General features: G+C 60.1%; 63 protein-coding genes and 2 pseudogenes (1 of these 65 cut by a window edge). 42 read left to right on the forward strand and 23 right to left on the reverse strand.

The window, feature by feature from the left end; all coding sequences use genetic code 11:
* The first annotated feature begins 440 nt into the window (after positions 1-440).
* Positions 441-1511 carry a 3-deoxy-7-phosphoheptulonate synthase gene (locus NW807_RS03180; protein WP_414394176.1) on the forward strand — a complete coding sequence of 357 codons (1071 nt, stop codon included), beginning with the start codon at positions 441-443 and terminating at the stop codon, positions 1509-1511.
* A 107-nt stretch (positions 1512-1618) separates the two neighbouring features.
* Entirely contained in the window at positions 1619-2233 is a 615-nt protein-coding gene (locus NW807_RS03185) for a tRNA-(ms[2]io[6]A)-hydroxylase (RefSeq protein ID WP_414404843.1), read from the forward strand.
* Between the two features lie 819 nt (positions 2234-3052).
* Here NW807_RS03185 and NW807_RS03190 read toward each other — a convergent pair.
* Complete coding sequence (locus NW807_RS03190; RefSeq protein WP_414425275.1) at positions 3053-4171, reverse strand: hypothetical protein; 1119 nt, start codon at positions 4169-4171, stop codon at positions 3053-3055.
* 209 nt (positions 4172-4380) lie between these two features.
* On the opposite strand from NW807_RS03190, the gene NW807_RS03195 reads away from it, so the two are divergent.
* A complete protein-coding gene (locus NW807_RS03195; RefSeq protein WP_414425276.1) occupies positions 4381-6195 on the forward strand; it encodes an N-acetylmuramoyl-L-alanine amidase in 1815 nt (604 codons plus the stop codon).
* A gap of 70 nt (positions 6196-6265) precedes the next feature.
* Positions 6266-7144 (forward strand): glutamate racemase, encoded by an 879-nt coding sequence (gene murI, locus NW807_RS03200; protein WP_414404840.1) that lies wholly within the window; start codon positions 6266-6268, stop codon positions 7142-7144.
* Between the two features lie 41 nt (positions 7145-7185).
* Here murI and NW807_RS03205 read toward each other — a convergent pair whose 3' ends face one another.
* Positions 7186-8400, reverse strand: a complete 1215-nt coding sequence (locus NW807_RS03205; RefSeq protein WP_414425277.1) for an argininosuccinate synthase — start codon at positions 8398-8400, stop codon at positions 7186-7188.
* A 167-nt stretch (positions 8401-8567) separates the two neighbouring features.
* Here NW807_RS03205 and NW807_RS03210 point away from each other — a divergent pair, with 167 nt between their 5' ends.
* Entirely contained in the window at positions 8568-10487 is a 1920-nt protein-coding gene (locus NW807_RS03210) for an FAD-dependent oxidoreductase (protein ID WP_414425278.1), read from the forward strand.
* 15 nt (positions 10488-10502) lie between these two features.
* Here NW807_RS03210 and secF read toward each other — a convergent pair whose 3' ends face one another.
* Entirely contained in the window at positions 10503-11468 is a 966-nt protein-coding gene (gene secF, locus NW807_RS03215) for a protein translocase subunit SecF (RefSeq protein WP_414404838.1), read from the reverse strand.
* Positions 11465-12811 (reverse strand): protein translocase subunit SecD, encoded by a 1347-nt coding sequence (gene secD / locus NW807_RS03220; protein ID WP_414411304.1) that lies wholly within the window; start codon positions 12809-12811, stop codon positions 11465-11467. The genes secF and secD overlap by 4 nt, the downstream gene beginning before the upstream one ends.
* A gap of 161 nt (positions 12812-12972) precedes the next feature.
* Here secD and NW807_RS03225 point away from each other — a divergent pair, with 161 nt between their 5' ends.
* Positions 12973-13803 carry a hypothetical protein gene (locus tag NW807_RS03225; protein WP_414425279.1) on the forward strand — a complete coding sequence of 277 codons (831 nt, stop codon included), beginning with the start codon at positions 12973-12975 and terminating at the stop codon, positions 13801-13803.
* Positions 13804-13810: 7 nt separating this feature from the next.
* Here the strand turns inward: NW807_RS03225 and chlP are convergent, their stop codons facing one another.
* Positions 13811-15031, reverse strand: coding sequence for a geranylgeranyl reductase (chlP, locus tag NW807_RS03230; protein WP_414394192.1), 1221 nt, complete (start codon positions 15029-15031; stop codon positions 13811-13813).
* 221 nt (positions 15032-15252) lie between these two features.
* Entirely contained in the window at positions 15253-16167 is a 915-nt protein-coding gene (locus NW807_RS03235) for a cation diffusion facilitator family transporter (protein ID WP_414425280.1), read from the reverse strand.
* Between the two features lie 148 nt (positions 16168-16315).
* On the opposite strand from NW807_RS03235, the gene NW807_RS03240 reads away from it, so the two are divergent.
* The 3 genes from NW807_RS03240 (at position 16316) to NW807_RS03250 (ending at position 19712) form a co-directional block, all read left to right on the forward strand.
* Positions 16316-17746 (forward strand): UDP-glucose dehydrogenase family protein, encoded by a 1431-nt coding sequence (locus tag NW807_RS03240; RefSeq protein ID WP_414425281.1) that lies wholly within the window; start codon positions 16316-16318, stop codon positions 17744-17746.
* Positions 17743-18690, forward strand: a complete 948-nt coding sequence (locus NW807_RS03245) for a UDP-glucuronic acid decarboxylase family protein (RefSeq protein ID WP_414425282.1) — start codon at positions 17743-17745, stop codon at positions 18688-18690. Before NW807_RS03240 ends, NW807_RS03245 begins: the two co-directional genes overlap by 4 nt.
* Before the next feature lie 125 nt (positions 18691-18815).
* Complete coding sequence (locus NW807_RS03250; protein ID WP_414425283.1) at positions 18816-19712, forward strand: diguanylate cyclase; 897 nt, start codon at positions 18816-18818, stop codon at positions 19710-19712.
* Positions 19713-19715: 3 nt separating this feature from the next.
* On the opposite strand, the gene gcvH is transcribed toward NW807_RS03250, so the two are convergent.
* Together gcvH and NW807_RS03260 are read right to left on the reverse strand one after the other, a co-directional pair.
* Positions 19716-20105: a glycine cleavage system protein GcvH gene (gene gcvH / locus NW807_RS03255; protein ID WP_414394202.1), complete on the reverse strand. Its 390-nt coding sequence runs from the start codon at positions 20103-20105 to the stop codon at positions 19716-19718.
* 78 nt (positions 20106-20183) lie between these two features.
* Entirely contained in the window at positions 20184-21089 is a 906-nt protein-coding gene (locus NW807_RS03260) for an alpha/beta fold hydrolase (RefSeq protein WP_414394204.1), read from the reverse strand.
* 128 nt (positions 21090-21217) lie between these two features.
* On the opposite strand from NW807_RS03260, the gene NW807_RS03265 reads away from it, so the two are divergent.
* Together NW807_RS03265 and NW807_RS03270 are read left to right on the forward strand one after the other, a co-directional pair.
* Positions 21218-22150, forward strand: a complete 933-nt coding sequence (locus tag NW807_RS03265) for an NAD(P)H-dependent glycerol-3-phosphate dehydrogenase (RefSeq protein WP_414425284.1) — start codon at positions 21218-21220, stop codon at positions 22148-22150.
* A 216-nt stretch (positions 22151-22366) separates the two neighbouring features.
* Positions 22367-22732: a response regulator gene (locus tag NW807_RS03270; RefSeq protein ID WP_414394208.1), complete on the forward strand. Its 366-nt coding sequence runs from the start codon at positions 22367-22369 to the stop codon at positions 22730-22732.
* Positions 22733-22830: 98 nt separating this feature from the next.
* Here NW807_RS03270 and NW807_RS03275 read toward each other — a convergent pair whose 3' ends face one another.
* Both NW807_RS03275 and cobO read right to left on the reverse strand, forming a co-directional pair.
* The gene (locus NW807_RS03275) at positions 22831-24207 is read right to left on the reverse strand and encodes a cobyrinate a,c-diamide synthase (RefSeq protein ID WP_414425285.1); all 1377 of its coding nucleotides are present in this window, start codon (positions 24205-24207) and stop codon (positions 22831-22833) included.
* Positions 24208-24218: 11 nt separating this feature from the next.
* A complete protein-coding gene (cobO, locus tag NW807_RS03280; protein ID WP_414394212.1) occupies positions 24219-24884 on the reverse strand; it encodes a cob(I)yrinic acid a,c-diamide adenosyltransferase in 666 nt (221 codons plus the stop codon).
* 336 nt (positions 24885-25220) lie between these two features.
* On the opposite strand from cobO, the gene metK reads away from it, so the two are divergent.
* Entirely contained in the window at positions 25221-26480 is a 1260-nt protein-coding gene (gene metK, locus NW807_RS03285; RefSeq protein ID WP_414410313.1) for a methionine adenosyltransferase, read from the forward strand.
* Here metK and NW807_RS03290 read toward each other — a convergent pair.
* Together NW807_RS03290 and NW807_RS03295 are read right to left on the reverse strand one after the other, a co-directional pair.
* A complete protein-coding gene (locus NW807_RS03290; protein ID WP_414411292.1) occupies positions 26460-27020 on the reverse strand; it encodes a hypothetical protein in 561 nt (186 codons plus the stop codon). The two genes, metK and NW807_RS03290, sit on opposite strands and share 21 nt — an antisense overlap.
* Positions 27021-27146: 126 nt before the next feature.
* Entirely contained in the window at positions 27147-29147 is a 2001-nt protein-coding gene (locus NW807_RS03295; RefSeq protein WP_414425286.1) for a hypothetical protein, read from the reverse strand.
* 381 nt (positions 29148-29528) lie between these two features.
* Between NW807_RS03295 and rplC the strand changes: the two genes are divergently transcribed.
* The 22 genes and pseudogenes from rplC to infA all read left to right on the forward strand — a co-directional run bounded on the left by rplC (position 29529) and on the right by infA (position 41633).
* On the forward strand, positions 29529-30173 hold the full coding sequence (gene rplC, locus NW807_RS03300; protein ID WP_414394218.1) for a 50S ribosomal protein L3: 645 nt from the start codon (positions 29529-29531) through the stop codon (positions 30171-30173).
* An 11-nt stretch (positions 30174-30184) separates the two neighbouring features.
* Positions 30185-30814 (forward strand): annotated as a pseudogene (gene rplD / locus NW807_RS03305) (50S ribosomal protein L4); the annotation flags it as partial.
* A gap of 136 nt (positions 30815-30950) precedes the next feature.
* Positions 30951-31250: a 50S ribosomal protein L23 gene (locus NW807_RS03310; protein WP_414359244.1), complete on the forward strand. Its 300-nt coding sequence runs from the start codon at positions 30951-30953 to the stop codon at positions 31248-31250.
* Between the two features lie 16 nt (positions 31251-31266).
* A complete protein-coding gene (gene rplB, locus NW807_RS03315; protein WP_414425287.1) occupies positions 31267-32151 on the forward strand; it encodes a 50S ribosomal protein L2 in 885 nt (294 codons plus the stop codon).
* 72 nt (positions 32152-32223) lie between these two features.
* Positions 32224-32505, forward strand: a complete 282-nt coding sequence (gene rpsS, locus NW807_RS03320; protein ID WP_414394222.1) for a 30S ribosomal protein S19 — start codon at positions 32224-32226, stop codon at positions 32503-32505.
* A gap of 25 nt (positions 32506-32530) precedes the next feature.
* The gene (gene rplV / locus NW807_RS03325; RefSeq protein ID WP_414394223.1) at positions 32531-32902 is read left to right on the forward strand and encodes a 50S ribosomal protein L22; all 372 of its coding nucleotides are present in this window, start codon (positions 32531-32533) and stop codon (positions 32900-32902) included.
* Positions 32903-32934: 32 nt separating this feature from the next.
* Positions 32935-33678 (forward strand): 30S ribosomal protein S3, encoded by a 744-nt coding sequence (gene rpsC / locus NW807_RS03330; protein ID WP_414394225.1) that lies wholly within the window; start codon positions 32935-32937, stop codon positions 33676-33678.
* Positions 33679-33722: 44 nt separating this feature from the next.
* Positions 33723-34199 (forward strand): 50S ribosomal protein L16, encoded by a 477-nt coding sequence (gene rplP / locus NW807_RS03335; protein ID WP_414425288.1) that lies wholly within the window; start codon positions 33723-33725, stop codon positions 34197-34199.
* A 15-nt stretch (positions 34200-34214) separates the two neighbouring features.
* A complete protein-coding gene (gene rpmC, locus NW807_RS03340) occupies positions 34215-34451 on the forward strand; it encodes a 50S ribosomal protein L29 (protein ID WP_414394229.1) in 237 nt (78 codons plus the stop codon).
* Complete coding sequence (rpsQ, locus tag NW807_RS03345) at positions 34451-34702, forward strand: 30S ribosomal protein S17 (protein ID WP_414394231.1); 252 nt, start codon at positions 34451-34453, stop codon at positions 34700-34702. Before rpmC ends, rpsQ begins: the two co-directional genes overlap by 1 nt.
* Positions 34699-35067, forward strand: coding sequence for a 50S ribosomal protein L14 (gene rplN / locus NW807_RS03350; RefSeq protein ID WP_414404825.1), 369 nt, complete (start codon positions 34699-34701; stop codon positions 35065-35067). The genes rpsQ and rplN overlap by 4 nt, the downstream gene beginning before the upstream one ends.
* Positions 35067-35465, forward strand: a complete 399-nt coding sequence (gene rplX / locus NW807_RS03355) for a 50S ribosomal protein L24 (protein WP_414394234.1) — start codon at positions 35067-35069, stop codon at positions 35463-35465. Before rplN ends, rplX begins: the two co-directional genes overlap by 1 nt.
* A gap of 48 nt (positions 35466-35513) precedes the next feature.
* A complete protein-coding gene (gene rplE, locus NW807_RS03360; RefSeq protein WP_414394236.1) occupies positions 35514-36056 on the forward strand; it encodes a 50S ribosomal protein L5 in 543 nt (180 codons plus the stop codon).
* 55 nt (positions 36057-36111) lie between these two features.
* Positions 36112-36522: a 30S ribosomal protein S8 gene (gene rpsH, locus NW807_RS03365; protein ID WP_414394238.1), complete on the forward strand. Its 411-nt coding sequence runs from the start codon at positions 36112-36114 to the stop codon at positions 36520-36522.
* A 25-nt stretch (positions 36523-36547) separates the two neighbouring features.
* Positions 36548-37093, forward strand: a complete 546-nt coding sequence (gene rplF / locus NW807_RS03370; RefSeq protein WP_414404822.1) for a 50S ribosomal protein L6 — start codon at positions 36548-36550, stop codon at positions 37091-37093.
* Between the two features lie 8 nt (positions 37094-37101).
* Positions 37102-37470: a 50S ribosomal protein L18 gene (gene rplR / locus NW807_RS03375; RefSeq protein ID WP_414394401.1), complete on the forward strand. Its 369-nt coding sequence runs from the start codon at positions 37102-37104 to the stop codon at positions 37468-37470.
* Positions 37471-37488: 18 nt separating this feature from the next.
* A complete protein-coding gene (gene rpsE, locus NW807_RS03380) occupies positions 37489-38025 on the forward strand; it encodes a 30S ribosomal protein S5 (protein ID WP_414404821.1) in 537 nt (178 codons plus the stop codon).
* A gap of 9 nt (positions 38026-38034) precedes the next feature.
* Positions 38035-38502, forward strand: a complete 468-nt coding sequence (gene rplO / locus NW807_RS03385; protein WP_414394244.1) for a 50S ribosomal protein L15 — start codon at positions 38035-38037, stop codon at positions 38500-38502.
* 82 nt (positions 38503-38584) lie between these two features.
* Positions 38585-39883: a preprotein translocase subunit SecY gene (secY, locus tag NW807_RS03390; RefSeq protein WP_414394246.1), complete on the forward strand. Its 1299-nt coding sequence runs from the start codon at positions 38585-38587 to the stop codon at positions 39881-39883.
* Positions 39883-40464, forward strand: a complete 582-nt coding sequence (locus NW807_RS03395) for an adenylate kinase (RefSeq protein ID WP_414425289.1) — start codon at positions 39883-39885, stop codon at positions 40462-40464. Before secY ends, NW807_RS03395 begins: the two co-directional genes overlap by 1 nt.
* Positions 40461-41279 carry a type I methionyl aminopeptidase gene (map, locus tag NW807_RS03400; protein WP_414425290.1) on the forward strand — a complete coding sequence of 273 codons (819 nt, stop codon included), beginning with the start codon at positions 40461-40463 and terminating at the stop codon, positions 41277-41279. The genes NW807_RS03395 and map overlap by 4 nt, the downstream gene beginning before the upstream one ends.
* A 126-nt stretch (positions 41280-41405) precedes the next feature.
* The gene (gene infA / locus NW807_RS03405) at positions 41406-41633 is read left to right on the forward strand and encodes a translation initiation factor IF-1 (RefSeq protein WP_414394403.1); all 228 of its coding nucleotides are present in this window, start codon (positions 41406-41408) and stop codon (positions 41631-41633) included.
* A 158-nt stretch (positions 41634-41791) separates the two neighbouring features.
* On the opposite strand, the gene NW807_RS03410 is transcribed toward infA, so the two are convergent.
* The 4 genes from NW807_RS03410 to NW807_RS03425 form a co-directional block, all read right to left on the reverse strand.
* Positions 41792-42667 carry a PRC-barrel domain-containing protein gene (locus NW807_RS03410; protein ID WP_414394252.1) on the reverse strand — a complete coding sequence of 292 codons (876 nt, stop codon included), beginning with the start codon at positions 42665-42667 and terminating at the stop codon, positions 41792-41794.
* A 97-nt stretch (positions 42668-42764) separates the two neighbouring features.
* The gene (locus tag NW807_RS03415) at positions 42765-43886 is read right to left on the reverse strand and encodes a glycosyltransferase family 4 protein (protein ID WP_414425291.1); all 1122 of its coding nucleotides are present in this window, start codon (positions 43884-43886) and stop codon (positions 42765-42767) included.
* 54 nt (positions 43887-43940) lie between these two features.
* A complete protein-coding gene (locus tag NW807_RS03420; protein ID WP_414402371.1) occupies positions 43941-44396 on the reverse strand; it encodes a ubiquinol-cytochrome c reductase iron-sulfur subunit in 456 nt (151 codons plus the stop codon).
* Positions 44397-44875: 479 nt separating this feature from the next.
* Positions 44876-45307 carry an SHOCT domain-containing protein gene (locus tag NW807_RS03425; RefSeq protein ID WP_414404816.1) on the reverse strand — a complete coding sequence of 144 codons (432 nt, stop codon included), beginning with the start codon at positions 45305-45307 and terminating at the stop codon, positions 44876-44878.
* Positions 45308-45431: 124 nt separating this feature from the next.
* On the opposite strand from NW807_RS03425, the pseudogene glmU reads away from it, so the two are divergent.
* From glmU to NW807_RS03460, 7 genes and pseudogenes are all read left to right on the forward strand, one after another.
* A pseudogene (gene glmU, locus NW807_RS03430) lies at positions 45432-46781 on the forward strand (bifunctional UDP-N-acetylglucosamine diphosphorylase/glucosamine-1-phosphate N-acetyltransferase GlmU); the annotation flags it as partial.
* On the forward strand, positions 46764-47261 hold the full coding sequence (locus tag NW807_RS03435) for a PPC domain-containing DNA-binding protein (RefSeq protein WP_414394408.1): 498 nt from the start codon (positions 46764-46766) through the stop codon (positions 47259-47261). The pseudogene glmU and the gene NW807_RS03435, both read left to right, overlap by 18 nt.
* Before the next feature lie 94 nt (positions 47262-47355).
* Positions 47356-47628, forward strand: a complete 273-nt coding sequence (locus tag NW807_RS03440; protein WP_414425292.1) for a pentapeptide repeat-containing protein — start codon at positions 47356-47358, stop codon at positions 47626-47628.
* A complete protein-coding gene (locus NW807_RS03445) occupies positions 47615-47767 on the forward strand; it encodes a pentapeptide repeat-containing protein (protein ID WP_414425293.1) in 153 nt (50 codons plus the stop codon). The genes NW807_RS03440 and NW807_RS03445 overlap by 14 nt, the downstream gene beginning before the upstream one ends.
* Positions 47768-47857: 90 nt before the next feature.
* The gene (locus tag NW807_RS03450; protein ID WP_414394255.1) at positions 47858-48133 is read left to right on the forward strand and encodes a lipopolysaccharide assembly protein LapA domain-containing protein; all 276 of its coding nucleotides are present in this window, start codon (positions 47858-47860) and stop codon (positions 48131-48133) included.
* 103 nt (positions 48134-48236) lie between these two features.
* Positions 48237-49502: a 4-hydroxy-3-methylbut-2-enyl diphosphate reductase gene (locus tag NW807_RS03455; RefSeq protein ID WP_414404815.1), complete on the forward strand. Its 1266-nt coding sequence runs from the start codon at positions 48237-48239 to the stop codon at positions 49500-49502.
* Between the two features lie 5 nt (positions 49503-49507).
* Entirely contained in the window at positions 49508-50470 is a 963-nt protein-coding gene (locus NW807_RS03460; protein ID WP_414425294.1) for an AEC family transporter, read from the forward strand.
* Here NW807_RS03460 and NW807_RS03465 read toward each other — a convergent pair.
* Both NW807_RS03465 and NW807_RS03470 read right to left on the reverse strand, forming a co-directional pair.
* Positions 50467-50661, reverse strand: coding sequence for a hypothetical protein (locus NW807_RS03465; protein ID WP_414394261.1), 195 nt, complete (start codon positions 50659-50661; stop codon positions 50467-50469). The two genes, NW807_RS03460 and NW807_RS03465, sit on opposite strands and share 4 nt — an antisense overlap.
* A gap of 30 nt (positions 50662-50691) precedes the next feature.
* Positions 50692-52257 carry a hypothetical protein gene (locus NW807_RS03470; protein WP_414425295.1) on the reverse strand — a complete coding sequence of 522 codons (1566 nt, stop codon included), beginning with the start codon at positions 52255-52257 and terminating at the stop codon, positions 50692-50694.
* An 81-nt stretch (positions 52258-52338) separates the two neighbouring features.
* Here NW807_RS03470 and NW807_RS03475 point away from each other — a divergent pair, with 81 nt between their 5' ends.
* The gene (locus NW807_RS03475; protein WP_414425296.1) at positions 52339-53337 is read left to right on the forward strand and encodes a YgfZ/GcvT domain-containing protein; all 999 of its coding nucleotides are present in this window, start codon (positions 52339-52341) and stop codon (positions 53335-53337) included.
* Between the two features lies 1 nt (position 53338).
* Here NW807_RS03475 and NW807_RS03480 read toward each other — a convergent pair whose 3' ends face one another.
* From NW807_RS03480 to NW807_RS03500, 5 genes are all read right to left on the reverse strand, one after another.
* Positions 53339-53593, reverse strand: coding sequence for an HNH endonuclease (locus tag NW807_RS03480; RefSeq protein WP_414404811.1), 255 nt, complete (start codon positions 53591-53593; stop codon positions 53339-53341).
* A 12-nt stretch (positions 53594-53605) separates the two neighbouring features.
* A complete protein-coding gene (locus tag NW807_RS03485; RefSeq protein WP_414425297.1) occupies positions 53606-53965 on the reverse strand; it encodes a KGK domain-containing protein in 360 nt (119 codons plus the stop codon).
* A 29-nt stretch (positions 53966-53994) separates the two neighbouring features.
* Positions 53995-54363, reverse strand: coding sequence for a KGK domain-containing protein (locus NW807_RS03490; protein WP_414425298.1), 369 nt, complete (start codon positions 54361-54363; stop codon positions 53995-53997).
* Between the two features lie 34 nt (positions 54364-54397).
* On the reverse strand, positions 54398-54538 hold the full coding sequence (locus tag NW807_RS03495) for a KGK domain-containing protein (protein WP_414394273.1): 141 nt from the start codon (positions 54536-54538) through the stop codon (positions 54398-54400).
* A 215-nt stretch (positions 54539-54753) separates the two neighbouring features.
* Positions 54754-54898: the final stretch of a dynamin family protein gene (locus NW807_RS03500; RefSeq protein ID WP_414425299.1), read on the reverse strand. Its footprint extends 2378 nt past the window's final position; only the last 145 of its 2523 coding nucleotides appear in the window; the start codon falls outside the window, past its right edge; its stop codon occupies positions 54754-54756.

The following is a 54898-nucleotide window of genomic DNA, read 5'->3' on the forward strand; positions in this document are numbered from 1 at the left end:
GGCTTGGGGCGTGTCTACCCGCCGAGATGGGCTGATGGCCTCGGTTCCTGCCAGGCTTGCGGGGCTCTTGCCGCTACGGCCTTGTCAGACTGCAGCAGCGGAAGGCGGCTCCTCGTTTTCTGATCTACTGGGGAAGCCTGGGAGCAGCCTAGAACCTAAACCTGCCTTGGCAAATTCGGTTTCTTTTCGGGTACACTTTCGCTATACTCGTCTCATCCGTCAGATTTCGAGTTCCTTGCTCTGGAAATGACCTGGCGCGCTACCTTTTTTGGCTACTTTACCTTTCCCTGGCGGCAACCAGGGCGGAGGGGTGGCGCGTAAACTCAGAAGCTAAGTTTACTCGAGTCCGTCCTGAAGCCCTGGGCCTAGAGCCAGGGCTTTTTTGACGGCTCGGTGGTTGAATCCCTCACTTGCATTGCAGCAATAAGGACGACGGTGCTATGCCCCCCCAAACCGACAACTGCAACATTCAAGAGGTAACTCCCTTGATTACCCCCGCTGCTGTCAAAGCCAAGCTGCCCCTCACGGAAAGGGCCGCCCAGGTGGTGCTCTCCACACGGCAGGCCATCCGCGACATCATCCACGGACGGGATCTCCATCGCTTGGTGGTAATTGTTGGACCCTGCTCCATCCACGATCCGGAAGCGGCGATAGAGTACGCCCATCGCCTCAAGCGGGTGGCCGACCGAACCCGCGAGCACCTGGTGATTGTGATGCGCACCTATTTTGAGAAGCCTCGCACCACAGTGGGCTGGAAAGGCCTCATTAACGATCCCCACCTGGACGGCTCCTGCGATATCGCCACCGGCTTGCAACTGGCCCGTTCCATCCTGCTGCAGATCAACGAGCTGGGCTTGCCCTGCGCCACAGAGATGCTGGATCCAGTGACTCCTCAATACACAGCCGATCTCGTGAGCTGGGCGGCCATCGGCGCTAGAACCATTGAAAGCCAGACCCACCGGGAAATGGCCAGCGGCCTCTCCATGCCCGTGGGCTTCAAGAACGGCACTGACGGGCGGCTGGAGATTGCCCTCAACGCTATCGTGTCCGCTAGCCACCCCCACAGTTTTCTGGGCATTGGCCAAGACGGCATGACGGCTTTGGTAAAAACCACCGGCAACCCCGACCGGCATATCGTGTTGCGGGGGGGCGGCGGCAAGACCAACTACGGGCCGGAAGATGTGGCGCGGGCGGCTTTGCTAATGAAGGATCAAGGGATCCCGCGCTCAGTGATGGTGGATTGCTCTCACGACAACTCCCACAAAGACTACCGCCGGCAGGGATCCGTCTGTCGAGCAGTGCTGCGGCAATACCAGGAAGGGCAGCGGGCTTTGATGGGACTCATGCTCGAGAGCAACCTCAAGCCGGGCAAGCAAACTTGGCAGAAGGGGGTACCGCTCCAGTACGGCGTCTCCATCACTGACGGCTGCATCGGCTGGGAGGAGACGGAGGAGCTCCTGGAGGAAATGGCGGCAACTGTGGCAGGAAAGACCTTGGCCCTAAGCCACTAAATGCCCCAGCCTTGTCCAGGGCTGTCTAAGCAGGGAGAGGGGCAACGCTAAGATCCAATTGTCCCTCTTCCCAAGCCCCTGGCGGAGAAGGGGCAGAGAAACTGTTCTTGACAAAACTTTTTTGCGCTTTTCTCGAACCTGTGGTTACCCTCCAACTGGCTTCCCCTACCTCTGCGGCCTGGATCGATCAGGCCATTCGTCACTTCGACCTCGTCTTGTTAGACCACGCCAACTGCGAGAAAAAAGCGGCGGGTAACGCCCTCAGTCTCCTCTTCCGCTACCCAGCCAACGGGCAGCTGGTGGAAGCTCTGTCGCCGCTGGCGCGGGAGGAGCTGCAGCATTTTGAGCGAGTCCATCGCCATCTGCAGCGGCTGGGGATCCTGCTTAGGCCTTTGCCAGCGGCTCCCTACGCCAGCCGCCTCAACCAGCACCTGCGCCGCCATGAGCCAGAGCGTCTTCTGGATGCACTGCTAGTGGCCGCCATTATCGAAGCTCGCAGCCACGAACGCCTGGGCCTGCTGGGAATTCACCTCCCCGATCCCGAGTTGCGGCAGTTTTACCTCTGGCTGGCAGCGGCTGAAGAACGGCACTGGCAGTTGTATTTGGATCTGGCCCTGGCACAGTTCCCCGCCGACCAGGTGCAGGAGCGTCTGGACACCCTGCTGCAAGTAGAAGCCGAGATCCTCTCTACCCTCCACCCTGAGCCTCGTGTCCACAGCTAGCTCCAGTTCCAAGCGACACAGCAGCGGCTGGCCAGTTACAGCGGTGCTGCTGGTGCTACAGCTTGGAAGCTAGCACCCTAGAGGACAGCCACATTGACCTGGAGTGACTTATCTGGCCCACGGTGCCCGGCGGCATTGGCTGCGTCAGTTTACTGAGCCGATCACTGCTGGGGTATTTGCGGGTGAGTCACCCTTGGTTTGAGGTGAGCAAGCCGACGCGCCAGTTGATCCAAGATCCCGCCCTCTGGGTGGCAGCCAGTTTAGCCTGGGTGAGGGGAATCGGCAACAGTTGGAAGTTGGTACTCCAGAGGCTGCCTAAACTAGAATGAATGCAACCTCCACCCTCAGGATCCTGCCAGCAGTAAGATAAGACGAGGATCTCAACTAGCCAGCACCCCTTTCTGCAGGGAGGGAGATGGAAAGCCAGGTCGGCTCCTGCCTGAGTCATGCTGTTTAAATACACCCACCTCTTGCTGTTGTCCCTCCAGGGAGCCGCTGTGCAAATGAGACCCACATAATTCACAACGATTTTCAGGGCATTTTAGGATCCCCAATATTTGTACTACAGCCCTACAGATTGCCACCATCTATCACAGCAACAGAGTTTAATCCCAAGCGCCTGCATGCAGCTCCAGAACATTGACAGTACTGGGCAGGCGTTCTGAGAGAGATCTCCCATTAACCGAGGGTTTCTGGCTCTTTTCTAGTGCCCTCGACAAGTCTATTGGTCTACAGTCGCTTTGAGCAAGATCTAGAGCCTTCGCTGCTGCGCCTCGACTCAGTCTTTTTCCCAAAAAAGGCGAGAAGATATGGCTTTTTTTAGCGATGCTTACTCGGTTCAAGAAGAGCATCGACCCAGAGGATAAATCTTGCTTGTAGAGACAACCAAATCTGATTGTTCATGCGCAGTAGAAACAAGATATACAAGCCTAATATGAACAAAACACACCAGTTTCCTAGGCTTCTGTAGGTTTGGACAATTTGGCTTTCGCTCCAACCAAACTCATAAACCAGGCGGTTCATATCCCCAGCAGCATCTCCTTGGCCGCATAGTAGGGTTCCCCAAGGAATTGGGGCTAACCCTTGCTGAATAAGATGCCACTGCCAAAAGCTTTTCCAGAGGCTGCTGGCCGCGATCCCCAGCACGACAAATCGCCAAAAATCCCATCTCCAGCGATCTGGCAAGGGAAAATAAAAGCTGGCCATCAGAAAGGTGCTGAGATAAAATTCTCCTCCAACGCCGCTAAAGACAAACAACATCTCCCAGGTGCGATTGGGCATCAGCCAGGTCATGTAAAACTGCAATAGAGCAAGAAAGATGGCCAGCACCTGCAGCCACCCAATCCGCTCCTTGCGGGCTGACCAGAAGAGTAGAATCAGTAAAAAGAGGATTCCAAAATACACAAAGGGATCCCTCTGCGAGCTAACGCTTGTCCAGCCGATGGGCAGAGGCAAAGCCCGATACCCGCTCCACCAGGCGACGGTGGCATGGCCAAATTCGTGGATCCAAATGTGAAGAGGCAAATGCAACAACTGCAACAAGCCTATGTTGTTTACCATCAGGGCCACCACAAATGCAACGGGGTAAGCCCAGATATTCACTAGCAAATTCTCGAAGGAAAACCGATCCCAGCGCTGCTGGGAGCCTATTCTCAGTCTGCGCCGCCAGAGCAATTGGGAGCCAAGGAAAGCGCAAATTTCCACTTGTTCCAGCCGTGGGATCCGCAGCTGCTTCAACATTAGAAAAAGCCGGGCGGTCACCACTTGAGGGGAGGGTTGTCCGGGAAGGGATCCCAGCAGGTAGATGTGCAGGGTGTTATCAGCAAAGCGAACTTGTGCAGGCCACTTTTGCCGCAGCAGCTCCAAGCGGACAACCTGCACAATCGCTTGACTATTACCGGCGCGGGCCAGAGAGAGGGGATCAGGTGGGCCTGTCATTCATTACTTGGCGAAATCTCAGGGGAAGGATCCCCACTATCCTCAGCTAGCTCCGCCGGCAGCAGCAAGAGGGCGCTCCCTTCAGGTCGCCTTGGGGGGAGGTTGGTATAGTTGAGGGCAGCAGGTAGGCAGAGTGGGTGGACGGTATGCCTGGCTTGGACAAGCGGGGAATAAGATGGGATCCCAAGCCGTGCTCCCTTTGGGGAGCAATGCTGCTGTGGGGCCTAGCCGGAGCGGGTCTATTTTCCCCCTTGCCCGTTCAAGCCCAACTGACTACCGTTACCGGTTTGTCTCGCATTGACCGCTGGCACTACGACCCGCAGCGGGGATGGCTGGAGGTCAACACCCAAGGAGAGGTGCGGCCTTTTCTGTTTGTGCTGCAAAACCCTCCTAGGGTGGTTCTGGATTTTCCCAACACCCTTTTTGGACGCGAGCCCCAAAGCCAGACCTTTCCAGGGCGAGTTACCTCGCTGGAGATCAAACAGCTCACCCCGACCATCACCCGCTTTGTCCTCCACCTGCAGCCGGACCAGCCCCTTAGCCTTGACCAACTGCAACTCCTTACCGCCAGCCCTTCCCGCTGGGCTGTTCAGTTCCTCCAACCCGAGCAACCCTCGCCCCCTGCCTCGCTATTTCCCCCTCCCCCTGGTTCCCAGGAGTCCACCGCCTCGTCCCTGCCCCCATCCTCAGGGCCGCCCCGTCGCCCTGAAACCAGCCCACTCCCTCCTCCTGCAAGCTCCCGCTCCAGCCATCAGATCTTGGCCATCTCTCCCCAGGCGGAGGGCTTTTTCATTCGCACCCAGGGCAACCCTTCCACCACGGTGCGGCGCCTCTTCGATCCAAATCGGGTGGTTGTGGATTTTCTCAACACCACCCTTAGTCCCGCCCTCACCCAGCGGGTCTATCCTGTCAACCGCTTGGGGGTTTTGCGGCTGCGTGTTGGGCAGTTCGAGCCTACGACCGCCCGCGTGGTGTTGGATGTGGATCCTTCCAGTGGGGATTGGGAGGCCCGCTACGACCCACAGCAGGGAGGAATCTGGATCCAGCCTGCTGGGGGTGCTGCCCAGGCCAGCCTTTTGCCTGATATCAGCCTAACTGATTCCCAAGGGCCGCTAGCCACCTTGCGCTCTGTGGAACTGCGGGGAAATCAGCTCATCATCAGCGCCGATGGGTTTATGTTCTACCGGGCTGGCTGGGATCCCGAAAGCGGCAGCTACCGCATCAACGTGGCACCAGCGCGCCTGCCCGAGTCCTTGCCGGATCCCGGCTTGCCGGTCGGGGGACCGGTGCAGCGGATCCGCCTTGTGCAGGAAGATGCCCGCACGGTCAGCATTCTGGTGCAGCCCGCCGAGGACTTCAATGTCTTTGAGCCCAATCCCGGCCAGGGATCCCGCCGCATCACTTTGGAGTTGCGTCCTCTAGGCGCTCCTTTTCCCACATCCCAGCCGCAGCCGCCTGCCCAGGCTTCCCGTCCTCGCCAAAGCCGGCCGGTCATTGCCCTGGATCCAGGCCACGGGGGACGGGATCCCGGTGCTGTTGGGGTAGATGGGATCTTGGAGAAGGACATTGTGCTCCTTGTTGCCCACCAGGTCCGACACCTGCTGCAGGAGCGGGGCTATGAGGTGGTGATGACCCGCACCGACGACCGTGAGGTGCTGCTGCGGCCGCGGGTGGATATAGCCGTGCAGGCCAACGCCACGCTGTTGGTGAGCATCCACGCCAACGCTCTGGATCGCTCCAGCGTCCACGGCATCGAGACCTACTACCTACGGCCGGATAGCGCCGAGCTAGCAGCAATCTTGCACCGCAGCCTGGTGCGAGCTACTGGCGCTGCGGATCGGGGGGTGCGACGGGCCCGCTTTTTCATGGTGCGGGAAACGCCCGTGGGCATGCCCTCGGTGCTGCTGGAGCTGGGGTATGTTACCAACCCCACGGAAGGGCGAAAGTTGGCCACCCCCGAATACCAGGCCATTTTGGCGGGAGCCATTGCCGAGGGCATCGAGACCTTCTTGCGCAACCGCTAGAGCGTGCCGCCCGTCTCAAAGCAGGGTAGGATACAGCAGCTTAGGCCAAGGTAGTGAGGGAGAAAGGAGCATGCGTTGGGGGTGGACAAGAGAGCCAGATCCCAGTTGGCCAATTGGGGTGTTTGACAGTGGTCTGGGGGGGCTCACCGTTTGGCGGGCCCTGCGGCGGCAATTGCCCCAAGAGCGCCTTGTCTATTTTGCCGATACGGCGCGGCTGCCCTATGGGGATCGCTCGCCTGAGGAGATCTTGACCTTCGTGCGCCAGATCCTGCGCTGGATGCAGGCGCAGCCGGTGAAAGTCGTGGTGATGGCCTGCAACACCAGCTCGGCGCTGGCCCTAGAGCAAGTGCAGCAGGAGTTTGCCCTACCCATCCTTGGCCTCATCCTGCCCGGCGCCCAGGCGGCCTTGGCCCAAGGATCCCGCATTGGGGTCATTGCCACGGCGGCTACGGTTAAAAGCCGCGCCTACTCCAAGGCCATCCGTGAGTACAGCGCCCTGGATCCCAAGCGCTTTCCCCAGCCTGTCCACTGCTGGGAGCAGGCCTGCCCGGCGTTTGTTCCCCTCATCGAAGCCGGTCAGTTGAACAGCCTCGAGCTGCAGCAGGCCGCCAAACGCTACTTACAGCCGCTTCTACGGCAGGGGATCGACACCCTTGTCTACGGCTGCACCCACTATCCTCTCCTTGATCCCCTGCTGAAGTCTCTGCTGCCCCCTTCGGTCAAGCGGGTGGATCCCGGCGTGGCCCTGGTGCGCTCGCTAGCCCGTGAACTCAGCCTCTGGGGTCTCCGCCGGCCCCCAACAGCCCCCCATGACGAACCGCACCGCTTCTATGTCAGCGGGGATCCAGAGCGCTTTGCCCAGTTGGCCACCCCTTGGCTGGGCTTTCGACCTCAGGTGGAACAGGTAGAGTTGCCAGCCCTCGACGTCAACAACTTCCGCCGAACCTAGACAAGAACAGCCATCTGCTCGAGAACGCCGGCGGAATAGGCCTATCTCCCTTCGCGCCAGCGGTGAACCTCGGCCCAGACACGGGTAGGCAAGCCCCAAATATAGATGAAGCCTTCGGCAGCGCGATGGTCGAATTGATCCCCTTCCCCGTAGGTGGCCAGCTCTGGGTTGTAGAGGGAGTAAGGGGAACGGCGGCCCACGCAGACCGCTTGGCCCTTGTGCAGACGCATCCGCACGACGCCGGTGACGCTTTTCTGGGTGGTGCGGACAAAGGCGTCAAGAGCCTCCCGCAGCGGCGAATACCAAAGGCCGTTGTAGATCAACTGGCTGTAGGTGGTCTCGATGCCGTACTTGTAGTGGAGGACCTCGCGGGGAAGGGTGAGGCTTTCCAGCTCGCGGTGGGCTTGAATGAGCACAGTTAGAGCGGGGCACTCGTAGATCTCGCGCGACTTAATCCCCACCAGCCGATCCTCAATCATGTCGATGCGGCCCACGCCGTGGCTGCCGGCCAAGGCATTGAGCCGCTCAAAGAGGGCTCTGGGGCCAAGGCGCTGCCCATCCAGCTCCACTGGGATCCCCTCTTCAAAGGCAATCTCCACGTAGGCGGGCTCGTCGGGGGTTTGAGAAAGAGGCCGGGTGAGGGCATACACTTCCTCCGGCGGCTCTTGGTCGGCGTCCTCCAGGATCCCGGCTTCGACGCTGCGGCCTAGAATGTTGAGGTCGATGCTGTAGGGGCTGGACTTCTGCACCGGCATGGGGATCCCGTAGCGCTCCCCATAGGCAATGGTCTCCTCGCGGGTCATGCCCCACTCGCGCGCTGGGGCCAGCACCTTTAGCCTAGGGTTTAGGGCGGCAATGGCCAGGTCGAAGCGCACTTGGTCGTTGCCTTTGCCGGTGCAGCCGTGGGCCACCGCGTCGGCACCCACTTCCTCTGCCACCTCCACCAGGAGCTTGGCAATCAGGGGTCGGGCTAGGGCAGTGGAGAGAGGGTAGCGCTGTTCGTAGAGGGCGTTGGCCTGGAGGGCGGGGAAGGCATAGTCGGTAATTAGGGTCTGGACAGCCTCCCGCACCAGCGATTGCTCTGCCCCTGCCCTAAGGGCCTTGGCCTGGATGGCCTCCAGCTCTGCTCCTTGCCCCAGATCCACCGCCAGGGTAACCACCGATTCCACCCCCCACTCGTGTTTGAGGTAGGGGATACAGACGGAGGTGTCAACGCCGCCGGAGTAGGCCAAAACCACCTTCTTTGCCCGTCCCATGGTGCTGTGGATCCCTGTTGGAGACAAGTTGCTAGCCCATTATGCCCTGTAGCTTGCCCAGTCTGACCCCTGGGGGCAGCTTGTCGAGTATTCTCATAGGGGATTTCTCCTAGGCTTGGGATCGCTGTCTAAGCAGGTGTTGGCGCAGCGTGGGGGGTGGGGCTCAAGTGAGCAAGGCCAGCAGAGGGATCCGAGCAGCGCAGCGGAGACTTAGCCAGAAACGAGCTCTGGGACTGGGGATCCTGTCGCTGCTGAGCTTTGTGGCCGGGGCAGGGTTTGCCGCCCTCTCCCAGCCGGAAGGGGGATCCCCGCCAGAGCTGCCCCGTTTTACCGCCCACGGCTGGCCGCTACTGGATCCCCTGCCGCAGCCGGAGGAGATCTGGGAGTGCGAGCTGGTGGTGGTGGGCGGATCTCTAGGGGGCGTGGCGGCGGCAGGCCAAGCCATGCGGGGGGGCGTGCAAACCTGCCTCATCGAGCTCACTCCCTGGCTAGGGGGGCAGATCACTTCCCAAGGGGTATCGGCCCTCGATGAGTCTCTCCTCATGCGGCAGCGGGGCAATTTTTCCCGCCACTGGCTGGAGTTTAAGGCCCTCATTGAAAGCCAGCCGGTGCATCTCCCGTCCTGGACAGGGATCCCGCCCGGCACCCGCGTGGCCGAGATCAACAGTTGCTGGGTAGGGAGCTTGTGTTTTCCGCCCCAGGCAGGTCTGCAGGCGGTGGATACCTGGCTGCGGCAGGCGGCTCAGTATGCTCCCCAGAGTCGCTGGGCCACCCAGACGGCTTTTAAGGGGGCCACCTTCAGCGCCGACGGCTCCCGGATTGAGAGCATTTATGCTGTGCAGCGACAGCCACGGGATCCCAACTTCGTGCCGCCAGGACGGCTGTGGCGCGAATTGGTGAGCTGGTATAGCTGGCAGGAGACGGAAGTGTTTGCCAAACGGGTGCTGCGGCTGCAGGCACCGCCAGGCCGTCCCTTCTTCGTCATCGACGCCACCGATACCGGCGAGCTGGTGGGCTGGGCTGGCATCCCCTACCGGCTGGGCTCGGAAGGGCGGGATCTAACCGGAGAGCCCAATGCCGCCCCGGCCAGCAACCCGGAGTGTACCCAGGCCTTTACTTTTCCCTTTGTGCTAGCCATCCACGACGATGGCGGCCGCTCCCGCGCCGAGCTGGCCCAGCTGCAGCCGGGCTACTCCCGCGCCGAACACCGCCGCCAGTTTGACCTGGAGGGCTTTCCCACCTTCAGCGGCCGGAGCTTTTTCAACTATCGCCGCATCGTCAGCAAGGGCCGCACGGATCCCTTCTACGGCACCCCGGTTCCCGGCGATCTCACCCTGGTGAACTGGAACCGCGGCAACGACTGGGGGATCATGAACCCACCCCTAATCCTAACGGAAGAGCGGCTGGTGGCCTCGGGGCAGCGCCACAACTGGTTGGGGGGGCTGGACGTCTCCGCCCTCAAAGATGGAGAAAACCACGCCCTGCTGTTTGCCGAGTGGCTGATGGAAACCCAATCCCGGCCCGGCTATCCCCTCTCCCTAGTGTTTGCCGAAGACTCCTTGCTGGGCACCCGCTCTGGCCTCAGCCTCTACCCCTACATCCGAGAGGGGCGGCGCATCCTGGGGCGAGCTGCCTACGGCCAGGCGGAGTTCATGATGCTGGAGCAGGACATCCGAGTTGGCGCCAGCGGGGGGCGGGACTTCAGGTCCACCGTTGTCGGGATCACCCACTACGCCATCGACATGCACGGCTGTCGCTACCGCAACTGGGAGCCCTCCCGGTCGGCCAGCTCTGCACCGGTCAACGAGTTTTCCGTCCGCCCCATTCTCATTCCCTTGGAAGCTTTGATCCCGCAGAAGGTGGATAACCTGCTTATCGGCGGCAAGGGAATCGCCGTCAGCCACATTGTTAACGCCGCTACCCGCACCCACTACGGGGAGTGGACCATCGGCTCGGCAGCTGGGCTCATTGTGGCCTGGTTGCGCAGCCAGGATCCCAGCTTGACCCCGGCCCAAATCGTGCCGCAGGGCAAGATGGCCGATTTGCAGCGCTACCTGGTTGCCCATGGACAGCGACTGCACTGGTAGGCCGCTGCTGCCGTCTTACCCCTCTGCGCTGGAAGGCACCCTTCCGCCATAGCGCCGCTGCCGCCACCACACCAGCAGGGGGCTGGCGATAAAGATGCTGGAATAGACCCCCAAGCTAAAGCCGATGAGCAAAGCAATCGCAAACCCCTTCAACGTGGCCCCGCCAAAAATGGCAATGGCCACCAGGGGCAGCATCGTCGTCAGGGTGGTGTTTAGGGAGCGGGCAAAAGTTTGGTTTAAAGACAGGTTCACCACCTCGGCAAAGCTGACCCGGCGGCTGACTAGACGCAGGTTTTCCCGGATGCGGTCGTAGATGACCACCGTGTCGTTGACGGAAAAGCCGATGATGGTTAGCAGCGCCACCACAAACAGGCTGTCCGCCTCCATGCCCACCGTCAGGCCCAAAAGGGCAAACAGCCCTGTGGTCAACACCACATCGTGCAGCAAGGCCACAATGGCAAACACTGCGTAATCCCACTGAAAGCGCAGGGCCAGATACACCACAATCAGGCCGAAAGAGATGAGCACGGCCACGAGGCCGGAGCGCAAGAGCAAACGCCCCACCGTCGGGCCCACCGTCTCCACCAGCCTGCGCTCAAAGGATCCCACCCGCTGCCGCAGCGTGTCTTCCACTGCCAGGCGCTCTTGCTCCGTCAAAGGGGGCATGCGGATCAGGGCTTCCTGGCCCGTCTGGGTGTCCAGTTGGATGATGCTGGTTCCCAAACCATGTTCCTGCAGCGCCCGCCGCAGCTCGTCGGTGGTGACAGGCCGCTCAAAACGCAGATCCAGCAAGGTGCCGCCGGCAAAATCCAGCCCCAGCCGCAGGGGGGTTCCTAGAGAGGCCAGAGAAAAAGCCATGCTGGCCAGCCCCACCAGCAAGACCGCCAAGGAAAGGGTAAACCAGAGCTTGCTGCGCCCGACGATGTCGAAGCGGTAGTCGAGCAACCGCGAGGATCCGCCTGCTGGCTCTTGCGCGGTCATGGTTGGGCCGCCTCCATGCGAACGCCGTAGAGTTCAGGTTTGCGCAGGGCAGGGATCCCCATTGCCGCCAACAGCAGGGTGCGGGTGCAGGTAATGGCCGTAAAGAAGCTTACCGAAACGCCAATAGCCAGGGTTACGGCGAAACCTTTCACCAGCCCCATCCCCAACCAAAAGAGCACGCCACAGACCAAAAGGGTGGTGACGTTGCTGTCGAGAATGCTGCTAAAGGCGCGGCTAAACCCTTCCGAGATGGACTTGTAAATGGACTTGCCCGCCCGCAGCTCCTCTTTGATGCGCTCAAAGATTAGCACATTGGCGTCCACTGCCATGCCAATGCTGAGAATGAAGCCAGCGGCTCCTGGCAGGGTCATGGTCACCCCCAGCAGTTGGAACAAAGCAAACGTACAGAGGGCATAGATGAGGAGAGCGATGTCGGCAATGAGTCCCGGCAGGCGGTAGTAGGCCACCATGAACACAAACACCAGCACCAGGCCGCCGATACCGGCATAGAGGCTGCGGCGCACACTTTCTTCTCCTAGGGTGGCCCCGACCGTGCGGTTTTCAATCACCTGAATTGGAACCGGCAGCGCCCCCGCTTTGAGCTTTATCGCTAGGTCGGTGGCAGTTTCCACCGTGAAATTGCCTGTGATCACCGCCGTTCCGCCAGTAATGCCAGTGCGGGCAAACTCCGGCCCCACGATCGGGGCGCTGATGAGCACCTCGTCCAGAAAAATCCCCAAGGGGCGACCCGTGCCAGCCAGCTCTCGGGTGACCTGGGCAAACTTCTCAGCCCCCTCCGGCTTAAACTCTAGCAGCACTTCCCAGCTCTGGGAGCCGCGGCGAGGGGCCTGGGGATAGGCGTTGCGCAGCAGATCCCCGGTGAGGCCGACCCCTTCAAACAAGGCTTCGGGGTTCTCTCCGGCTGTTACCTCCCCCCGTTCGTTGCGGGGCAGGGCGCTGACCGGAACTAGGCCCTTGCGAAATTCCAACTGGGCTGTGTCGCCCAAAAGAGCAACCGCCCGATCCGGATCTGCTACCCCAGGCAGTTGCACGAATAGACGATCCCGGCCACTGATTTGAATCAAAGGCTCAGTCACCCCCAGGCCGTTGATCCGCTGCTGGATAACAGCCTCCACTCCCTGCATCACTTCGGGAGTAATCTCAGGCACCTCCTGCGTCGGCAGAGCTTGCAGGGTAAGCTGCGTCCCGCCTTTGAGGTCAAGGCCGAGGCGAACTTCTCGGCTAAAGCCCAAGTAGGTGAGAGCCACTACCACTGCTAGGATAAAGACTAGGCCTCGCAGGAGGGCAAGCCGATTGAGCCACGAAGCTAGGGATCTAGCCATACTGCCTAGTTAAGCGAGGAACACGGCCGCACTGGTTGGCAGGCCCAAAGTTTTGTAACGCTTTGAACTTCTCGATTTTACCCCAGACGGACTTAGTTGACGCTAGAAGCTGTTGCCAGGGGCAGGCAGTGTCCCAGATCTGCAAGGGAGGAAAAGTGAGGGTGAATTGGCGACGAACTTGCCTGGTGGCGGCGTTGCTTTCTATGCTCACCTTCCGGGGATCCCCTGCCTGGGCGGGAGAGTACTTCACGGAAGAGGTGACTCGCCCCAGCGTAGAAGTTATCCATGGCTGGCGAGAGGTGGTGTCCGGCACTCGGGTTACCATCACCAACACCAGTCCGGGCTCCTTTCGGGTGCCCCTGGAAATTGAGCTGGCGGATCGGGCTAGCTGTGATCGGGCTGACCTGGTGCTGACCAACAAGAGCACCTTGCCGCTGGGATCTTTTCAAGATTGCATCCTTAATCTCTTTCCCTATCTGGATAAGTTCATCAACCAGGAGGTTGCCAGCATCCGGGTTACCCTAAAAGGGCCAAATCCCCTCCTGGAGATCCCTCTGACCGAAGCGGATCGGCTGATCCTGGCCCAGGTGGCCAACCAATCGCGGGAAGCCTTTGTCTTCTTTCAGCAGGAGCTGGCCCGCGTTTTGGAGCTCTTGAAGCAGCAAGGCGCCACCCCCCAACCCTCTGCCCCTGCAAGCCCAACGCCTGCGGCATCCGGACCCAACCCAGGCGAGTTGGTGATTGTGGGATCAATCCGGGAAGAGCGGGTAGGGGCTGGCAGTCGCCTGAGTGTGGAAGCCATCAACCGCAGCAACCGCACTGTCCTCAACGCCCGCGCCCGTTTTACCTTCTACCGTGGCGGAGAAGTCGTCGATACGCGCGTGGCCGCCTTTGAGCCCAGCAATGTACCTCCTGGCCAGAAAGCTTCTGCCAGCGTGCTGAAAACGGACGCCAACTGGGATCGGGTTACTGTTACCTTCCAGTGGCAGTAAAGCTCCCTCAGGGAGCCAGGGCGTTGCCCCGCAGCAAGCTGCCCAGGGTTTTAACGGTAATCTTGAACTGCACCCAGGGGCTCATCGGCACCACTGTCTTATAGAGGTAGCTGGCAAAGGTTAGCCGCTGCACATCCCGGTCGGCGCACATCTCGACAAAAGCTTCGCGGGTGGCGTTGGAGCGGTAGAACACCCGCTGCAGAATGTCCAAGACTTTGTAGGTTAGGCCGTACTGGCGATCCCAGCGCTGGAGATAGAGCTTGAGATCCTCTTCTGTGGGGATACGCTTCCCGCCGTTGGAAGTTTCAACAATAGCCTCGGCGCACATGCGGCCCGACTTGGCAGCAAAGTAAATCCCTTCGCCGCTTGCCTTGGTTACATACCCTGCTGCGTCTCCTACCAACGCGGCCCGGCCCACTACGCGGCGCGGACGGGGATGCTCTGGAATGGGATGGGCCTCCACCTTGATCACCTGGCCCCCACGGATCCGGTCAGCAGCGCGGGCGCGGATCCCGGCTTGCAACTTTTGGATCTGGGCTTGGTTGGCCCTCATCGTGCCGGTACCCACCGCCACATGGTCGCACTTGGGAAACACCCAGGCATAAAAGTCGGGCGAGACATCGTCTCCCACGTACATCTCTGCCCGCTCAGCATAGTAGGCCATTTTGTCCTCGGGGAGGCGAATGCGCTCCTGAAAAGCCAGGGCATAGTTGTAGTCCCCGGCACCAATGGCCTCTGCCACCTTCGAGTGGAACCCATCCGCCCCAATCACCACATCCACCGCCAGCGAGCGAGGTACCCCCTGCTGCGCGTTGCCAGAAAAGTCGACATAGTGCAAGACGTAGGGATCCTGGCCATTTTTGGGGACTTCCAGGTGCATCACCTTGCCGTGAATGAGCTCTGCCCCCTTTTGACGGGCGCGGTTGCGCAAGAAAGCGTCAAGGACTTCGCGGCGGCACATGCCAATGTACTCGCCTTCATTTTCGAGGGCGATGTCCACCTCGTAATTGGAGGGCGAGATCATCTTCATCTTGCGCACCTTGCGGTCGATGATCTCCTCCGGCAGGTCGAACTCCGAAACCATACAGAGGGGAATAGCGCCTCCGCAGGGTTTGGCGTTGTCCAGCTTCCGCTCAAACAAAAAGGTCTCGATCCCGGCTTGAGCCAGAACCTCGGCTGCAGAAGCCCCTGCTGGCCCGCCCCCCACCACGGCAACTCTCAGGCTCAAGGCGCCCTCCTTTTTCTTTTTTCCAATTCCTGGGACTTCCCAAAAGGGAAGCTAGCCTGCAGCATACAGGAGTGCAGCAACAGGTACGGGTGCTGCGGTCTCTTGTCTACCCCCATTAAACCCGGGTGGGGCAAGGAATGCAAGGAACCCAAGAAGAGCTCTGGTGAGGAGGCCCCTTGGCGCAAGGCGAACTCTGCGGCTTGGGCGGATTGACCGTGGGGCTAGGTTCGGGATCCCTCAATGTGGGAGTAGGGCTCCAGGTGGATGGTGACCCGCACCGGCCCGTAGCGCTCCTGCAGCAGGTGTTCCACTGCTTCGGTGAGGCGATGGGCCGACTCAACGTCCAGTGGCTCCACCACCATGTGCATTTCGATGAAGATCATCCGCCCTGGGATGCCGCGGGAGGTGATGTCGTGGCAGTCAAGGATGCCAGGCAAGCTGAGAACCAGCTCCCGCAATGTTTTAGGCGGAATGGCCGCCCGGTCGGTTAAAACGGGAATGTTTTCCTGCAGCACTTCCCAGGCGCTCCAGAACACCAGCAGCCCCACCGGCACAGCCAGCACCTGATCCAGCCAGGGGATCCTCCAGTAGTGGATCCCGGCTAGACCCAGCAATACCGTCAGGGTTACCCAGACATCGCTGAGGGTATGGCGGGCATCGGCCAAGAGCAGCGAGCTAGCCAGAGCCTTGCCCCAGGAGCGCTCATAGAAGGCTACGAAGAGGTTGATCCCCAGCACCCCCAGCATTAGCGTCAAGGTCAGCCCGTCGATCTGGAGCTGGGGAGGCAGGGGCTTAAAAAACCGTCCCACCGCTGCGCTGAGGATCTCGAAGCTAGCCATGGCCAAAAGGGCAGCGATCCCCAGGGCACCGATTGCCTCAAACTTGCTGCGGCCATAGGGATGTTTCTCATCCGGCTCTGGCGAGGAAAAGTGGACCGCCACCAGGGCAAGGAGGTTGCTGGCGCTGTCGGTAACACTGTGCAGGGCATCGGCCACCAAGCTTAGGGATCCCGTCGCCAGCCCCAGGGTTAACTTGATGGCAAACACCAGGCTATTTAGCCCCAACGTAACGTACAGCACCCTCTGCACCTGGCGCTGACGGCGGCTGGCTATGGCGGCAGAACTGGGCCTGCTCACTGCTGGGGAGCCTCAGGCGGAAGTCCGTTAGCCTCATTTTGCCACTAACCTCCTCCTAGGAGCCGAGGAGCCGACCTTTAAGGGGATAGGTAATCCCAGGGGATGGGGTACTTTAGAACCGAGGATCGACAGGAAAAAGCGGCAGGCGATGGACGTGGCGGTCGTGGGGGCCGGCTATGTGGGGTTGGTAACCGGCGCCTGTCTAGCCCAAATAGGTCACCGCGTTATCTGCGTGGACAACAACCCTGCCAAAATTGAAGGGCTGCAACGGGGCCGCCTGCCCATCTACGAGCCCGGCCTGGAAGACCTGGTGCGGGCTGGAACTGAGGCCGGTCGGCTGCACTTTACCACCGATCTTGCCCTGGGGGTGCAGGCCAGCGAGGTCATCTTCATTGCCGTAGGGACGCCAGCTCTGCCCAGCGGCGAGCCAGACCTGCGCTACGTAGAGGCTGTAGCGCGGGAGATCGGCCAGCACCTAGACGACCGCTACCGGGTTATTGTTAACAAGTCTACTGTCCCCATCGGCTCCGGCGACTGGGTGCGCATGCTGATTCTGGACGGGGCGGCCGAGGCCGCCAAGCAGCGGCTAGGCAGCCAGGCAGAAAAACAGAAGATGGCTATAGCGGGCGGGGATCCCACCCCCTCCTCCCTGGCCACCCTGGACAGGTCTTCCTGGGTGCCGCCCTTCGACGTGGTGAGCAACCCCGAGTTTCTGCGGGAGGGCAGCGCCATCCACGATACCTTTTACCCCGACCGCATCGTGATTGGCTCCAACAGCCCCCGGGCCATCGAGATCCTGCGGCAACTTTACGAGCCCATCCTCAGCCGCCAGCAAGGCTTGGGCGGGGATCCCGTGCCCTTGCTGGTCACCGACCTGGCCTCCGCCGAGATGATCAAATATGCCGCCAACGCCTTCCTAGCCACCAAGATCAGCTTCATCAACGAGATTGCCAATATCTGCGAGCGCACCGGCGCCGACATCCTCCAGGTGGCCGAAGGGATTGGCCTCGATAAGCGCATTGGCCGCGCCTTCCTCAACGCCGGCATAGGCTGGGGGGGGAGCTGCTTCCCCAAGGATTTGGCCGCTTTGATCCAGACGGCGGCTGACTACGGCTACGAGGCCAAGCTGTTGCGGGCTACTGTCGAGGTCAACCGCGAGCAGCGGCAGCGCTTGGTGGAAAAGCTGCAGCAGGCTCTTAAGGTGCTTAAGGGCAAGACCATTGGCCTTTTGGGCCTCACCTTCAAGCCCCACACTGACGACCTGCGGGATGCGCCGTCTTTAACCTTAATTGAGCAGCTCCACCGCCTGGGGGCCAAGGTAAAAGCCTATGATCCCATTGTCTCGGCTTCAGGAATGCGGGAGGGCCTAGCCCATGTGGTGGTGGAAACAGACGTGTTCCGCCTGGCCCAGGATTGCGACGCCCTGGTGCTGGTGACAGAGTGGCCGGAGTTCTTGTCGCTGGATTACCGGCGCCTTGCCGAGTTGATGCGGCGGCCTCTTATCGTCGACGGCCGCAATTGCCTTGACCGGCAGGCCCTTCAACAGGCGGGCATCACCTTAATTGGAGTGGGCTGGTGAAGGTTCTGGTAACGGGTGGTTTGGGATTTATCGGCTCCCATCTGGTTAGCCGCCTTCTGCAGGAAGGCCATGTGGTTATCTGCCTCGACAACGGCTACACGGGGCGGGAGGAGAACGTGCGGGCTCACCGCAACAACCCCGCCTTTACCTTGCTGTGGCACGACGTGGCCGAGCCGCTGCCGCCGGAGCTGGAAAAAGCTGGCATCGAGCAAATCTACCACCTGGCCTGCCCTGCCTCTCCCCCTCACTACCAAGCGGATCCCATCCGCACCATCCGCACCAGCGTCTGGGGCACCTACCACCTCCTGGAGCTGGCCCAGAAGACGGGGGCCCGCTTCCTCCTAGCCTCCACTTCGGAAGTGTACGGGGATCCCCAGGTGCATCCCCAGCCGGAGGACTACTGGGGCCATGTCAACCCCATCGGCCCGCGGGCCTGCTACGACGAGTCCAAGCGCCTGGCCGAAACCCTAACCTTTGACTGGCAGCGGCAATACCAGACGGAGATCCGCGTGGCCCGCATCTTCAACACCTATGGGCCCGCCATGCGGGAAGAGGATGGTCGCGTGGTCAGCAACTTCATCGTCCAGGCGCTGCGCGGGGATCCCCTCACCGTCTATGGAGATGGCTCCCAGACCCGTAGCTTCTGCTACATCTCCGACCTCATCGAGGGCCTGGTGCGCCTGATGAACAGCCCTTATCCCGGCCCCTTTAACCTGGGCAACCCGCAGGAGGTCACCATTCTAGAGTTGGCTCGGCAGGTTTTGGCCCTCACCGGCAGCTCTTCTCCCATCGTCCACCGACCTCTCCCAACCGACGATCCCAGGCAGCGCCGGCCCGACATCAGCAAGGCCCGCGCCCTGCTGGGGTGGGAGCCCCAGATCCCTTTGCCAGTGGGCCTGGAGCTGACCATCCCCTACTTCCGCCGCCGGCTGGGGCTGGAGTAAAGGAAGACCTCTGGGAGATTTTCCCCAGAGCTGGCCAACTTTGCGGAAGAAAGCAGCCAGGCTGGCATGATACCCGTCATAATACGGAAAAGACATGTTAACTCAGCTAGGGGATCCCTACGCCTGTGGATACTTCTCCGGAAGAACCAACCACCCCCGTGCCCCTGGAAACCTACAGGCTGGAGGTGGAGAGGAAAGTAGTGGGCGCCTTTTTGACGGTGCTTCAGGGATCCAATAGGGGCAGGACTTTCCGCCTGGGGGAGACTGCAGTAGTGGGGCGCAGCCCCCAGGCCGACGTTCAGCTTTCCGACCCCACCATCTCTCGGCTGCACTGCCGGCTGAGGAAGGAAGGGGAAAACTATGTCCTCATCGATCTCGGCAGCCTCAACGGCACCTATGTCAATGGGGAACGGGTAAATTGCCGGGTTTTGGCGGATAGGGATCGCATCCAGCTGGGGAATAGCCTCCTGCAGTTTGCCTATTATGACCGGCTGGAGGAGGCTTTCTTTTTCCAGGTCGCTGCCGCCGCTCTCTACGACCCGCTCACGGGGCTGCACAACCGTCGGTTTTTCCTAGAGCACCTGCAGAGGGAGATGGCCTTTGCCCGCCGCCATAGCTTTCCCCTCCACTTGCTTTACCTGGACTTGGACAACTTCAAGCTCATCAACGACCGCTGGGGGCATTTGGCCGGGGATCAAGCCCTGATCCAAGTAGCCCAACAACTGCAGGATCAGGTTCGCCGCGAGGATCTGCTGGCCCGGCTAGGGGGCGACGAATTTGTCCTCATGGTGCGCGGGGTTCCGGAAGCTCAAATCCTGCAGTTGGCCAAGCGCCTGCGGCAGGCCATCCAATCCCTCCCTCTGCAGGTGGGAGCAGAAGTTATCCACCTCACCTGTAGCATTGGCGTCGCCTCTTTGCTCAGCCTTTCAGCAGAAACTTCCATCCAAAGCTTTCTAGAGGCAGCCGACCAAGCCCTCTACCAAGCCAAAGTGCAGGGGGGCAACCGGGAAGTGTTGCTGTAGGGCTTAGGATCCCTCCACCAAGCTGGCGTAAGCCTCCGCGCTCATCGTGTCGTCAAGATCTTCCGGGTTGGTCATGCGCACCTTGATTAGCCAGCCGTCTCCATAGGGATCGTCGGCAATGCTCTCTGGGCTGTCCACCACCGCTTTGTTTACCGCCACCACTTCCCCCGAGACAGGGGCATACAGATCCTCTACGGCCTTGACGGACTCCACCGAGCCAAAGCTCTCCCCCTTTTCAATTTCTGTCCCTTCCTCGGGCAGGCCGACGAAGACGATATCCCCCAGCTGATCGACGGCATAGGCCGTGATCCCAATCACCGCAATGTCATCCTCAACCCGGATGTACTCGTGGGTGTCCACGTAGCGCAGATCGGGTGGGTACTCCAGGGCCATGCCACTTTCCCCGCTTAAATCCAGTGGACTATTCTAGGGCAATCCCTGAGGGCGGTAAAGCTCTCTCAGGCGGGAGGACTAGAGAAACTCTAGGAGCAGCCGATTCACAGTCTGGGGCGCCTCCTGCTGCGCCCAATGGCCGCACTCGGGGATGTACTCCTTGCGCAGGCCGTTGGGGAAGAAGGGATCCATTCCCTCGGTCAGCTCGCGGCTAAGGGCAAAGTCTTCTTCTCCCCAGATAAGCAGGGTGGGGGCGAAGATCGGCCGCAGGGGCTGCAAAAACAGGTTCTGCAGAGTGGGCAGGCTAAACAGGTGGCGGTAGTAGTTGAGGGCAGAGGTGAGCACCTTGGGCTTGGCAAGGGCCTCTTGGTAAACCTTTAGGTCGTGGCGGGTGAAGGCGCTTTTGCGCACCGAGGTCTCTTGAAAAATGCGCCGCACCCACTCCTCGAGGTTCCACTGCAACACCCACTCTGGCAGCCAGGGCAACTGGAAGAAAAACAGGTACCAACTGCGGCGCATCTGGTCCAAATTGGTCAGGAACTCCCGGCGAAAGCAAGCGGGGTGAGGAGAGTTGAGCACGGCCAGCTTGCGGATCTCCTGGGGAAAAAGTTGCGCCCAGTGCCAAGCAATAGCCCCTCCCCAGTCGTGGGCCACCACCACCGCGCTTTTGGCCCCAAAATGGGCTAGCAGGCCGCGGACATCCTCGGTGAGGGTGTCCAGGTCGTAGCCGTAATCCGGTTTGTCAGAGTCGTTGTAGCCGCGCAGGTCAGGTGCCACGACGCGAAACCGCTGCGCCAACACCGGGATCTGGTGCCGCCAGGAATACCAAAACTCTGGGAAACCATGCAACAAGATTGCCAGCTCCCCTTCCCCCTGGGTGACATAGTGCAGTTGAATGCCATTGGTCAGGGCATAGCCGTGCCGCCAGCTCCCCATCCGGGCGGCCACCTCAGCAGGAAGGCGTTGGATCCCTGCTTCTGCCATGGTCTCTGCTCTTAGGCCAAACCTCTAGTTGGTATCCAACCATACTAACGTTCTCTCTCTGGCGGGGGCTTTTTCAGGGGCTGGGGCAAGCGGCATTCTGGGAAAGAAGCTGCGGCTGGAAAGTTTGGATGAAAGCTTCTACACCATCCCCCCAGAGGATTGCCCTTCTAGGGGCGGGGGCCTGGGGAAGTACCCTGGCTCTGTTAGCCCAGGCTCGGGGCCACTGGGTGCAGGTTTGGGATCGGCGCAAAGGCTGGGATCTCAAAGAGGTAGTCCGGGGATCGGACATCATTATTTCGGCAGTCTCCATGGCCGGCGTGCGCCCCGTGGTCGAGGCCGTGCGCCAGGTGGGGATCCCCCCCCAAGCCATTCTGGTCTCGGCCACCAAGGGGTTGGATCCCCTGCAGCTCTTGACACCAGCCCAGATCTGGGCAGCCACTTTCCCTACTCATCCGTTGGTGGTGCTCTCCGGGCCAAACCTGGCCGCTGAGATTCGCCAGGGTTTGCCAGCAGCTGCAGTGGTGGCCAGCCACAATCCCGAGGCGGCAGTGCAAGTGCAGCATGCCCTTGCCTCCGAGCGCTTTCGCCTCTACACCAGCAGCGATCCTCTAGGGGTGGAGCTAGGGGGTATTCTCAAGAACGTTATTGCCATTGCTGTGGGGGTGTGCGACGCGCTGCAACTGGGCACCAATGCTCGGGCTGCCCTGGTTACCCGCGGCTTGGCCGAGATGATCCGGGTGGGATCCCGCCTAGGGGCGCGGCCTGAGACCTTCAACGGCCTCTCAGGGCTAGGGGATCTCCTAGCCACCTGCCACAGTCCTTTAAGCCGCAACTACCGTGTAGGCTACGGCTTGGGCCAGGGCAAACCTCTGGGCCAGGTGTTGGCCGAGATCGAGGGAACCGCCGAGGGGGTTTACACTGCTCCCGTGGTGGTTCAGATCGCCGCCCAGCACGGCATCCAGGTGCCCATCACCCAGGAGGTGCATCGGCTGCTGCAAGGGCAGACCACCCCCGCTGCCGCCCTTTCCCGCCTGATGGAGCGACAACTCACCTCGGAATGAGCTCCTCTCCCTGAGGGGAAAGAGAGCTTGAGCTACCTGGAATAACCGCAAGTCTTCCCAGAATGAGCCATTTGGCGGAGTTTTTCTCTCCGAAGTTTCCCTATACTGCCTCTGTAGCCCTCCTAACTGCTCTCGCATCAACCTGGATTTCAGAGGTTCGGGGAAGCCAGAGCTTGGCTTGAGCGGTGTGTGTCTCCTGCTTTTTCACAACCTCCCATGGCTAAACGCATCTTGGTGATCGAGGATGATCCCTCTATCCGCACCTACCTGCAGAAAGTGTTGCGGCAAGCTGGGTACGATACGTTGGCAGCTAGAGACGGGGAAGAAGGGCTGCAGATGGTGCGCGCCCTCCTGCCAGACTTGGTGCTATGCGATGTAGTCATGCCCAAGCTCAACGGCTATGCCGTGCTGGATGCTGTGCGATGGGATCAAGCCACAGCCCACATCCCCTTTGTCTTTCTCTCCTCCAAGACTTCTCGAGAAGCTGTGGAACAAGGGCTACAACTTGGTTCCAACGCCTACCTCACCAAGCCCATTGATCAAAACCACCTCCTGGACGCAATTGCTGCCCACCTCACCTAAACTGTTGCTAGCAGCCTCGTCCCCACTGCTTCCCCCTAGCAACAGAAGGGAGCACAGCTAATTCCTCTCCCCAGCCTCCCTGACAGGGAAAAACCTCTCTACAACGGGGGATCAAGAGCGTTTCTAGCCACCCTCAAAAAATTCTGGAGTAGCCGCGCTGCGAGATCGGGACGGGATCCCCAGTGGAGATGCAGGTAGGAAGCATGCAAGCGCTCATTGGCCCAGCCTTCCTGCTGAGGCGGGGATCCCCAAGCGTAGACTGGGCTTGGGCAGGGGGGGCTGCTGCGGGAGCGGTGAAACTCGTGTCCCCGCAGGCGATCCCCAGCCGGTGCCAGGAGGGTGGGGCGCAGGACTTTAGCCTCGCGATAGCCCAGGTACAGCCGCTCGCCCATGTCCACGCTGATGGGCAATAGGCCGGCCATGGGGTAGGTCTTCCCGTCCCAATCGGTGAGGGACTTTCCCAGTACCATCAAGCCGCCGCATTCGGCATAGAGGGGGGGGTGGATGGGTGGCGGAGTTTGCTGGGCTATTTTTTCAGAGAGGGCTGCGGCAAACAGTTCTGGAAACCCGCCCCCCAAGAGCAGGCCATCGCAAGGATCCGGCGGCCACAGCCCTACCTCCAGGGGGGAGTACTCCAATAGCTCTGCCCCCCAAGCCCGCAGGAGATCTAAGTTGTCGGCGTAGTAGAAGTTAAAGGCGGCATCGCGGGCCACTGCCACCTGCACGGGCGTTGCAAGGGGGCAGATCCCTGGCCAGAGCTCCCCCACTGCCGGCGGTAGTGAGCGGATTAGGGGCAGAAGCTGATCCCAATCTATGTGTTGCTCCGCCAGCTCAGCCCAGGCCTCCTGCCAGCGGGAGAAGCCAGCCAGTTCTGAGACGGGTACCAGCCCTAGGTAGCGGCTGGGCAGGCGCAAGTCCTCGCGGCGGGGGAATTGTCCCAAAACCGGGATCCCCACGGCTGCTGCTGCCTGCTGCAACATCTGGCCATGGCGCTCTGAGGCCACCCGGTTGAAGATGACGCCGGCAATAGTCAGGCGGGGATCGAAGTGGCTTAGGCCGTAGAGCAGGGCGGCCGCCGTCGTTCCCATGCCGCTGCTGTCGATGACCAGCACCACCGGGATCCCCAGCAGGCGAGCCACATGGGCGCTGCTAGCCCAGGAAGGCTCTGTCCCGCCGGGCAGGGATCCGGGCCCTCGCCCATCGAAGAGGCCCATCGCGCCTTCTACAATTGCCCCATCTTTGTCCTGGCAGTGGTAGCGAAAGCAGCGCTGCACAAAGTCCTCGTCGGTTAAAAAGGGATCCAAATTGCGCGAGGGGATCCCGGCCACTGCCGTGTGGAACAGGGGATCGATGTAATCGGGCCCCACCTTAAAGGGCTGGATGCGCAGGCCCCGCCGCCGGAGCGCAGCCAACAGGGCTAACGTGACGGTGGTCTTGCCACTGCCGCTTGCCGCTGCTGCCAGCAGGATCGCCATTTGTCCAAGGGCTAGAACTCGATACCCATTTGGGCTTTGATCCCTTGGTCGCGAAAGGGATGCTTGACCAAGGCCATTTCCGTTACCAGGTCAGCTCGCTCAATTAGCCCTGCCGGTGCGCCTCGCCCAGTGAGGATCACATGCACCCGTTCAGGTTTTTCGGCTAGGCCAGCCAGCACTTGCTCCAGCGAGAGATATCCCAGCTTAAGGGCAACGTTGATCTCATCCAAAACCACCAGGTGGTACTCGCCGCTGCCAAATAGCTCCCGCCCCTTTTCCCAGGCTGCCTGGGCGCAGGCAATGTCCCGCTCGCGATCCTGGGTCTCCCAGGTAAAGCCTTCCCCCATGGCATAAAAGGCAACTTTTCCCAGCCCCAGTTCGGGATGGGCAGCCAACTTGCGCAACAGTTTGGCTTCGCCTGGATCCCAGGCCCCTTTGATGAACTGCACCACCCCCACCGATAAGCCCTGGCCGAGGGCGCGCAAGACAGTACCAAAAGCCGCCGTGCTTTTGCCCTTGCCCTGACCTGTATAGACGATAACTAAGCCTTTGTTGTCACGCATGCCTGCCAGGCGTTGCCGCTGGATTTGCTGGCGGCGCTGCATTCGTTGACGATGCTGCCAGTTGCGCTCGGCTTCCAGTTCAGGGTTGGGGGCGGTTGGAAAAGGGTGGGTCATGGTTGCAGCGGCAAGGACTTGTAGGAGCACTCTAGCAGGCCAGACTCCGAATTCGGCTTCCGGTTTTCTAGATTTTCCGAGAGCTGCCGCTGTTGGATTAGGATTTTGACAGAGCTGGGGGGATCCCTCCGGGCGGTGCTGGAGCAGTTGGCTTTTTGGGGTGCTCTTCCCCAGGGCTACCCCGTCCACCAAGTGGTGGCAAAAATGGCGAGCGGCTGAAGCAGATCCTCACTGGCTGAGGGGGGTATATTAGTAAGGCTGGGCATGCCTTGCTGCAGATGAACCCAGAGGCGGGTTCTGCCAGCGTGGGTGGGTTTCGTCTTGAGGAGAGGTTCCTTGTCCAAGTCATTCCTGTTTTCTTCCGAGTCGGTGACAGAAGGGCATCCCGACAAAATCTGCGATCAGATCTCCGATGCCGTTGTGGATGCCCTCTTGACGGCAGATCCCTCCAGCCGGGTGGCGGCAGAGGTAGTGGTGAGCACGGGCATGGTGATCCTCACGGGGGAGATCACCTCGAAGGCGCATGTCAACTTCACGCGCTTGGTGCGGGACAAGCTGACCGAAATTGGCTATACCGATGCCGAGAATGGCTTCTCTGCAGACAGCTGCGCGGTGCTAGTAGCCTTCGATGAGCAATCTCCCGATATTGCCCAAGGGGTGAGCAGGTCACTGGAAAGTCGCACCGTCTGGGAAGATGAATTCGACCTGCTGGGAGCTGGCGATCAGGGCTTGATGTTTGGTTTTGCCTGCAACGAGACCCCCGAACTGATGCCTTTGCCCATCAGCTTGGCTCACCGCCTCAGCCGCCAGTTGGCTACGGTTCGCAAGAACGGTACTCTGCCTTATCTTCGCCCTGACGGCAAGACCCAGGTAACGGTAGCCTATGAGGGGGGGCGTCCAGTGGGCATCCACACCCTGCTCATCTCCACCCAGCACACGCCAACCATCGGCGACATTACGGAAGAGACGGCAGTGCAAGAGCGCATCCGCGCCGATCTCTGGGAGGCGGTGGTAAAGCCTGTGTTTGCCGAGCTGCCCATCAAACCAGACAGCAATACCCGCTTCCTCACCAACCCCACTGGCAAATTCGTCATCGGCGGCCCCCAGGGGGATGCCGGCCTGACAGGGCGCAAGATTATCGTCGATACCTATGGGGGCTATGCCCGCCATGGGGGTGGCGCTTTCTCCGGCAAGGATCCCACCAAAGTGGATCGCAGCGCGGCCTACGCCGCCCGCTATGTTGCCAAAAACATCGTGGCTGCCGGCCTGGCCCAGAAATGCGAGGTACAGGTCAGCTACGCTATTGGAGTGGCTCGGCCCATCAACCTGTTGGTGGAAACCTTTGGCACAGGGCGCATCCCTGACGAGGAGCTTCTGCGGCTGGTGCAGCGCCACTTCGACCTGCGGCCAGCAGCTATTCTGGCCCACTTTCAACTGCAGGAGCTACCCCGGCAGCGAGGGGGACGCTTCTACCAAAATGTAGCCGTCTACGGCCACTTCGGGCAAACCCATCTGGACCTGCCTTGGGAGCGCACCGACAAAGCCGACCTGCTGCGCGAGGAAGCTCTCTCCAGCTCAAGTGTCGCCCTGCCCTGAGCGAGAGGGAGAAACCTGGGATTCTTTCAGGGAAGCAGGAGCAGGAGAGTCGACAGGCTGGAGCTCCAAGGTAACCGAGAGCTCTGACTCGCAGGCAAGGGAGGCGGGCTGCAGCTCCCGGAGCAGGTGGCGGAGCTTGGGGGGAAGGTCCTGCAGCTCTGCTAACAACAGCTCAAGGGAAATGGCAGCTTCCTCCGCAAAGCGGGATCCCTTGCCAGAGGAGGCTGAAAGAGGTGAAGGAGGTCGGACAAGGAAGCTGGCGGCAGTTGGACTCAAGGAGCGGATCAGCTCTTCTTGTTCTCGCCACAGGGATCGGCTCATTTCCGGGGGAAAGGTGAGGTGGGGAGCACCGCGGCGCTGCCAGAGGCGGAGGATCTGCTCTACGGACGTGGCCTTGTAGCGACCTTGGTAGAGGGCCTCCAGCAAAGCGGCTGGGATCCAAGGGCTTGGGAACTGCCTGCTCCAGCGCTCTACCCACCTTTGGCTTGTCTGACCCTGCAGCTCGAATCCGTAGCGCTCCAAAAAGGTGGCGGAATCCATCGGCCGCTCCTAGCGCCAGGAAACTCACCCCAAAGCTAACCCAAAAGCAGTGAGGAAGTGCTCGAACTACCCCCGTCTGTCCCCTGCTACCCAGCCGCAGGTCAGCCACCTGACCCAGTCCCGCCCCTAGGAGCAAGCCGTACCTTTTGCCGCCTTCAACACCAGCAAGTCTAGGGTGCCGGTGTTCTCTTCGCCGCGGTAGTTAAAAGTGGAGCGCACCAGCCACAGGCCCTGCCGTGCTCGGCAGCAGAGGTTGAGCAGGGTGCGAGCTAGGACTTGCTGGCGTGCCTCTCGATCCCGAGCCGCATCGAAAACTCCCCCATCCCATTCCGGTGTCAGCACATGGCTGTTGTAGAGCCCGCGCCAGAGAGAGGGGGACCAGCTGGGGTTGGTGATGTCAAACCAAAACTGGTAGTCGGCCTCCAAGCCGCGATGGATGTAGGCCGCTGGCGTGGCTACCACCAGGTAGCGGGAGTAGTCGGGCTCAAAGCGGCTGTTGCTAGGGGTTTGTCCCGAGCGAATCATGGCCAAAAAGGCAGGATCCCCTGCTGTAGGAAAGGCGCGGCGAAATCGCTGGGCTGCATCCGTTAGCAACTGCAGCAGCTCTTGATCCTGAGGGGAAGCAGTGACCAGGTGCTCGGCAAAGAAGCGCTGGAAGAAAGCTGCCAAGGAAGGCCCAGGCCGGTAGCTGCGCAGCCAATCCAACAGCTTCTGGTAGCGCTCCAAGTTGGCAAAGCCCACCCGCTCTGGCTGCCGCACGGCGGTTTTGGGCCGCAGGGAACGTCCTACCGGGTCCAGGGTATCTTCAGCCAACAGCGTTGCTCGAATGGGATCCAGATCCAACACGCTGCTGAGCAGCAGCCGCCAGGCTGGCAAGGTGGGAAATGCTCCCCAGTGGGGATGGGCCACTTCTGCTGCTGTCAGGAGAGCCCGCACCAGGGGGTAGCGGATAAGAGCGGGGAAGGGAGCAATGGGCAAGACCTCCGGCAACTGCTCCTGGAGGCTTAGACTTATTCCGGCATCCATGCGAGGCAGGAGGACGGCGATGCGAGAGGGAGGGATCCCTGCTGCCAAAAGTTGTCGGATTTGGGCAACCATAGCCTCTAGGGCCGCAAAGGGGGTTTCTCCCTCCAGCACTTCCACCCTCGGCAGCCTCCCTGCCGGTGGTTCTGGCAGCCGAGAGGAAAGCTGGGGAGCCACAGCCCGCGCTATCTGCAGCCCCAAGCGAACCAGGCCGGCTGCGCTACAGGAGCTGGCTTCTGGGAACCGAACCTGGGTGTTTTCCAGGAGAAAGCAGGCTACTGCCTCCGGGATCGCCGTCAAAGAGATCCCGCTGCCGAGGGTGTAGCTGAAGAATTGGCTCTGCAGGTGGGCTTGCCCCTGGCGGTAGAACTCCAGCGCCACCGCGCAACTGTCTTCCGCCTGATCCACGATGAGGTGATCCCACTCCTGCCAAAACTCCGCCAAGGGCAGGATGTGCTCCTGAAACAGACGAATTTGCAGGCCAAAATCCAGCGCTCCCAACTGCAGCCCCGCCTGCCATAGTCGCTCTACACAGCAGCCCAGCGCTCCCAGGGCCTCTGCCCGGGCCGGATCCCTGTTCTCCGGCCAAGCTGCCGCTAGCCGGGATCCCACCGCTTCTGCCGTCAAGCCAGAAGCTCCGGCAATATAGGCAGCGCTGCTAACTTGATCCCAAATCTGGAACTCGTCCAGCCCAATATTCGCAAAGACCTCCCCGTGCCGCGGGCACAACGCACAGACTCGCCCACAGAGAAACTGAGTGAGATCCTTAGCCAGAAGCACAGGCTCAAACGAACACGGCAACTGGGGAACGCGAGCGCATACCTGCGGCCAATACTCAGCCAAAGCACGCCCCACCCGCTGCAAAAACGTCTCAACCCGCCACGGGCCCACCAAACCCGAGCTGAGCGCCTGCAGGCGCCGCAGCACCTCCGCCCTCTGCCGCCGGCTACGCACCAAAAACAAGATCCGCGCCGGATTGGCCCCGGCCTGCAGCAAATGCCAGTAGCGATCCACGCAAGCCTGGGTCAGCCCACTGCGCGCCCACCCCATCACGCTCTGAAACTCTCTGTCTCCCAGCGTGGCTTTCCCAGGTGCTGAACCCATTTTTTAGCAAAACCTAGACAAGCAGCCTGTCACCTCATTATGATGTAGTACTGTTGTCAATTGAATCCGCCCGCAGCAACAACGGTTCTAGGCAACTTAGCGTGCTGCTAGTACAGATACTGCCTCTTTGCAGGCAAGTCTGAGCAGCCCCTAGAAGCAGTTTGGCGTCAAGGTCACTAGGCAAAAAGGGCAGCGCTATTGGCGCTGCGGGAGCGTTGGGGGTACAGGCGCTCCCTCTCTACGGCTTTTTTGCCTGGGCAGGCAGTCTTCGCTATCCTAGGTTTTCTGCCGCCGCGCCTACTGCCTGGATTTGGCTTAGGGAACCGGTTGCAAGCTGTGAAAGCAACAAAGCAAGCCGCGCAGGCTTGAGAGGAGGTTTCTGTGGCGCTTGGCATCCTTGGAAGAAAAGTTGGCATGACCCAGATCTTCTCTCCGGAAGGGTTGGCCATTCCCGTGACCGTCGTGCAGGCCGGGCCTTGCACCGTAACCCAAATTAAAACCCAAGCCACGGACGGCTACAACGCGGTGCAGTTAGGCTACTGGCCCACCACAGAGAAGCACCTGACGCGAGCCCAGCGCGGCCACTTGCGCAAAGCGGGAGTGACGGAGCTGCTGCGTTACCTGCGCGAGTTTCGGGTCGACCAGCCAGAAGCCTACCAATTGGGGCAGAAGATCACTGTTGAGATCTTCTCTCCTGGTCAGTTACTGGACGTGGCTGGCACCTCTATCGGGCGGGGGTTTGCCGGCTACCAGAAGCGGCACCACTTTGGCCGGGGCCCCATGTCCCACGGCTCCAAGAACCACCGCCGGCCGGGTTCCATTGGCGCTGGCACGAGGCCTGGCCGCGTGTTTCCAGGACTGCGTATGGCTGGCCGGATGGGCGGTCGCCGCGTCACGATCCGCAAGCTGGAGTTGGTGAAGGTGGATCCGGAGCGGAATCTCTTGGTAATCAAAGGCTCAGTCCCCGGCGTGGAGGGAGGGCTACTGGAGATCACCCCTGCCAAACAGGTGGGCAAGAGACTCTAGCGGAGGGAGCCATGGCAAGTTGTGTGGTGAAGAATTGGCAAGGGGAAACCGTAGGCAGCGCGGAGCTGAGCTTCAAGGTGGCTCGCCCCGAGACGGCTAGTCACGTTCTCTACCTAGCTTTGCGCCGTCAGATGACCAACGCCCGCCAGGGCAATGCCCACACCAAAACGCGGGCTGAAGTGCGCGGCGGAGGGCGCAAGCCGTGGCGGCAAAAAGGCACCGGGCGGGCTCGCGCTGGCTCCATCCGCTCTCCTCTTTGGCGCAAGGGTGGGGTAGTCTTTGGCCCCCGCAAGCGGGAGTACAACCTGGCCATGAATCGCAAAGAGCGCCAGCTAGCGCTGCGCACTGCTCTGCAAGGCCGGGTGGAAGACCTAATCGTGGTGGAGGATTTCCAGGATCAGCTTAACCCGCCCAAGACCCGCGTTATGGCCCAAGCTCTGCTGCGCTGGGGAGTGAGAGAGGATCAATCGGCTCTGCTGATTGTTGCCGAGCGCTCGGAAATGGTGGAGCGAGCTGTGCGCAACATTGCCCGCGTCAAGCTCATTGGGCTAGATCAGCTCAACGTCTTCGATCTGCTCAAGGTCGATCGGGTGCTAATCACCACCTCTGCCCTAGAGAAACTCAAAGCCCGCTGGGGATCCGGCGCAGCAGCCGCCGCTCCAGACCAAGCCAATCCTCTTGAGGATCAGGCTCAGGTCGCAGAGCAAGAAGCTCAGCCAGTTGAACAAGAAGAGCCGTAGAAGAAGCCGAAAGCCGCAGGGGAAAAGGAGGAGGACGATGACGGAGAGCAAGCGAATTCTGGCTGATGTCCTGTTGCGCCCCGTTATTACCGAGAAGACGACGGCTTTGATGGAGCAGCGCAAATACGTCTTTGAAGTGATGCCCAACGCCACCAAGCCGCTCATCCGGGCCGCTGTTGAGGAAATGTTTGGAGTACGGGTTACTTCCGTCAACACCCTGAAGCTGCCCCGTAAGCAGCGGCGGGTAGGTCGTTTTGTGGGTTACCGCAGCCGTCCCAAGCGAGCGGTGGTAACTTTGGCCGAAGGCGATTCCATCGTCCTCTTCCCTGAAACCTAGCACTCCTGGTTGAGCCATGGGCATTCGCACGTTCCGACCCTACACCCCCAGCGCCCGCCACATGACAGTCTCCAACTTTGAGGAGCTGTCGCGGGATGAAAACGGCAAGCGACCTCGACCGGAGAAGTCGCTGCTGCAATTTATCCACCGCAAGAAAGGCCGCAACAACCGCGGCGTTATCACCTGCCGTCACCGGGGCGGCGGCCACAAGCGGCTCTACCGCATCATCGACTTCCGCCGCGACAAACGCGGGATCCCGGCCACCGTCAAGACCATCGAGTACGATCCCAACCGCAGCGCCCGCATCTGCTTGGTGGAGTACGCCGATGGCGAGAAGCGCTACATCCTTGCCCCTCGCCACATCCAGGTGGGAGCCACGATCATGGCTGGGCCTGAAGCTCCCTTCGAGGTGGGCAACGCCATGCCCTTGGAGCGGATCCCCCTGGGGACGGTGGTCCACAACGTCGAGCTCTATCCCGGCCGCGGCGGACAACTTGTTCGCGCTGCCGGAACTGGCGCCCAGGTGGTAGCCAAGGAAGGCAGGTACGTCTCCCTAAAGCTGCCCTCGGGCGAGGTTCGCATGATTCGAGGGGAATGCTATGCCACCATCGGTCAAGTAGGCAATGTGGACCACAACAACATCAGCCTCGGCAAGGCGGGACGCAGCCGTTGGCTGGGTCGCCGTCCCCACGTGCGGGGCTCAGCAATGAACCCTGTGGATCACCCCCACGGCGGTGGGGAAGGAAAAGCCCCCATTGGCCGCAGTACTCCCGTTACCCCCTGGGGTAAGCCTACCCTGGGGCACAAAACCCGCAAGCGCAACAAGCCCAGCAACAAGTTTATCGTGCGCGGTCGCCGTCGGGGTGGGCAGCGGGACAAGGGCGGGATGGCGGTGCAGTAGCAGCCAGGCCAGCCACCTGCTGCCTACCGAATTGCTTGAGCTTGAACCAAGGTGTTAGAGGGGTAAACTCCTATGGGACGTTCTCTTAAAAAAGGTCCGTTTGTAGATGCCAAGCTGCTTCGCAAAATCGAGAAGCTCAACGAGCGCAATGAGAAGCAAATGATCAAAACTTGGTCGCGGGCCAGCACCATCCTCCCTGTGATGATTGGTCACACCATTGCCGTTTACAACGGCAAGCAGCATGTGCCCATCTACATCACTGACCAGATGGTGGGTCACAAGCTGGGGGAGTTTGTCCCCACCCGCACCTTCCGCGGCCACGCCGGCAGCGACAAGAAAGCTGCCCGCTCTTGAATTCAGCAAGGAAGAGGAGAACGCCATGGCCGATCCTTCCCCTGAAGTTAAAGCGGTAGCCCGTTACGTTCGCATGTCTCCCTACAAGGTGCGGCGCGTCCTCAACCAAATCCGGGGGCGCACCTATGCCGATGCCTTAATTCTGCTGGAGTTCATGCCTTACGCTGCCTGCGAGCCGGTGCGCAAGGTGCTGCGCTCAGCGGTAGCCAATGCTGAACACAACAACGGCCTGGATCCCCGCAATCTTGTCATCAGCAAAGCCTACGCTGACCAGGGGCCGACGCTGAAGCGGTATCGCCCCCGCGCCCAGGGCCGGGCCTACCCAATCCGCAAGCGCACCTGCCACATCACCATTGCTGTCCGGCCTCTAGAAGCTAAGGCGGAGACGGCTCCCTAAATTTCCCGACCTCTACCCTTTAACCGCGTACCATGGGCCAGAAGATCCACCCTTTCGGCTTGCGCCTCGGCATTATCAAGGAACACCGCAGCCGCTGGTTTGCCGACCCAGCTCACTACCCAGCCCTGCTGCAGGAGGACGATTTCATCCGCACCTATGTAACCAAGAAGTTGAGCAACGCTGGTCTAGCTGACATTCAGATTGAGCGCAAAGCCGATCAGATCGACCTGGAAATCCGAGCTGCACGACCGGGTGTCGTGGTCGGCCGTGGCGGGTCCGGCCTTGAAGAGCTGCGCCAGGGCTTGCAAAAAGAGCTAAGCCTGCGCGGCAGCCCCAATAGAACCATCCGCATCAATGTAGTCGAGGTTACCCGTCCTGATGCGGAGGCAACGTTGTTGGCGGAAAACATTGCCCAGCAGTTGGAGCGGCGGATTGCCTTTCGTCGCATTGTCCGCCAGGTTATCCAACGAGCCCAGCGGGCTGGCGTGCAAGGGATCAAGGTTCAAGTTGCCGGGCGGCTGAACGGTGCTGAGATTGCTCGCAGCGAGTGGACGCGGGAAGGCCGGATCCCTCTGCAGACTCTGCGGGCAGACATTGACTATGCCGAGCGCGTTGCTCAGACTACCTATGGCGTCATTGGGGTCAAGGTCTGGGTCTTCAAAGGAGAAATCCTTCCTGGCCAAGAAAGTCTCGAACCCAAAGTTTCCTTGCAGCCGGCCAAGCGTCGGCAGCAACGGCGGCGGCCTACCTTTGAAGACCGCTCAGCCAAGGTCTGAGGGCCAAGAGCGGAACCCCTACTGCAGTTACTCAAGGAGCGGCCATGTTAAGCCCCAAACGAACCAAATACCGCAAGCAGCAGCGTGGGCGCATGAAGGGCAAGGCAACCCGTGGCAACCGCATCAGCTTTGGGGAATATGGCCTTGTGGCCCTAGAGCCCGCTTGGATTACCGCACGACAGATCGAGGCCAGCCGTCGGGTTATGAGCCGCTACGTTCGGCGGGGAGGCCAGATCTGGATCCGCATCTTTCCCGACAAGCCCGTTACCCGGAAGCCTGCCGAAACCCGCATGGGATCCGGCAAAGGCAACCCCGAGTACTGGGTTTGCGTCGTCAAGCCAGGCCGCGTCCTTTTTGAAATGGGGGGAGTTCCTGAAGCAACAGCCCGGGAGGCCATGCGCCTGGCCGCTCACAAGCTTCCCATCAAAGTTAAGTTTGTAACCAAAGCTGACTTTGAGAAACCAGAACCTGCTCAGGAAGCAACTGCAGAAGCCGCGGAAGTAGCAGCTAGCGCTAGCTAGAGGAGGAAAGTTACCATGCCCATGCCCAAAATTGCCGATGCACGCGCCCTATCAGACGAAGAATTGGCCCAAGAGATCTACGCCGTCAAAAAAGAGCTGTTCGAGTTGCGTCTGCAGCAAGCCACACGGCAGCTTACTCAACCCCACCTCATTCGCCTGCGCAAGCACAAGCTAGCTCAACTGCTGACCGTGGAGGCAGAGCGCAAACGTGGCAAATCCTTGCCCTCAACTCAGGTCAAGAAGGAGGAGTAATGCCTGCTCGCGAAAAGATTGGCGTTGTTGTCAGCAACAAGATGCAAAAGACGGTGGTTGTTGCCGTAGAAAACCGGGTTGCCCACCCAAAGTACGGCAAAATCGTCGTCAAAACCAAAAAGTTTAAAGCCCACGACGAGGAAAACCGCTGCCAAGAAGGGGATCTGGTGCGCATCGTCGAAACCCGTCCCCTCAGCCGTACCAAACGCTGGCGGGTGGTTGAGATCCTACGGGAGATGAAGAAGCTATGATTCAACAGCAAACCATGCTCACGGTAGCCGACAACACCGGCGCCCGCAAGCTCATGTGCATCCGCGTCCTGGGCAGCAGCGGCCGTCGCTATGCCAGCCTGGGGGATGTGATTGTTGGTGTTGTTAAAGAGGCTCTGCCCAACATGCCAGTTAAAAAATCCGATGTGGTCAGGGCCGTTGTCATCCGCACGGTGGACACGGTGCGCCGCCCTGATGGTACCTGCATCCGCTTTGACGACAACGCTGCCGTGATCATCAACAACGATGGCAACCCCCGGGGAACCCGCGTCTTTGGCCCTGTAGCCCGCGAGCTGCGGGAGAAAAACTTTACCAAGATCATCTCGCTTGCGCCGGAGGTCCTGTAATGGTTCGCCCTCTTAAGCCCAGCCAAATCCGACGACTTCTCCGCCAACCTGGCGTTCGCAAGCACCGCAACAGTCTGCGCTATAAGATGCGCATCAAAAAAGGGGACTTCGTCCAGGTAATTTCGGGTGACGACAAAGGCAAAGTCGGCGAGGTGTTGCGGGTCTTTCCTGAACGCAACATGGTTTTGGTGGAAGGAGTTAACATCGTTACCTACCACCGCAAGCCCCAACGGGAAGGCGAAAAGGGCCGGATTGAGACCAAAGAAGCCCCCATCCACGCCTGCAAGGTGATGCTTTATTCCAAAAAGCACGAGGTTGCCAGCCGGGTCGGCTACCAAATTACCGCCGATGGCCGCAAAGTCCGCGTTCTCAAGAAAACCGGCGAGATCCTTGACTAGAGATTTCGAGAGCTCTGACCCAGCCCAGAGCAGGAAGGAGAACTTACCATGCCCCAACGTCTGCAAGTCCTCTACCACACGGTCATCGTTCCCAAGCTGCAAAAGGAGTTGGGCTACACCAACATCCACCAAGTGCCTCGCTTGGAGAAGATTGTCATCAATCGCGGCTTGGGAGAGGCCTCCCAAAATGCCAAGGCCCTGGAATCTTCCATTGCAGAAATTAGCGCCATTACTGGTCAACGCCCTGTAATTACCCGCGCCAAGAAGGCCATTGCCAGTTTTAAGATCCGCAAGGGCATGCCCGTTGGCCTGATGGTAACCCTGCGGCGGGAGCGGATGTATGCGTTTTTGGATCGCCTCATCAACCTGGCTTTGCCCCGCATTCGCGACTTCCGCGGCGTCAACCCCAAATCCTTTGATGGGCGCGGCAACTACACCCTTGGAATTCGCGAGCAACTGATCTTTCCCGAAATCAACTACGACGCCGTTGACCAGATTCGAGGCATGGACATCTGCATTGTCACCACCGCTAGGACCGACGAAGAGGGCCGTGCCCTGCTTAGGGAGTTTGGCATGCCCTTTGCCTCTTAGGCTTACCCCTACCCACAATTCCCTCAACTATCTTCCCAGGAGCACTAACCCACCCATGGCCCACACCAACGACACGATTGCCGACATGCTCACCCGCATTCGCAATGCCACTATGGCTCGGCACGAATCGGTGGCGGTTCCGGCCACGCGCATGACCCGCAGCATTGCCCGCGTTCTCCACGAGGAAGGTTTTGTCAGCAGCTGGAAGGAGGAGGGAGAAGGGATCCAAGCGCGGATTGTGCTGCAGTTGAAGTACAAAGGCAAAGGCAAAGACCGCCGACCCATCATCAATGGCCTCAAGCGGGTAAGCCGGCCTGGCCTGCGGGTTTACTGCGGCCATAAAGAACTGCCCCGGGTGCTGGGAGGAATTGGAATTGCCATCATCTCCACCTCCAGCGGCATCATGACCGACCGGGAGGCTCGCAAGCGGGGCATCGGCGGCGAAGTGCTCTGCTACGTCTATTAAGGTTTCTCTGGTCAGGAGTGCCTCCATGTCTCGTATTGGCAGACGCCCCATTCCCCTTCCCCCCAAGGTTGAGGTTCACATCGAGGGTCAACAGATCTCGGTCAAAGGCCCAAAGGGGCAGCTACTGCGCACCTTGCCTCCCTTGATTGCCGTGCGTCAAGAAGACCAAAGACTCCTAGTCAGTCGGGTCAACGAGTCTCGCCCGGCCCGCCAACTGCACGGCCTCTGCCGCACCTTGATTGCCAACATGGTCGATGGAGTATCCAAGGGATTTGAGCGCAGGCTGGAACTGGTGGGCGTGGGATACCGAGCTTCCACGCAGGGCAACAAGTTGATCCTAAACGTCGGCTACAGCCACCCCGTGGAGATCCCTTTCCCGCCCGGGATCCAAATTTCGGTAGAAGGCAACAACGTCATCGTGGTCTCGGGCATCGACAAAGAACTGGTGGGCAATACAGCAGCCCGCATTCGAGCTGTGCGTCCGCCCGAGCCCTACAAGGGCAAAGGGATTCGCTACCTCGGGGAACAAATCCGTCTCAAAGCAGGTAAGTCCGGCAAAGGGAAGAAATAGCCATGAAAATAAAAGCCAACCGCAAACTCACAACCCAACGCCGCCATCGCCGCATTCGCCGCAAGATTTCCGGTACTCCCGAGCGGCCCCGTTTGGCTGTGTTTCGATCCCACCGCCACATCTATGCTCAGGTGATCGACGATGTAGCCCAACGTACTCTGGTTTCTGCCTCCACCCTGGACAGAGAGCTGCGGGGAGCGTTCCAAGGGGTTGGCACAGCTACCCGAGAGGCTGCTGCGATTGTAGGACGTGCAGTTGCTCAGCGAGCTCTACAGGCAGGCATTTCTCGAGTCGTTTTCGACCGCGGCGGCAAGCTCTACCACGGACGGGTTCGGGCCCTGGCAGAAGCTGCCCGAGAAGCAGGCCTACAGTTCTAGTTTCTGAGAAAACGGCATATGGCTGAGCAAAAAGAACCTCGCAGAAGCAAGAAGAGCCGCGAAGAACAAACCGGCGAGTGGCAGGAGCGGGTTATCCAGATCCGACGCGTCTCCAAAGTGGTCAAGGGCGGCAAAAAGCTGAGCTTTCGCGCGGTGGTTGTAGTGGGCAACGAGCGTGGACAGGTGGGGGTTGGCGTGGGCAAAGCCAACGATGTGCTCGGAGCAGTGCGCAAGGGAGTAGTAGACGGCAAAAAGCACTTGATTGAGGTGCCCCTGACCAAGGGCTTGTCGGTACCCCACCCCATGCGAGGCTCTGGCGGTGCGGCTACCGTGTTGGTGATGCCGGCAGCTCCTGGCACAGGGGTCATTGCTGGGGGGGCGGTGCGCGCCGTTCTAGAACTAGCAGGGGTGCGCAATGCCTTGGCCAAGCAGCTAGGCTCCAGAAACCCTCTCAACAACGCCCGTGCCACCATTGACGCCCTGCGGCGGATGCGCACCTTTGAACAGGTAGCTGAAGATAGAGGGATCGACGTGCGCCGCCTGTTTAGTCAGTAGGAGGTTAGTATGCGACTGGAAGATATTCGCCCCCAACCAGGCTCGAAGCGGCGGCGGCGGCGGCTGGGCCGTGGTATTGCTGCTGGTCAGGGAGGTTCCTGCGGCAGGGGAATGCGAGGCCAAAAAGCCCGCAGCGGAGGAGGCCCTCGACCAGGCTTTGAGGGAGGTCAGACACCCCTCTACCGGCGGTTGCCCAAGCTCAAGCATTTCCCCCGCTACGTACGTCGCCCGCAGTACACCCTGGTTAACCTGCGCGCTCTGGCAACCCTGCCTGCTGGCAGCGAGGTGACTCTAGAAAGCCTAATGGAGTTGGGGATCGTGACCACCAACGACGGCCCGCTGAAGATCTTAGGGGACGGGGAAGTGCGCGTGCCCCTGACCATCCGGGCTGCTGCCATTACTGCCTCGGCCAAAGCCAAAGTGGAGGCCGCCGGAGGCCGAGTAGAGATTGTGGGATCCCGGCCCGCTCGCTCCTAGGTTAGCAGCAATTTTGGTTTTGCCGACTTCCCCACCGGCAGCATAGAGTGGTAAGTAGCTCACCTGGCTCTTTGCTAAATCTATGGCTGACACACGAGGCTCTACTCCCTCCGCTCAAGAGACTTTCATGCAGATGGCGATGGCCTCGGGCCTGCGCAGCCGTCTGCTCCTGACCCTGGGCTTGTTGTTGTTGGTGCGGCTGGGCATCTATATTCCCATCCCCAGCATTGACCGAGTTCGCTTTGCTGCTGAGGCGGCCAACAGCCCAGTGTTTGGCTTTCTGGATATCTTCTCGGGGGGCGGCATTTCTGCCTTGGGGGTCTTTGCCCTCGGCATCCTGCCCTTCATCAACGCCTCGATTATCATGCAACTGCTGGTTTCAGCCATCCCAGCCTTGGAGAACCTGCAGAAAAACGAGGGGGAGCAGGGCCGGCGACAGATTTCCCAGTACACCCGTTACGTCACCCTTCTCTGGGCCATCATCCAAGGCATTGGCATCTCCTTCTGGGTGCGGGAGTTTGCCAATACCAGCAACGAGCTGGCCTTTATGGCCTCCACCACCCTGGCGCTGGCAGCAGGCTCCATGTTTGTCATGTGGCTGGGGGAAATGATCACGGAGAAGGGGGTGGGCAGTGGGCCGTCGCTGTTGATCTTCGTTAACATTGTTGCCACGTTGCCGCGCGCCCTGGGTCAAACCATTAGCCTGGTTCGCGCCGACAGCAGCACGATTGGGGGTATCCTGGTGTTGACGGCTGTTTTCCTAGCCACCATTGTCGGCATTGTCTTTGTCCAGGAGGGCAGCCGCAAAATTCCCATCATCTACGCCAAGCGCCAGGTGGGCAACAAGCTGTTCCGCGAGCAGAAGAGCTACTTGCCCCTGCGGCTTAACCAGGGGGGGGTGATGCCAATCATCTTTGCCTACTCGGTGCTGTCTCTACCTTGGGCTTTGGCCCAGTATACGCAGAGCCCAGCCTTAATTCAGGTGGCCAACCTCCTCTCCCCTACCTCCTGGTTTTACATCCCCTTCTACTTCTTGCTCATTCTCTTCTTCAGCTACTTCTACGCTTCCTTGATTATCAATCCAGTAGAACTGGCCCAGAACTTGAAGAAACTGGGTGCCAGCATTCCAGGCGTGCGTCCTGGCAAGGCCACGGCTGAGTACATCGAAGGGATCCTCAACCGGCTGACACTGCTGGGGGCCTTGTTTTTGTGTGCGGTGGCCATTATTCCCACGACAGTAGAGCGGGCAACCGGCATTACCACTTTCCAAGGCTTGGGAGCCACCTCGCTGCTCATTTTGGTGGGGGTAGCCATTGAAACCTCCAAGCAAATCCAGACTTACGTCATTTCGCAGCGTTACGAAGGGATGGTCAAGCAGTAGTGCTGAGGTTAATCTTTTTAGGACCGCCAGGAGCAGGCAAGGGTACGCAGGCAGAGCGGCTGTCAGCCATCTACCACACACTCAAAATTTCTACAGGCGATCTGCTGCGGGCAGAGGTCAAAGCCCAGACTCCGCTGGGACGGCAGGCCAAGGTGTACATGGATGCAGGGGAGCTAGTGCCCGACGAGGTGTTGATTGGGATGGTCAGAGGCCAGTTGCAGCAGTCGCCGGAGCAGGGCTGGATCCTGGACGGCTTTCCCCGCACCTTGGCGCAGGCAGAGGCTTTGGAAGAGCTGCTGCAGGAGCTGAGGCAAGACTACGACCACGTCCTCAACCTAGAAGTGCCCGACGAGGTGGTAGTGGCGCGGCTGTTGGCCCGCGGCAAGGAGCAAGGGCGCAGCGACGATGCTGATGAGGCCGTCATCCTCAAACGCTTGCAGGTGTATCGGCAGCAAACCGCTCCCCTAATCGACTTTTACGAGGCTAAGGGCCGTTTGCGGCGGATTAACGGCAACCAGCCGATGGAAGTGGTCCAGCAGCACCTACAGGCCCTTTTGGAGAGCTGTAGGAGGACGGCATGACCAAGGCCAGCAAGCCGGGGCTGGGATCTTTGCGGCGAGGCCTGCAGCTTGGTGAGATCAAATCTCGCCGGGAAGTGGAGAAGATGCGGCGGGCTGGGCGAGTGGTGGCCCAGGTGCTGCAGGAAATTGCCGAGCGCCTGGAGCCGGGCTGGACAACCGCAGACATCGATGCCTACGCTGAGCGGCGGGTAGCGGAGTTAAATGCCCTGCCCAGCTTCAAGGGCTACTACGGCTTTCCCGCCTGCGTCTGCGTCAGCATCAACCATGAAGTGGTGCATGGGATCCCCAGCCCCCGCAAAGTGGTGCAGCCAGGAGACATCGTCAAGGTGGACTTTGGCGCCATGGTGGAAGGCTGGCATGCGGATTCTTGCATCACCATTGGCCTAGAGCCCCTCAGCGATGCCGCCCGCGACCTCATCGACACAGCGGCCCAAGCCCTACAGGTAGGCATCGAGCACGTTCGCCATGGGGTCTGGCTGCAAGATGTCTCAGGCGCCATTGAAGACTATGTGCGGGAGCGGGGCTACTCCGTGGTGAGGCAGTACGTTGGCCATGGCGTGGGTCGCAACTTACACGAAGAGCCGCAGTTTCCTCACTACCGCACCCCTGAGCTGCCCAATCCCAAGCTTCGCGCCGGCATGACGCTGGCCATTGAGCCAATGGTCACTGCGGGGGGAGAGGCCACGCGAGTGTTGCCGGATCGCTGGACGGTGGTAACAGTGGATGGCTCCTGGTCGGCCCAGTTTGAGCACACCATTCTGGTTACCGAGGCCGGCGCTGAGATTTTGACAGATCGCACCCCCTTTCAGTCCTAGAGAGTTCCCCCATGAAGGACTGCAACAGCTAGGATAGAAGAGGTGGAGTATTGTTTCGGCTCTTAACCCCCTCTTAACAGGAGAGGGGAGGGCCATAGAGTTGCGTTGTCTGAGAAGGAGGGCTACTTGGCTAAGGAAGACGCTATTGAAGTGGAAGGGGTAGTTACGGAATCCCTACCCAATGCCATGTTCCGGGTGGACCTGGACAATGGCTTTAACGTTCTCGCCCACATCTCGGGCAAGATCCGCCGCAACTACATCAAGATCCTGCCCGGCGACCGGGTAAAGGTGGAGCTCAGCCCCTATGACCTCAACAAGGGGCGGATTACCTACCGCCTTAAGAAAAATGAGTAGGTGTTCTCTAGATCCTGCTGGGGCGGTTGAGAAGGAAGCGCGAGGGGGCAGTCATCTCCACAAGCCCCTCGCTTTGCTTATGTGCATCCAGGGCAGTTTGCCTGGGGGTTGTCGAAGCCCAGCCCACGGCTAGGTAAGGTGGGTACCCACTCGGCCGCTCAAGCTGGTTCGCCAGCATTCTCTTCCCAGGGATCGCTATCCCTGGAGGGGGGGGGAGCTGGCTCAGGAGGAGGAGGGGAAGTTTCTTCTTGGGGATACTCCTGTTCCCACGCCGGCTGTTCAGAGACAGGAGAGGACGCGGGCCGAGGGGGTGGGGGTTCAGGCTCTGCTTCGGCGTAGACGTCCTCTTCCTCCGTCTCTTCCGCTGCGTATTCCTCGGCGTAGGCTTCCTCGTAGCGTTCCTCCGCCTCAGCCTCAGCGGTAGACCTAGGCAGGGCAGGGGCAGAGGCGCCTGCAGCTAGCCAGGGGGGCTTGCCTAGCCCCAGGGTCTCCAAGATTCCTTTGGCCAGTTGGGTCAGGCGGGTCTCAGCGCCATCAGCCACAATGAGGCGATCGCCGCCTACGGAGACGATCTCATCAGCAGGAAGCAGATAAGTGCTGAGGATAAAGCCAGGCAAAAAGGTGAGGCCAAGGCTAGAGAGGATTAAGCCACTGATTAGACCAGAGACAGAGTTAAACTCAAAGTCCTTAACCTTACCGAGGCGGATCCCTTCTTCCGTTACCACTTCGCTGCCGACTACCCGGCTGAGACCCTCCAAATTCAAGTCTTCGAAGACTTCATCGCTGGGGACGAGGATAGCGTCTTGCCCTAGGGCCGTGACCTGCTGCAGCTCTAGTAAACGGGGCGATCCAGCCCAGGCTCTTTCCAGCACCCCCAGCACCAGGACCTGCCTAGCTTCCAGATCTGCCCAAACTTCGCTAACCACTCCGAGCCGGGCCCCATTGGCTTGGCTAATCACCTGCGTTCCCAGAACCTGTGACCGCCGACGAACCTCTGGTCGTGCTAGCGCAACAGATCCTTTCTCCGTTGTCATGGTGGTTTCCCCGTCGTAAGTCGAAGTGTTGGCGTGAGTGGGCTGGTCAGCCGGCCCCAGGCATCAAAATCCAATAGTACCACTGCCCGTCTCTTCTCTAGCGGGCTGCCGGGATCGGATCCCGGCCAATTTGCTTGCTCCAGGCTAAAAACCGCTCTGTCATGCCCTGGAGGGAATAGTGCTGTTCTGCGCGGTGTCGGCAGTGGCTGCGGTCGATGCAATCCAAGTGTTCTACGGCCCTTGCTAAGGCCGCCACATCGTCCGGCTCTACCACCCAGCCAGTTTCTCCATTGCTGACAATTTCCGCCGGCCCGCCGCGACGGTAGGTGATCACGGGCACACCGCACGCCAAAGCTTCCACCGCCACCAGGCCAAAGGCTTCCACCCACTTGGGGGTCATGATCAAGGCCGAGCATTGGCCCAAGAGCCGCTGCAGCTGGGAGGTGGGCAAAAACCCCCGGTAGTCCAATTGAGCCCGTGGGTACTGTTCCCGAATCTGCTGCCAGTAGGCCGGGTCTTGCAGGTGGCCCAGGATCAGCACTGGCCTTCCCGTCTTCTCCGCCAGGGCGGCGCAGTCTTCCAGGCCCTTTTCCGGGGCAATGCGGCCAATCCAACACAGGGATCCGTTCCCCTTGGGCACAAACTCGTAGCGGCTGAGGTCGACGCCACAGGGCAAATAGACAAAGGGATCCCGGCCTGCCGACATCTGGGCGCGGGCAAAGGCAAAAGTCTGGGCTTGGGCTCGCGAGTGCACCGCCAGCCGACCTGGGTAGCGATGGGCAATGTGCTCCAGGGCCTGATCCACAGCATCGCTGAGGGATCCCATGCTGAGGATATGGGCCACCGGTGTGCGGAAAAAATCGGTCAGGTAGAACGAGAGCCAGTCGTAGCTCCAGTTCACGATAAGCTCAAACTGCTCCTGCAGTTGGGCAGCTCGCTGCCACAGGTTGGCCACCAGAGAAGGGGTGGAAAAACAGACCGGCTGGTCGCGGCGCTGGCTCTGGGCATAGGGCGGGGGGAGGCCTGGGACGGTCTCGATAACTCCCTCCGGCAAGTCGGCACTGTGGGATCCCTCAGGCGCTAGCACGCGCACTTGGGCCCCTCTCTCAAGCAGGCTACGCGCCAAGTTGACAAGGTTGAGCTCCACCCCGCCGCCCGCCCCCGACCCAAGAGGCCCAACGGGGGTGGAGACAAACAAGAAGCGGTAAAGACGACCCATGCAGCCTTCCGGCCCAACCCCTTGCTGAGCTGGGTTAATCCCTGAGGGGGGGGATCAGGTTCTAGACACGAAGATTTCCTCTTTCTCGACCTTAACCTTGTAGGCAGTTAGGTCGGCATCGGCTGGGCCGCGAATACGGCTGCCATCAGCAGCAAAAGCTGAGCCATGGCAGGGGCAGACGAAGTTCTTGCCCCGCCAGTCCACCTCGCAGCCAGCGTGGGGACAGGTTGCGTCCAGAGCCAGTACCGAGTCCGCTTTTTTGGGATCCTTGACCAGCCACAGCGTGGCAGTGTTGTTGCCAAAGGCGTTTTTCACCTTGAGGGGACCTTTCACCAGATCAGCAAGGGTTGCAACCTTTACAAATTTCGGCTCAGCAGCCCTGGGACTGGCAGGGGCGCCCTGCGCAAGGGCCCGGTCGAAACGGCGCCGCGTCAAAGCAGGCAGCAGGCCCACTAGCGCGCCCAAGCCAAGCGCTATCCAGCGCAGAAAACCACGACGGTTGCTGTACATGGCCACTAGATCCTCAAGACAAAGCGAAGCGTCAGCCAGAAACCTTCCCAAGGGGGTGCCAGCACATTGGCCACCTTCCAATTATGGCTTCAGCCAGCGCAAACCGCACCTTTGCAGGCTCTGCAAATCGCCGTGTGCGCGGCCCGCGGTTGTGTCCTGCCTTCGGAGAGGGCATGAGGTCGTTAACCAAAGCGCGAAATTGACATTCTCCCTGCCCTAAAGGACAAGGATTCTTTCTCAGACAGCAGGATGAATCCTGCCGGCTGAGCTACAAAGCGCTCCGCGCCGCCGTAGGCGAAAGAGCATGAGGTTTGAACCTCAGCCCTATGGGGGATGCCATAACCCCAACTACTGGGCCGGAGCCCAGATACGTTTGACTGCACGCTGCACTCTTCTTATGAATGGATGGAGCGACTGTTGCAGTCTAGCAAAAGCCGCCCTAAAGGGCGGGGCTTGTACCCAGTTTTCTTGGTCAACCTCTAGTGGCCTTTGGGATGCCCCCGAAGATGTTGGCGGCGTTCCTCATATTCTGCGCGGGTGAGCAGGCCATGCTTCCACTGGATCTCCAACTGCTGCTCGGGATCCCGGACTTCCCGACTTTTCGCACTGGTCCATTCCAGCTCGAGGAGATCCCGGTTGAAGCGGAAATCGAAGTCCTCATTGGTCATGGTGAGCAACCACAGGCCCTCCAGCAAGCAGAGAGCTCGAAGCCCATAGCTGAGGATCTGCAGGGGAAGAGAGGGAACCCACACCATCAGCCCCACCAGCAAGTACACCCACCCCCAGCGCTTGTGGCCCATGTAGAAGCGCTGCAATCCCGGGATCACCACCCCCAGCACTGCCAACCAACCGGCTGCCTCGCGAACCAGCCGCTGGCGTGGCGGTGGGGGCGCCTCTCGGCCCTCGGCCATGCTCTGCCCTACCTACACCTGCCACCAGGCTAGCGCAGTTTCCAAGTCCTTGGCAGAGGGAGAGAGAACCCAAGCTCCAAGCGCCTTCCGCCTATACTTGATGGGGGCAGATGGAAAGCAAAAAATGGCGGAGCGGGAGCTAGCGGTGGCGATCCTGGCAGCGGGCAAGGGCACCCGCATGCGGTCGCAATTGCCCAAGGTGCTGCACAAGCTGGGATCCTTGTCTTTGATCGAGCGGCTGCTGCGCACAGTGCTGGCTCTGGAGCCCCAGCGCTGTCTGGTGATCGTGGGCTACCAACAGGAGCAGGTGCGACAGACTCTGCGAGAGTATCCCGTCGAGTTTGTAGAGCAGGCCCAGCAGTTGGGCACCGGACATGCGGTGCAGCAGCTTTTGCCTGTTCTAGGCGACTTTCAGGGGGATCTGCTGGTGGTCAACGGGGATGTGCCCCTGTTGCGGGTGGAAACCCTGCAGGCCCTGGTGGAACGCCACCGCCAAGTCCAGCCGGATGTGACGTTGCTCTCGGCTCAGGTGGCGGATCCCTATGGCTATGGGCGGGTGTTTTGCGACGCCCAGCAGCGAATCCTGGAGCTGGTGGAAGAGCGCGACTGCACCCCGGCCCAGCGGCAAAATCGCCGCGTCAACAGTGGCGTCTACTGTTTCCATTGGCCGGCCCTGGCACGGGTGCTGCCGAGTTTAGGGCGGAACAACGCCCAGCAGGAGTACTATCTCACCGACGCAGTTAAACTGCTGGAGAAAGCCATCGCCCTGGACGCTGAGGATCCGCGGGAAATCGTCGGCATCAACGACCGCCGCCAGCTGGCCCAGGCCCACCAGATTCTTCAAGAGCGCCTCAAAGAGGCCTGGATGGAGGCGGGGGTGACTTTTGTGGATCCCGACAGCGTCAGCCTGGAAGAGACGGTGGAATTGGCCCCCGATGTGGTGATCGAGCCCCAAACCCATCTGCGAGGGCCGTGCCGCATTGGGCCGCGCACCCGTCTGGGGCCGGGCAGTTGGATTGAGTCCAGCACCATCGGCTCCGATTGCCACATCCTCTACTCGGTGGTCAGCCACAGCCAGATCGGCAACCACGTCTGGGTAGGGCCCTACGCCCACATCCGCCCCAACAGCTGCATTGGCGACGGCTGCCGCATCGGCAACTTTGTGGAAGTCAAAAACACCCAGATTGGATCCCACACCAATGCCGCCCACCTGGCGTATCTAGGCGACGCCAAGTTGGGATCCCAGGTCAACATCGGCGCCGGCACGGTTATTGCCAACTACGACGGCCAGCAGAAGCACTTCACGGAAATCGGCGATCGCAGCAAGACAGGGGCCAACTCGGTACTGGTGGCTCCCCTCAAGGTAGGATCCGATGTCACCATCGCCGCCGGTTCCACCATCCCTGCCCGCTACCCTGTGCCCGACGACTGCCTGGTGATCGCCCGCGCTTACCCGGTGGTCAAGCCGGGCTGGCGACCAGGGATCTCCGCTGCTAGCCGCCCCCAGCCTCTACCCCCAGGATCCCTGCGCATCTACCCCTTGCGCCTCTTGCCCGGACAAGACCTGAAGCAGGAGCTGGAGCGCTTTGCCCGCCAACAACCCCTGCAGGCAGGCTTTGTTCTCAGCGCCGTTGGCAGCCTCCGCCAAGCCACCCTGCGCCTGGCCGACCAAACCGAGGATTGCCTGCTGGCCGAGCCCCTGGAGATCCTGTCCCTGAGCGGATCCCTCTGCCCGGACGGCGTCCACCTTCACCTTGCCGTTGCCAATGCCCAGGGCCGAACTTGGGGAGGGCACCTGCGCCCTGGCTGCCTCATCTACACCACCGCCGAAATTGTCCTCGCCGACAGCCTGGAGTACCGCTTCTCCCGCCAACTGGATCCAGCCACCGGCTACTTGGAGCTGCATATCGAAAAGGTGGCCAAGCAAACGCTCCAGGCAGCGGAAGACACCTAAGCAGCGAGTATATTGGCTAACATAGCCTTAGGTCAGGACCACCCCGACTAGCCCTAAGGGTTGCTGGCACAAGCTGAGAAGGGGGGTATTCCCTATGCCCCGAGTGAGCACTGCCGAGGAGCTACTGGCAAGCTACGCTGCTGGCGAGCGCAACTTTCAAGAATCCAACCTGGTGGGCGTAGACTTGGTGCGCGCCATGCTGCAGGGGGCAAACCTGAGAGGGGCCAACCTCTCCTTTGGCAAGCTGAGTGGAATTAACTTGCAGGAAGCCGATTTGCGGGGAGCCGTTCTCAGCTCCGCCAACCTCATAGGTAGGGGCAAACCTGCGCGGCGCCAACCTCTGGGAAGCCAACTTGATCGGCGCTGACCTTAGCTTTGCCGACCTGCGGGAGGCCAATCTCCATGGAGCCTACCTCTGGGAGGCCAAGCTAACCCGCGCCCAGGTGCAGGGATCTGACCTGAGCGCAGCCAAGTTGGGGGGAGCGGTGCTATTGGCGCTGACCTGAGCGGAGCCATCCTACCCGATGGCACAGTACAGCCCTGGTCTGCTCCCTCGGCAAACAAGGCAGAATAGAACCGGTGCAAGCGGCTTTCCTATGTTTTTGCTATTTAACCTGCTCTTGACTCTGCTGCTGGCTTTGGGAGTGGCAGTCCTAGCTGGCCAAAACCCGACCTTGCGGACAGTGCAGTTTCTGCTGTGGCGCTCGGTGGAGCTGCCCTTGGGATTGCTCATCGCCGCCGCCATTGGCCTAGGCCTGCTGACCGTGGGGCTGGGCTCTTTTCTCTGGCCTGAACGCAGTTTTTCCCTTGTCGCCCGCCAGTTGCAGGAACGGCTGCAGCAACTGGAAACGCAAGAGCAGCCGCCTGCCTAGGGTGTCCTGCTGCTGGAATGGCCCGCATCCCCAAGAGAGGGCGTAAGCTGAGAGAGGAGCCCTTTGCCCTTGTTGTCGGCAGTGCCTAGCTGAGGTGACAGCCATGCCTCATTCCCAGCCCCCCTCCCAAGACCCGCGCGCCCTGCGCAAAGCCCTGCGCAGCTCCAGCACCTACTTTGCTAAAGGATTCGAAGAGTACAAGGATCAGGCCCAACGAGAGCTGCAGACTACTTACAAAAGCCGCCTGGTGGAGCAGATTCGCGCCCAGTCCTACCGCTATCAGCGGGGGGATATCACCATCCATCTAGCCAAAGCGTTTGGCTTTTGCTGGGGAGTGGAGCGGGCCTTAGAGTATGCCTACGAAGCTCGGCACCGCTTTCCCGATCGCCAAATCTGGATCACTAACGAGATCATCCACAACCCCCTGGTCAACCGGCACTTGCAGGAGATGGGGATCCGCTTCGTGGAGAAAGGCCCGGACGGCAAGAAAGACTTTTCCCAAATCCGGCCGGAAGATGTGGTCATTTGGCCCGCCTTTGGGGCAAGTGTCTCGGAAATGGAGTTTTTCCGCTCCCAGGGCAACGAGATTGTCGATACCACCTGTCCCTGGGTCTCTCGCGTTTGGAACCAGGTGGACAAGCACCGGGCTGCCCAGTTTACCTCCATCATCCACGGCAAGTACGACCACGAAGAGACCGTGGCCACCAGCTCCTTTGCTGAAAAATATCTGGTGGTGCTGAACCTAGAAGAAGCCGAATGGGTTGCCCGCTACATTTTGGAAGGCGGGGACCCAGAAGAGTTTCGGCGGCGCTTTGGCAAGGCTACCTCCCCCAACTTTGATCCGGATCGGGATCTGGAGCGGATTGGCATCGCCAACCAGACGACGATGCTCGAGGAGGAAACCCGTGCCATAGCCAAGCTGTTTGAGATCACGATGCTGCGCAAGTATGGCCCCCAGGAGCTGGACAAGCACTTCATGAGCTTCAACACCATCTGCAACGCCACCCAAGAGCGGCAGGACGCCATGTTTGAGCTGCTGGAGCGGCCTTTGGATGTCGTGGTGGTTATTGGCGGGTTCAATTCCTCCAATACGACCCACCTGCAGGAAATTGCCCTCTCGAAAGGGCTGCCCTCTTATCACATTGACGGCCCCGACTGCATCCAACCGCCCAACCGCATCCGCCACAAGCCCCTCCACCAAGACCCAATCGTTACAGAAGGGTGGCTGCCCGACGGGCCAGTGCAGATTGGTATTACCTCCGGTGCCTCTACCCCCGACCGCGTTGTGGAGGAGGTGATCCTGCGCATCTTTGCCCTGCGCGAACAGCCGCAGACCCCTCCGCAGGGATCCCTTCCCCTTGGCTTCTAGAAGGCGTGCTCACCACTCTTTTTCAGGTCTACCTCCCCCTGCTGGGCTGGACGCTGCTGGGGTTTGTCCTGCAGAGAGGGCTACCTCCCCCCTGGCGCCATTGGCTAAATCCCCAAGCGCTGGGCCGCTTCATGTTTTGGGTGGGGGTTCCCCTGGGCACCCTTGGGTTTATGCAGACGGCGGACCTCTCTGGCCAGCTCTGGGCGGCCCCTTTGGTCTGCTGGCTGGCCACAGGGCTAGGGTATGCCCTGGCCAGTGCCTGGCTGCAGTGGCAGCACCACACCTGGCAGGGGAAGAAAGAGTGGGATCCCTGGCTTTGGAGCAGAGCCCGGCGAGGCAGCTTTTACCTGACAGCCACCCTGGGAAATACGGGTTATTTGGGCTACCCCATCTGCTTAGCAGTGGGCGGGAGCGCCTACTTTGGCTGGGCTTTGTTTTACGACCTGTTGGGCACCCTCTTTACTGCCTACGGTCTGGGAGTCTGGGTTGCCAGCCGCTACAGCGCTTCCTTCACCCCTCCCTGGCAAGCCACGCTCCGCGTCCTAAGCAGTCCCACTCTCTGGTCTTTCTTTGTCGGCCTGGCAATGGCTCGCCACCCTCTCCCAGAATGGCTGGCCCAAGGGCTCACTGCCTTTGCCTGGAGCACGATTCCCCTGAGCTTAATCCTTTTGGGCATACGGCTAGCCCAGGTGCCGCACTGGGGATCCCTTCGCCCCGCCGCCGTGGCCCTCTTCATCAAACTTGTTGCCGTTCCCCTTTTGGTAGGCTTGGGGTTAGCCTTGACTCCCTATCCTCCTTTGGCCAAGCTGGTGTTGGTCTTGCAGACGGGTATGCCCCCTGCTGTTGCCACCCTGGTGCTTGCGGAAGAATACGACTTGGATCGCGAGCTAACGGCAACAACTCTAGCCGTAGGCTACGTGGCAGCCTTGCTGACTTTGCCGTTCTGGTTGCTGCTGTGGGGATCCTAGTAGGCCAAGTGAGACAGAGCCTGCTCCAGGTAACGATGCACTAGGCGATCCAACTCAGCCTCCTCCTTGGGCAACTCCTGCCCCTCCAGCCATCCCTGGAAGCCTGAGCTTTCCACGATGGCCTGCCGCAACGACTTCCAAACTGCTTGCAGGTGCGGTGCTGGATTGGGGCTGAGAGCAGGACTGGTCATGATCCCCGCCAAACAAGGTTAGCGCTAATCCTAGGATAGCCCAGGTTCGGCTTGGCTTTGGTTAAACAATTGGCTGGGCTGCTGGATGCGCAGAGTTGGCCCCAAGGCATTGAGAAGGGCAACGCCGTAGCTGCGGGCAATGATGCGGCTATCCAGAATCGCCACCCAACGTTGGGGCAAGCCAGTGGCCTCAGCTACTTCGGATCCCTGCCGCAAGGGAGCGACGGCTCGCTGCAGTTGACTGGCTGCCACCGGCAAAAGGTATTGGCGAAACCAGTCCTGCCGACTGCGCTGCAGATACTGCACTCGCGCGGCCACCCTGGGATCTTCCATCGAGGGAAACGGCAGGGTGGCAATGGCCAGCAGTTCCGGGCAAGGTAGGCTAGCCTTGTGCTGCAGCCAGTAGGACCAGTCGCAGACCAAGATGCCCTTTTCTCCTCGAAAGGGGCTATTCACCCGTACCCGCGAGCCAAACTCAGCGGCCAAAGCAGCTCCGACCTGCACCTGGAGGGGTTGATCCGAAACCAGCACCACCACAAAGCCCTGCGCCTTTGCAATCAGGCTCTTTAGCTCCTGCAGCAAGTGTTCCCGGAACAGAGGACTGTTGGGCAAGGGCAGCCACGGCAAATAGAGAGCCAAACTGGGCAGGGGCTCCCCCCCGGAGCGGATCCACTCTTCGCCTGAGCTAAAGCGTAGGGGCGTCAAATCCGGTAAGCCTAAGCGCCAGCGATAGCTTTCTGCCTGCCGATCCAAATCCAGCGCCTCGCCGATAATTACCACGGGTTGGGTAGCCCAGATGGGCGCTAGCCATTCGTGCAAAGCCACCGGGCTGTGGCGAAGTGTGAGGCGGCCGGTCTCGCGATTGGTTTCCGCCCACCAGACCCAACGGGAAGCGGGATCCCCTTCGGCCCCAAGCCGCCGGCGGAGCTGATCCCAAGGATCCGGCAGCCAGCCGCGGTAGCTGGCCACCAGGGACAGCGCTACCTCCAGGTGAACCTGTTCGTCTGCCTGAACTAAGCAGCGGGAAAGGGGCCGTCGCAAAAGCTGTAGAGCCAACTGAACCTGGGCCTGGGAGATTCGCTCAGCCTCAGCAGGAAAGATCTGCCGCAGTTGCTGCCAGTGGTTGGCTTCGATGGTTAGGGTCAGCGCTTGGTAGGCCCACTCCTCCAGGTCTTCGGCGCCGTCCAAGATCAACGGGATCCCGGTTGGCATCTCTGCTCCCCTCAAGCGCGCCTGCAGCCAATCCAGGGGATCGACCAACAGCAGCCCTTGAAAGTCGGCATCTGGCCAGCGATCCTTTTGCAAAACCGGTTTGTGCAACTGCAAAGTCTGCTGCAGCCAGGGGATCTCCTCCCCCAGAATTTGCGCCTGCACAGACGCTGGGGCACACAGCAAGGTACCATGGGGCCACATCAAAGCCGGCAGCAGATAGCTGAGGCGGTGCTGACCCCCGCTCGGCACCTGGATCAAGGTGCTGCGCCCCAGCCGCAATCCCCGGGCCACCATGCGGGCCATCGTCAACTGATGGGGCCACCCGGCATCGGGAAGCTGCCGCAAGAGCTGGCGCAACTGTTGGTGGACTTCAACCTCGATCACAGGGATCCGCCACAGACGCTCAGGTGAACTACCCTATCCTAAGGTGGGGAAGAAAACCAAACGACACCTCTGGGGTGAGCGATGTCGGGTGTTTCTGAGGTTCCCACGCCCTCGTCCCTGCTTGGAGCCGCCCAGGCGGGATCCCTGCTTTTGGATCGCTCTGCGTGGGGCCGCTTGCGGATACAGGGATCCGCCGCCCTGGATTACTTGCACAGCCAGAGCACTCAGGATCTCAAGGCTCTTAAACCTGGCCAGGGGGCAGATACCGTGTTTGTTACCCCCACAGCAGGGATCATAGACCTGGCGACGGTCTACGTGGAAGAGGAGGCCTGCTGGATTTGGACTTCGCCGCAGCGACGTCGCCTCTTACTGCAGAGCTTGGGACGCCTGTTGCCCTTCGTGCGCGGGGCCCAAATAGCTGATGCAACCGACCAGACTTTTGCCTTTGGGTTAATTGGCCCGCAGAGCCAGCGCCTCCTCGAGAAGGTGGTGACCTCAGAAGGGATCCCGACAAAGCTATACGAGCACCGCCCGGTGGAGATTCAAGGGATCCCTGTCCATTTGGCTTGTGGCAGCGGCCTTGCCCAGCCGGGATTTACCCTCTGGGGGGCCAGCGAACACAAAGCCGCCCTTGCTAGCTGCCTGCGGCAAGCTGGAGCGGAGCTGGCCTCAGCCGAACTTTGGGAAGCCCTGCGCCTGGAGGCCGGTCGCCCTGCTGCTGACCACGAGCTGACCCCCGACTACAACCCTCTGGAAGCCGGCCTATGGCACGCCGTTTCCCTCTCCAAGGGGTGCTACATTGGCCAGGAAGTCTTGGCCAAGCAGGTAACCTATAGGCGCATTCGCCAAACCCTCTGGGGGATCCGCCTCCAGGGCGAGGCCCAGCCTGGTGCCGAGATTGTGCGCCAAGGGGAAAAGATCGGTGTGCTAACCAGCGCTGGCTCCACCTCCCAAGGCTACTGGGGCTTGGGCTATGTGCGCACCAAATTCGCGCCCGCCGAAGGATGGGAGGTGGAGGTTGGTTCAACAACCGGCCTCCTCACCCGCCCGCCCTTTTTAAGCTTTCCTCCCGTTGTTTGAGCTAGAGATCGAAATGGCGGCGAAAGCGGGGATCCCACCTGTCCTTTTTGCGCTGATTACAGAGTTTGCACAGCGTTTGCAAGTTGCTGATGTCGTTGCTGCCGCCCTGGGCAAGGGGAATGATGTGATCGACCTGAAGCTGCACCTCTGGAGGCGATTTGCCGCAACTGCGACAGCGGAAGCCATCCCTTTGGAAGACGTACTCCCGCACAGCTGGCGGGATGAGGATGCGCTGGTTCCTTTTCGTTTCCCTCATAGCGGGTCAAATCTAAGTAGCTCGCAAGTCGTCTAGTGGAGAGGTGGCGGCGTCAATGGGAAGGCGATCATGGTCTAAGGTTTCGGAAGCCGAAGTTTGATCTCCAGGAACAAACTCTAGGCAAATTTTGATCGAAACTTGTCCAGAAATCCATGCTCGACCAGGTCGTATTATTCGAGAGTTAGTTCCACTTATTAAGCTCATTATATCGGTACTAATCTTCTTAGAATCAAGGTGCTTATTTATTGAATCTCTGCTGATGACAAGAAAGGATACAATTGCTTCATGTAGAGCACTCGGGAGGTAAACTTGCTCACCGACTTGAACCACAGTTTGCGTATCGGTAGATTTGAGAAGCATTGGCTCAGCCATGGTAGAAACTCCACTCCACCTAGTCCATTTTAGGAACCTACATCTCCCCGAATGTCATCCAAAGGGGATCCACCAGTTCCCAATTCCGCCTGTTCCGCCTCAAACTCAACCACTAGCCTTAGCCTAACTCTGCCAGGGGTCCACAGTGAGCCGGAGCGCAAAAGTATGGCACGAGTTCCTTCATCGTTAATTATTTCGCTCAAGTTAACCTGTGGAACTGAGATTTCTCTGTCGCTAAGTTTGTTATATAAGCTGGGTATGAAGCTATTGCGAACAACGTCCGAGCATATTCGAGCAAAATCCTGCAAGTAGATCAGTCGTCCTCCTATGTCGATGACAGTATTTTGGGAAGTATCTAGCTCAACAAAGCACTCCTGAGGCTGATCATTACTTAACACTTGCCTAACCTCCCCTGCGTCTTGCTAGTCTGAGCTACTCCTCACTTTCCCGTAGGTCATCCAGAGGGGATCCACCCTGGCTCTCTGAGCCTCCATCATCCGGCTCAAAGTCTACCTCCACAGCTAGCCGCAGCCTTACTCTGCCGGCTTGCCAACCCTTACTGCCTGGCAGCAAGAGATGACAATTAATCCCTTCACCAAACCAGTCAGCTCCTTCCAGCTTAGCTCTTCTTTTTTGGTTAGGGCTTCTTGGGCCGCTCCCACCAAGCCAGCAACCCTAAAAGTTTCTCGCCTAGAGACAATCCTTTTTGGGTACTGACCTAGAGGCATCACCCTAAATCCCACACTTCTAGCTGGGGATCCAAAAACAGGCCTCTCTATCTCAGGTCATCAAGTCAGATCGTCAAGGAAACTATCTAACTCTGCAAAGCTCTCCGCTGAAGATGCAGTGCTTGCAGGAGCAGACACTTGATCTGTGTTTCTCTCACTTGAGCTTTCCGAAATCTCAGTCGACTCTGCAGTAGCAGAGGAATCA

This window comes from Synechococcus sp. R70.1, from assembly GCF_047461675.1.
Taxonomy (GTDB): domain Bacteria; phylum Cyanobacteriota; class Cyanobacteriia; order Thermostichales; family Thermostichaceae; genus Thermostichus.

Bases quoted from the DNA above. Each gene is read 5' to 3' on its own strand.
- NW807_RS03180 (WP_414394176.1), top strand. From the start codon at position 441: ATGCCCCCCCAAACCGACAACTGCAACATTCAAGAGGTAACTCCCTTG.
- NW807_RS03190 (WP_414425275.1), bottom strand. From the start codon at position 4,171: ATGACAGGCCCACCTGATCCCCTCTCTCTGGCCCGCGCCGGTAATAGT.
- NW807_RS03195 (WP_414425276.1), top strand. From the start codon at position 4,381: ATGCTGCTGTGGGGCCTAGCCGGAGCGGGTCTATTTTCCCCCTTGCCC.
- murI (WP_414404840.1), top strand. From the start codon at position 6,266: ATGCGTTGGGGGTGGACAAGAGAGCCAGATCCCAGTTGGCCAATTGGG.
- NW807_RS03205 (WP_414425277.1), bottom strand. From the start codon at position 8,400: ATGGGACGGGCAAAGAAGGTGGTTTTGGCCTACTCCGGCGGCGTTGAC.
- secF (WP_414404838.1), bottom strand. From the start codon at position 11,468: ATGACCGCGCAAGAGCCAGCAGGCGGATCCTCGCGGTTGCTCGACTAC.
- secD (WP_414411304.1), bottom strand. From the start codon at position 12,811: ATGGCTAGATCCCTAGCTTCGTGGCTCAATCGGCTTGCCCTCCTGCGA.
- NW807_RS03240 (WP_414425281.1), top strand. From the start codon at position 16,316: ATGGACGTGGCGGTCGTGGGGGCCGGCTATGTGGGGTTGGTAACCGGC.
- gcvH (WP_414394202.1), bottom strand. From the start codon at position 20,105: ATGGCCCTGGAGTACCCACCCGATCTGCGCTACGTGGACACCCACGAG.
- NW807_RS03260 (WP_414394204.1), bottom strand. From the start codon at position 21,089: ATGGCAGAAGCAGGGATCCAACGCCTTCCTGCTGAGGTGGCCGCCCGG.
- NW807_RS03265 (WP_414425284.1), top strand. From the start codon at position 21,218: ATGAAAGCTTCTACACCATCCCCCCAGAGGATTGCCCTTCTAGGGGCG.
- NW807_RS03270 (WP_414394208.1), top strand. From the start codon at position 22,367: ATGGCTAAACGCATCTTGGTGATCGAGGATGATCCCTCTATCCGCACC.
- NW807_RS03275 (WP_414425285.1), bottom strand. From the start codon at position 24,207: ATGGCGATCCTGCTGGCAGCAGCGGCAAGCGGCAGTGGCAAGACCACC.
- cobO (WP_414394212.1), bottom strand. From the start codon at position 24,884: ATGACCCACCCTTTTCCAACCGCCCCCAACCCTGAACTGGAAGCCGAG.
- NW807_RS03290 (WP_414411292.1), bottom strand. From the start codon at position 27,020: ATGGATTCCGCCACCTTTTTGGAGCGCTACGGATTCGAGCTGCAGGGT.
- NW807_RS03295 (WP_414425286.1), bottom strand. From the start codon at position 29,147: ATGGGTTCAGCACCTGGGAAAGCCACGCTGGGAGACAGAGAGTTTCAG.
- NW807_RS03310 (WP_414359244.1), top strand. From the start codon at position 30,951: ATGACGGAGAGCAAGCGAATTCTGGCTGATGTCCTGTTGCGCCCCGTT.
- rplB (WP_414425287.1), top strand. From the start codon at position 31,267: ATGGGCATTCGCACGTTCCGACCCTACACCCCCAGCGCCCGCCACATG.
- rpsS (WP_414394222.1), top strand. From the start codon at position 32,224: ATGGGACGTTCTCTTAAAAAAGGTCCGTTTGTAGATGCCAAGCTGCTT.
- rplV (WP_414394223.1), top strand. From the start codon at position 32,531: ATGGCCGATCCTTCCCCTGAAGTTAAAGCGGTAGCCCGTTACGTTCGC.
- rpsC (WP_414394225.1), top strand. From the start codon at position 32,935: ATGGGCCAGAAGATCCACCCTTTCGGCTTGCGCCTCGGCATTATCAAG.
- rplP (WP_414425288.1), top strand. From the start codon at position 33,723: ATGTTAAGCCCCAAACGAACCAAATACCGCAAGCAGCAGCGTGGGCGC.
- rpmC (WP_414394229.1), top strand. From the start codon at position 34,215: ATGCCCATGCCCAAAATTGCCGATGCACGCGCCCTATCAGACGAAGAA.
- rpsQ (WP_414394231.1), top strand. From the start codon at position 34,451: ATGCCTGCTCGCGAAAAGATTGGCGTTGTTGTCAGCAACAAGATGCAA.
- rplN (WP_414404825.1), top strand. From the start codon at position 34,699: ATGATTCAACAGCAAACCATGCTCACGGTAGCCGACAACACCGGCGCC.
- rplX (WP_414394234.1), top strand. From the start codon at position 35,067: ATGGTTCGCCCTCTTAAGCCCAGCCAAATCCGACGACTTCTCCGCCAA.
- rplE (WP_414394236.1), top strand. From the start codon at position 35,514: ATGCCCCAACGTCTGCAAGTCCTCTACCACACGGTCATCGTTCCCAAG.
- rpsH (WP_414394238.1), top strand. From the start codon at position 36,112: ATGGCCCACACCAACGACACGATTGCCGACATGCTCACCCGCATTCGC.
- rplF (WP_414404822.1), top strand. From the start codon at position 36,548: ATGTCTCGTATTGGCAGACGCCCCATTCCCCTTCCCCCCAAGGTTGAG.
- rpsE (WP_414404821.1), top strand. From the start codon at position 37,489: ATGGCTGAGCAAAAAGAACCTCGCAGAAGCAAGAAGAGCCGCGAAGAA.
- rplO (WP_414394244.1), top strand. From the start codon at position 38,035: ATGCGACTGGAAGATATTCGCCCCCAACCAGGCTCGAAGCGGCGGCGG.
- secY (WP_414394246.1), top strand. From the start codon at position 38,585: ATGGCTGACACACGAGGCTCTACTCCCTCCGCTCAAGAGACTTTCATG.
- map (WP_414425290.1), top strand. From the start codon at position 40,461: ATGACCAAGGCCAGCAAGCCGGGGCTGGGATCTTTGCGGCGAGGCCTG.
- NW807_RS03410 (WP_414394252.1), bottom strand. From the start codon at position 42,667: ATGACAACGGAGAAAGGATCTGTTGCGCTAGCACGACCAGAGGTTCGT.
- NW807_RS03415 (WP_414425291.1), bottom strand. From the start codon at position 43,886: ATGGGTCGTCTTTACCGCTTCTTGTTTGTCTCCACCCCCGTTGGGCCT.
- NW807_RS03420 (WP_414402371.1), bottom strand. From the start codon at position 44,396: ATGTACAGCAACCGTCGTGGTTTTCTGCGCTGGATAGCGCTTGGCTTG.
- NW807_RS03425 (WP_414404816.1), bottom strand. From the start codon at position 45,307: ATGGCCGAGGGCCGAGAGGCGCCCCCACCGCCACGCCAGCGGCTGGTT.
- NW807_RS03440 (WP_414425292.1), top strand. From the start codon at position 47,356: ATGCCCCGAGTGAGCACTGCCGAGGAGCTACTGGCAAGCTACGCTGCT.
- NW807_RS03450 (WP_414394255.1), top strand. From the start codon at position 47,858: ATGTTTTTGCTATTTAACCTGCTCTTGACTCTGCTGCTGGCTTTGGGA.
- NW807_RS03455 (WP_414404815.1), top strand. From the start codon at position 48,237: ATGCCTCATTCCCAGCCCCCCTCCCAAGACCCGCGCGCCCTGCGCAAA.
- NW807_RS03465 (WP_414394261.1), bottom strand. From the start codon at position 50,661: ATGACCAGTCCTGCTCTCAGCCCCAATCCAGCACCGCACCTGCAAGCA.
- NW807_RS03475 (WP_414425296.1), top strand. From the start codon at position 52,339: ATGTCGGGTGTTTCTGAGGTTCCCACGCCCTCGTCCCTGCTTGGAGCC.
- NW807_RS03480 (WP_414404811.1), bottom strand. From the start codon at position 53,593: ATGAGGGAAACGAAAAGGAACCAGCGCATCCTCATCCCGCCAGCTGTG.
- NW807_RS03485 (WP_414425297.1), bottom strand. From the start codon at position 53,965: ATGGCTGAGCCAATGCTTCTCAAATCTACCGATACGCAAACTGTGGTT.